The following is a 57,671-nucleotide window of genomic DNA, read 5'->3' on the forward strand; positions in this document are numbered from 1 at the left end:
CCGGATTCGGCGATCCTCAGCGCCGTCATCTTCAATGCGCTGGTCATCGTCTTCCTGATCCCACTGGCGCTGAAAGGCGTGAGCTATAAGCCGTTATCCGCTTCCGCGATGCTGCGCCGCAATTTGTGGATCTATGGTCTGGGTGGCCTGGTTGTGCCGTTTATCGGTATCAAAGTAATTGATTTACTGCTGACCCTGCTGGGTCTGGTGTGAGGTTTCAGATGAGTGGATTACGTCCTGCATTATCAACATTGCTTTTCCTGATGCTTATCACCGGCGGTGTTTATCCGCTGCTGACCACCGCGCTTGGGCAGTGGTGGTTCCCCCACCAGGCTAACGGGTCGCTTCTCCGCGAAGGTCAGATTGTTCGCGGCTCCAAGCTCATTGGGCAACAGTTTACCGCTGCCGGTTATTTTCAGGGACGCCCCTCAGCCACAGCGGAAATGCCCTATAATCCAATGGCTTCAGGCGGCAGTAATCTGGCAGCCAGCAACCCGGAACTGGATAAACAGCTGCAAAGCCGGATTGCCGCGCTGCGTGCCGCCAACCCGCAGGCAAATCCTGCCGTTCCGGTAGAGCTGGTAACAGCTTCCGCCAGCGGGCTGGATAACAACCTGACGCCAGCGGCAGTAGCCTGGCAAATCCCGCGCGTGGCGCAAGCCCGCAACCTCAGCGTTGAAGAGGTCACGCGCCTGGTTGCACAATACACGCAAAAGCCACTGGTCAGTTTTATCGGCCAACCGGTGGTGAACCTGGTGGAACTTAATTTAGCGCTGGATAAGCACTGAGAAAAAGGACATGCATAACGACCCCTTACGCCCCGACCCCGATCGCCTGCTGGAGCAGACCACCGCTCCGCACCGGGGAAAACTGAAAATTTTCTTCGGTGCCTGCGCAGGCGTGGGGAAAACCTGGGCCATGCTGGCGGAGGCCCAGCGACTGCGGTCGCAGGGGTTGGATGTGCTGATTGGCGTGGTGGAAACCCACGGGCGCAAGGAGACCGCCGCACTGCTTGACGGTCTCACCGTGCTGCCGTTGAAACGTCAGGCACACCGTGGGCGGCATATCAGCGAGTTCGATCTTGATGCCGCCCTCGCCCGCCGCCCGGCGCTGATTTTGATGGACGAACTGGCGCACAGCAATGCGCCAGGTTCACGCCACCCCCGCCGCTGGCAGGATATTGAAGAACTGCTGGAAGCCGGGATTGATGTTTTTACCACCGTTAACGTTCAGCACCTGGAAAGCCTGAATGATGTGGTCAGCGGCGTCACCGGTATTCAGGTTCGCGAAACCGTCCCCGATCCTTTTTTCGATGCCGCTGACGACGTGGTACTGGTCGATCTCCCTCCCGACGATTTGCGTCAGCGCCTGAACGAAGGCAAGGTCTATATTGCCGGTCAGGCAGAGCGTGCAATCGAGCATTTCTTCCGCAAAGGTAATTTGATAGCGCTGCGCGAACTGGCGCTGCGACGCACCGCCGATCGGGTGGACGATCAGATGCGTGCCTGGCGGGGGCGTCCGGGAGAAGAAAAAGTCTGGCATACTCGCGATGCCATTTTACTGTGTATTGGACACAACACCGGCAGCGAGAAACTGGTGCGAGCGGCTGCACGCCTGGCGGCGCGCCTCGGCAGCGTATGGCATGCAGTGTATGTCGAAACGCCAGCGCTGCACCGACTGCCCGAAAAACAACGCCGCGCAATTTTAAGCGCCCTGCGATTAGCCCAGGAGCTGGGGGCTGAAACGGCCACTCTCTCCGACCCTGCCGAAGATAAAGCGGTGATCCGCTATGCCCGTGAGCATAATCTGGGGAAAATTGTCCTCGGGCGTCCAACTACACGTCGCTGGTGGCGCAGCGACTCCTTTGCTGACAAGCTGGCCCATCGCGCACCGGATCTCGATCTGATGATTGTAGCCCTCGATGAGCCCCCTGCACGCCCTGTGCTGCAAACCGCAGATAACCGCACCTTTAAGGATAAATGGCGGGTACAAATCCAGGGTTGTGTGGTCGCTGCTGCATTGTGTGCTGTTACGACATTGATTGCCATGCAGTGGTTGGTTGCATTTGACGCAGCCAACCTGGTGATGCTCTATCTACTGGGCGTGGTGGTGATCGCCCTGTTCTACGGGCGCTGGCCATCGGTGGTGGCGACGTTTATCAACGTCGCCAGCTTTGATCTCTTCTTTATTGCGCCACGCGGCACGCTTGCCGTTTCCGACGTCCAGTACCTGCTTACCTTTGCCGTGATGCTAACGGTAGGTCTGGTTATCGGTAATCTGACCGCCGGGGTGCGTTATCAGGCCCGGGTTGCACGTTATCGTGAACAGCGTACGCGTCATTTGTATGAGATGTCGAAAGCACTGGCTGTAGGGCGCAGCCAACAGGATATCGCCGCCACCAGCGAACAGTTTATTGCCTCAACGTTCCAGGCCCGTAGCCAGGTTTTACTGCCCGGCGAGAACGGTAAGCTGGCCCCTCTCACCCATCAACAGGGCATGACGCCTTGGGATGACGCTATTGCCCAATGGAGCTTTGATAAAGGGCAACCCGCCGGCGCAGGCACTGATACCTTACCCGGCGTGCCGTATCAAATTTTACCGTTAAAAAGCGCCGACAAAACGCATGGGCTGCTGGTCGTGGAACCAGGAAATTTACGCCAGTTGATGATCCCCGAACAGCAACGCCTGCTGGAAACCTTCACTTTACTGGTCGCCAGTGCGCTGGAACGCCTGACGCTAACCGCCAGCGAAGAGCAGGCCCGGTTTGCCAGCGAGCGTGAAAGCATTCGCAATGCCCTGCTCGCCGCCCTTTCCCACGATTTACGCACACCGCTGACGGTGTTGTTCGGCCAGGCAGAAATCTTAACGCTGGATCTGGCAAGCGAAGGATCGCCGCACGCACGTCAGGCCAGCGAAATTCGCCAGCACGTCCTGAACACGACCCGACTGGTGAATAACCTGCTGGATATGGCGCGAATTCAGTCTGGCGGCTTTAATCTTAAGAAGGAGTGGTTAACGCTGGAAGAGGTGGTCGGCAGCGCCCTGCAGATGCTGGAGCCAGGTCTCTCTGCCCCGATAAATCTATCGTTACCAGAACCGTTGACATTGATTCACGTCGATGGCCCGCTCTTTGAACGGGTACTGATTAATCTGCTGGAAAATGCCGTCAAATACGCGGGCCCACAGGCGCAGATCGGTATTGATGCCAGCGTTGATGGCGAACACCTGCAACTGGACGTCTGGGATAATGGGCCGGGTGTTCCATCGGGTATGGAACAGCGCGTTTTTGACAAATTTTCTCGGGGAAATAAAGAGTCATCGGTGCCAGGCGTTGGGCTGGGGCTGGCAATTTGTCAGGCCATTGTAGACGTGCATGGCGGGACTATTTCTGTCCACAATCGCGCGCAGGGAGGAGCATGTTTTCGTGTTACACTGCCCCAGGAAATCCCCCCTGAACTTGAAGATTTTCATGAGGATATGTGACGAACGTACTGATTGTTGAAGATGAACAGGCCATTCGCCGCTTTCTACGCACCGCGCTGGAGGCCGATGGGCTACGTGTATTTGAAGCGGAAACGCTGCAACGTGGTCTGCTGGAAGCCGCCACGCGAAAACCCGATCTCATCATTCTCGATCTCGGCCTGCCGGATGGCGACGGCATTGATTTTATTCGCGACCTGCGTCAATGGAGCGCGATCCCGGTGATTGTGCTTTCAGCCCGCAGTGAGGAAAGCGATAAAATCGCCGCGCTGGATGTCGGAGCCGATGACTATCTCAGCAAACCTTTTGGTATTGGCGAGCTACAGGCGCGATTGCGTGTGGCATTGCGTCGCCACGCCAGCGGGACGTCTCCCGAACCGATCGTACATTTTTCTAATGTTAAAGTGGATATCGCCGCCCGCCTCGTACACCGGGGTGACGAAGAAATTCATTTGACGCCGATTGAGTTTCGCCTGTTAGCGGTATTGCTGAATAACGCCGGGAAGGTGCTGACGCAACGTCAGTTATTGAATCAGGTTTGGGGACCAAACGCCGTCGAACACAGTCACTATCTGCGTATTTATATGGGACACCTGCGCCAGAAGCTGGAACTGGACCCGGCCCGCCCGCGTCATTTTCTCACCGAAACCGGAATTGGCTATCGGTTTATGCCGTGAATATGCACTGAATAAAAAAGCCGGATCAGCTGATACGCTATCCGGCTTTTTCATCATTCATACCGGATGACGACGCTAGCGTCTTATCCGGCAGGTGATTTATGCGTTTTTCAACACTTCGCTGACAATCTCGACCGCTTCTTTCTCGATCTGCTTGCGGTGTTCCTCACCGAGGAAGCTTTCGCAGTAGATCTTGTAAGCATCTTCGGTACCAGAAGGACGCGCAGCAAACCAGCCGTTATCGGTCATCACCTTCAGGCCGCCAATCGATGCGCCGTTGCCCGGTGCCGCCGTCAGACGCGCGGTGATCGGGTCACCCGCCAGCGTACTGGCGCTCACCATTTCCGGAGACAGCTTAGACAACGCCGCTTTCTGCGCGGAGGTGGCCCCAGCCTGAATTCGGTTATAGCTCGGTGCGCCAAAGCGCGCCGCCAGTTCGTTGTAATGCTCTTGCGGGTTCTTGCCTGTCACTGCGGTAATTTCTGCCGCCAGCAGGCACATGATGATGCCATCTTTGTCGGTTGACCACGGTGTACCGTCGAAACGCAGGAAAGATGCCCCCGCGCTCTCTTCCCCACCAAAGCCAAAACTGCCGTCAAACAGACCGTCAACAAACCATTTAAAGCCAACCGGCACTTCAACCAGTTTACGCCCTAACTCATTCACTACACGGTCAATCATCGCCGATGACACCAGCGTCTTACCGACGGCAACATCTTTGCCCCACTGCGGACGATGCTGGAACAGGTAGTTGATCGCTACCGCCAGATAGTGGTTCGGATTCATCAGTCCAGCCGGTGTTACGATACCGTGGCGGTCATAGTCCGGGTCATTGGCAAATGCCAAATCGAATTTGTCACGCAGCGCCAGCAGACCGGCCATCGCGCACTCGGAGGAACAGTCCATACGAATGGCGCCGTCTTTATCGAGATGCATAAAGCGGAAAGTCTGGTCGACCTGATCGTTAACGAGGGTCAGATTCAGGTTGTAGTGCTGAGCGATACGTTTCCAGTATTCGATACCGGAACCACCCAGTGGATCAACGCCCAGCGTCAGACCCGCTTTCTGGATTGCCGCCATATCGACGATATCTGCCAGCCCTTCCACGAAGGGTTGAACCAGGTCTTGTTCTTTAACATGACCGGACGCCAGCGCAGCATCCAGCGGAATACGCTTCACGCCTTTCAGACCATCAGCCAACAGTGCATTAGCCCTGTCTTCTACGACTTTGGTGACGTTGGTATCTGCCGGGCCACCGTTTGGCGGGTTGTATTTAATTCCGCCGTCTTCTGGTGGGTTATGGGACGGCGTGATCACAATGCCGTCAGCCAGCGGGCCGCCTTTTTTGTTATGGACCAGGATAGCGTTCGATACAGCAGGGGTTGGCGTAAAGCCGTTATTTTCCTGCACGATGACGTCAACGCCGTTCGCCGCCAGCACTTCCAGTACAGAGATAAAAGCCGGTTCAGACAGCGCGTGGGTATCCTTGCCCACATAGCACGGGCCAGTAATCCCGTTTTTCGCACGTTCTTCAGCAATCGCCTGGGCGATAGCCAGAATATGCGACTCGTTAAAACTATGACGACCTGCACTGCCGCGATGTCCGGACGTACCGAACTTAACAGCGTGCTCAGCGTTCCCTGCCGTTGGTTTCAGTACATAGTACTGTGCCGTCAGTTGGGCGACGTTAATCAAATCACTCTGTTGCGCAGGTTGACCTGCACGATTGTGGATTGCCATTGCCTGGTCCTTCTAATGCAAGGATTAAATTGTTCCGCAAACCTTTTCAATCAATTCCGCAGGGAATTGCATTGACTGCATGATGTGTTCAACCATGCTGCATTTACGGCCGGTATTAGTGTTGGTGATCACCCAGTACGGCGTGCCTGGCACGTGTTTCGGTTTGGTTTGATTACCATTTTTCAGCAACGTCTGTTCATCCGCTGCAAAATAAACGCGCGTACGTCCGTGCAACGATTCCGTTGCTTCGGCGAACGCGTTGTTATCCAGTGAGTAAAGTGTAGACAGCACCAGCATAAAGCGATTCACTGCTTTTTTCTGTTCCGCATATTCATCGGAAAGCAGCAGTTCACGCATGGCGCGCACTTTGTCTTTCGTAGGGTTGACCGGCTTGGCTTCCACGACAGGTTGTACCGCGCGGACTTCTTTTACTACCGGAGTGACAGGCTGTGATGCGGCGGAAAATTTCAACATACGCCGTAAAATGTCGGATGCGCTCTCGCCAATATGCTTGGTGTGGCTGGCAATATAGCTATAGAGTTCATCATCAACTTCAATCGTTTTCATCTTAATCCAGTGCAATGTTTGGCTGAATACAAGTTGTCAGGACTTTACACGCTGTAGTGTAAAGGCAAATCCTAACAGCGGATAGCGTCAAGCCTGGTGACCAGCAAAACTCGGAGTAACCGTAGTTGTTGCAGCCATGTGGCAGAATGGTCAACATGATACCCTAACCCGTCAGTGTGAAAAAAAGAACTTTGCCATGAAATTGAATATCCGAGCGCAATCTGCGCAAAACCCGCACAATAATTCTCCCATCGTCCTGGTTCACGGCCTGTTTGGCAGTCTGGATAACCTCGGGATCCTGGCACGCGATCTCGTGGCCGATCACGACATCATCCAGGTTGATATGCGAAATCATGGTCTCTCCCCTCGTTCACCTGAGATGAATTATCCGGCCATGGCGCAAGATCTACTGGATACGCTGGACGCCAGGCAGATTGAAAAAGCGATCTTTATTGGCCACTCGATGGGCGGTAAAGCCGTTATGGCGCTGACTGCGCTGGCTCCTGAACGTGTCGAACGGCTGGTCGCCATCGACATTGCTCCCGTTGACTACCATGTTCGCCGCCACGATGAGATTTTTGCGGCAATCAATGCCGTAACCGATGCACAAGCGTCCTCACGCCAGCAGGCGGCGAGCGTTATGCGTCAGCACCTGCAAGAGGAAGGTGTTATCCAGTTTCTGCTGAAATCCTTTGTTGACGGCGAGTGGCGCTTTAACGTTCCCGTATTGTGGGATCAATATCCGCATATCGTCGGTTGGGAGACCATTCCGGCGTGGGAACACCCGGCGCTGTTTATCCCCGGCGGTAATTCACCTTATGTGACCGAAGCGTATCGCGAACAGCTGCTGGCGCAATTCCCGCAGGCCCGCGCACACGTTATTGCCGGCGCAGGCCATTGGGTACATGCGGAAAAACCCGATGCGGTGCTGCGCGCCATCCGTCGTTATCTGAGCGAGCAGGTTAACTGATTAAAAACTCAGCGTCCGCGCGTGATTACGCGCGTGGGCGTTGGCGCGCCTCCCCTGCTGATGTATTATGGCGCGCTATCCATCCGGGCGGACGCCTGGCTGATTGTTTCCCCGAAGTCACCAAGATCATGGCCAAAGAACAAACGGACCGTACGACATTAGATCTGTTCGCGCAGGAGCGTCGCCCGGGACGACCCAAAACTAATCCGCTCTCGCGTGATGAACAGTTACGTATTAACAAACGTAATCAGCTTAAACGCGACAAAGTTCGCGGGCTTAAGCGTGTCGAACTGAAACTGAACGCCGATGCCGTTGACGCTCTGAACGAGCTGGCCGAGGCACGCAACATGAGTCGCAGTGAACTCATCGAAGAGATGCTGATGAACCAACTCACCGCATTGCGCGGTCAGGCTTAGTCTGAATTTCTGCTCTAAATCATAAATCGTGTAGCACAGAGTGCAGTCCTGCGTGTTTGCTGTTTCCGCATGCCTGACTGTTCTGCTATGATTGCCCTTATCCGTGGGCAATGCGCCACCACCATTTCAATAAGTTTCAAGAGGTTATTTTACTCATGGCAATCACTGGCATCTTTTTCGGCAGCGACACCGGTAATACCGAAAATATCGCAAAAATGATTCAAAAACAGCTTGGTAAAGACGTTGCCGATGTACATGACATTGCAAAAAGCAGCAAAGAAGACCTGGAAGGGTATGACATTCTGCTGCTCGGCATCCCAACCTGGTACTACGGTGAAGCGCAGTGCGACTGGGACGACTTCTTCCCTACTCTCGAAGACATTGATTTTAACGGTAAACTGGTGGCATTGTTCGGCTGTGGCGACCAGGAAGATTACGCAGAATATTTCTGTGATGCGTTAGGCACCATCCGTGACATCATTGAGCCGCGCGGCGCCACCATCGTCGGCCACTGGCCAACGGCGGGTTACCATTTTGAAGCGTCTAAAGGTCTGGCAGATGACGACCACTTTGTCGGTCTGGCTATCGATGAAGATCGCCAGCCGGAACTGACCGCTGAACGCGTAGAAAAATGGGTTAAGCAGATCTCTGAAGAGCTGCACCTCGACGAAATCATCAATGCCTGATTTCGTGCGGCGTAGATATTCATCTGCGCCGCATCAATAGATAAAACCAATCAAAATAATTGCTACAAATTTGTAACTTTTTCGCCTGACCCTGTACAATGGCTGGATGCCAATCGGGTATTGCACAGTGTGTTTGTTGGTGATACCACGTTTTGATTAACAATATTTGCCAGAGACTTGCAGTTTTCATTTAGGCATGGCAGTTCTATAATGATACGCATTATCTCAAGTGCAATTTCTGTCACTTCTGTTAATGAAGTGAACCGTTTAGCTACAGGACAGATTCCGCATGACTGACAACAATACCGCATTAAAGAAGGCTGGCCTGAAAGTAACGCTTCCTCGTTTAAAGATTCTGGAAGTTCTTCAGGAACCGGATAACCATCACGTCAGTGCGGAAGACTTATACAAACGCCTGATCGACATGGGTGAAGAAATTGGTCTGGCGACCGTGTATCGCGTGCTGAACCAGTTTGATGATGCCGGTATCGTGACCCGCCATAATTTTGAAGGTGGTAAATCCGTCTTCGAACTGACTCAACAGCATCATCACGATCACCTGATTTGCCTTGACTGCGGCAAAGTGGTCGAGTTCAGCGATGACTCCATCGAAGCGCGTCAACGTGAGATTGCGGCTAAACATGGCATTCGTTTAACTAACCATAGCCTCTATCTGTACGGTCACTGCGCTGAAGGCGATTGCCGCGAAGATGAGCACGCGCACGACGGCAAGTAATGTAATGCTCTCTGAAAAGCCAACCATCCGGTTGGCTTTTTTTATGCGCGTTATCAGCGTGTTTCCCCTTCCCTCCACTCTTGTGTTGCTTTAATGTAAAAATCAATTGTCCCTTCCGGAGAGTCGAAATGGAACTTCGCCAGCTACGTTATTTTGTGCGCATTGTAGAAACCGGCAGCATGGGTAGCGCGGCGCTCGACCTCAGTATCGGTGTTTCGGCGCTCAGCCAGCAAATGACCCGCCTGGAAAACGAACTCGCCATACGTCTGCTGCAACGTACCTCGCGTGGCGTGACGCCCACCAGCGCTGGACTGGCATTTTACGCCCAGGCACAGCTGGCGCTCCGTCACGCAGACGATGCGATCCTCGCCGCACGGGAGGCCAGACTTTCCGGGCACGTCAGCGTCGGCATGGCCCCCAGTACTGCTTCCGTTCTTGGGATGCCTTTCATCAACGCCATGCGGGAAAGCTATAGTGATGTCCGCCTGCATGTGGTGGAAAGCCTCTCTGGTAACCTGGAACGAATGATTAATACCCGCCAGATTGATCTGGCGGTGGTATTTCAAAAAGAAAAGATCCTGCGCTGGAGCGCCAGACCGATTCTCGAAGAACGGCTATTTTTAATTGGTACTCATGCCCTACTGGCTGATATTACCGATGACAATATTGCTCCAGCCCAATTGGCACGTATTCCATTGATAATGCCAAGCCCAGGACATGGTCTGCGCGGCAGACTGGATGCTATCAGCCAGGAGCATGCGCTGAACATTGAGATCGCGACAGAAATTGACGGCCTGACGCTACTGATGCACGCCGTTCGCAGCGGAATCGGTGCAACACTTCAGCCCGGTGCGGCAATTTCCCATCTCGATAAAGAGACATTAAGAGTGATTGGCATCCATAATCCCATACTTAGCCGCCCCAACTTTTTGGTCAGCCTTTCTGACGATGAACTCACCCCAGCAGGTCTCGCTGCCCGTGTGGTACTAGCCAAAGTGATGCATCAACTGGTGGAATCTGGACACTGGCCAGGTGCGATCCTTTACAATAATTAAAGGGCTGTTTAGCATCACGTCATAGCGTCCACACAACTTACTCGTATACATTTTAATTACAAACTTAACAATTGGTTAAGTGGTAATGGAGTATGCGATGGTTGATGTTCTGGTGATTGGCGGCGGCAATGCTGCACTATGTGCCGCCTTAACCGCCCGGGAGCAAGGTGCTTCGGTACTGTTGCTTGAGGCAGCCCCGCGTGAATGGCGCGGAGGAAACTCCCAACACACGCGTAATTTACGCTGTATGCATGATGCGCCACAGGATGTACTGGTGGAGAGCTATCCAGAAGAGGAATTCTGGCAGGACCTCTGGCGTGTAACAGAAGGTAATACCAACGAGGTCCTGGCACGGCTGGTGATCCGTACCTCATCACAGTGTCGCGACTGGATGCGCCAGCACGGCGTTAACTTTCAACCTCCACTTTCTGGCGCTTTGCACGTGGCGCGAACCAATGCCTTTTTTATGGGCGGTGGGAAAGCCCTGGTGAATGCCTATTATCGCAGCGCAGAAAAGTTAGGCGTGCAAATCCGCTATAACACACCGGTGCAGGCGCTTGAACTGCACAACGGCGAGTTCGTGGCGGCGCTGGCTGGTGCAGAGCGCATTCCGGCAAAGACCTGCGTGCTTGCCGCTGGCGGGTTTGAATCTAACCGCGAATGGCTGAGAGAAGCCTGGGGTGAGAACGCCCGCGGTGAATGGCCTGCGGATAACTTCCTCATTCGCGGCACGCGCTTTAATCAGGGCGTACTGCTCAAATTTATGATCGATGCCGGCGCGGACATCATCGGCGACCCCTCCCAGTCACACTGCGTGGCGATTGATGCCCGGGCCCCCTTATATGACGGCGGGATTTGCACCCGCGTGGACTGTGTTTCGCTTGGCATCGTAGTGAACCGCGATGCAGAACGATTTTATGATGAAGGCGAGGATTTCTGGCCCAAACGTTATGCCATCTGGGGACGTCTGGTCGCCCACCAGCCCGGGCAAATTGGTTACTCCATTATCGACAGTAAAGCCATCGGTCACTTCATGCCCCCGGTTTTTCCTGGCGCACAGGCCACTACGTTAGCAGAGCTGGCACGTCAGTTGGGACTGGATACTGAGCGCTTTACCCATACTGTCATGCAGTACAACAGGGCCTGCCTGCCAGGCCACTTTGACCACACCACTCTTGATAACTGTGCAACACAAAATCTGACACCGGCAAAAACACATTGGGCGCGACCACTGGATACGCCACCTTACTATGGCTATGCCTTACGTCCGGGGATCACCTTCACCTACCTGGGGTTAAAGGTGAATGAACACGCCGCAGTGCATTTTGCCGGGCGTCCAAGTCGCAATCTGTTCGTCGCCGGGGAGATGATGGCGGGCAACGTGCTGGGAAAAGGCTACACCGCAGGTGTAGGCATGTCGATTGGGACCACCTTTGGCCGTATTGCCGGAAAAGAAGCCGCTCTGGCCGCACGTAAGGAGACTCGTCATGAAACCGCTTGAGAAATTAATTATCGAAGCGAAAATGCTTACCGAGCCGGAAGCTGAAGTTGAACGAGTTATGCAAGTCTGCAATGCCTGCCGCTATTGCGAGGGTTTTTGCGCCGTGTTCCCGGCGATGACTCAGCGTCTGGAATTCGGTAAAGCGGATATCAACTATCTGGCCAACTTGTGCCATAACTGCGGCGCCTGCCTGCACGCGTGTCAATACGCACCGCCCCATGAATTTGCTATCAATGTACCGAAAGCAATGGCAGAAGTAAGGCTGGAAACCTATCAGCACTACACGCAACCCGCCGCCTTTGGCGCGCTTTATCGTCGTGCAGGCGTCACCGTGACGCTGTCGCTGGTTTTCGGTCTGATCCTGTTTTTACTCCTCGCTATAGGTTTAACAGGCACGTTACTCCATCCCCCGCTGGCCGGAGATTTCTACCAAATTTTCCCGCATAACCTGCTGGCATGGATGTTTGGTTCAGTCTTTATTCTGGCGATGGGTCTGCTGATGGCGGGCGTTATCCGCTTCTGGCGGGAGATTTCTCCGGGGATGCCGCGTTCCTCTGACATTGCTGAAGCCTCTCATAATGCGCTGACGCTGAAATATCTCGATGGCGGGCACGGCAAAGGGTGTAACGAAGCAGATGATGCCTTCACCCTGATGCGCCGCCGTTTCCATCACTTCACCTTCTACGGTTTTCTGCTCTGCTTTGCCGCCACCGTGGTGGCAACGGGCTATCACTACTTTGCCGACATAGAAGCGCCCTATCCGTTCCTCAGCGTTCCGGTCATGCTGGGCACATTAGGCGGCATTGGCCTGGTTGTCGGCCCAGCGGGTTTGTTATGGCTGAACCTTAAGCGCTCACCGCTACATGGCGACGCACGGCAAAAACCGATGGATCGCGGTTTTATCCTGTTGCTGCTACTGACGAGTCTGACGGGCTTAGCGTTGTTGGCAGGCAGAGATACCTCAGGGATGGCTATTTTGCTTGCTATTCATCTTGGTGTCGTGATGGCGCTATTTCTGACCATCCCATACGGAAAATTTGCCCACGGATTTTACCGTTGTGCGGCATTACTCAAGTGGGCAATTGAGAAACGACGCTAAAATGCAAACGGGCGAAGAAATCTCTCCGCCCGTTCTTGTTCATACCACGTTTTATTTCGCCGTATTATTACTGCGAATTTCCTGCCAGACCTTATCACAATCGGCCTTAACGGATTGATCGTTACCCGTACGCGTTGCCTGGATACACTGCTGGTAATCCAGTACGCGCACGCTTTCTTCATTCGCAAACTGCTGGTGCTGTTTTTCTTTCTTCAGCACATTCAACACACTTTGGCAGGCTTCGATTTTCTCCGGCGAACCCTGCGCGGTATTGATACACGCGCTATAGGCTTCCTTAAGACGGCTATCTTCTTTCGGCGCGGGTGATTGCGCGCAGGCAACCAGCCCTGATGCCATGACGGCGATGAGTATCAGCTTTTTCATAACACATTCCTCAACAAAACGGCAGGCTTGCGGCCTGCCTCTGTCGGCATTAGAAGATGGTGAACGGAGCAATAACGATGAATTTCACGTCACGCTCATCCTGGAAGATGTTACCGTAACCACCGCCCCAGCTCGGAATATCTGAATGGTTGTCGTACTGGGTGAAGTGCAGTTTAAACATAGTGCCCTTCGCACGGCCATCCTGCAGGGTATAGACCGCATCCAGGCTGTAAGACGACTCTTCAATAGTACGATTTTTGTCGTAGTACGCATCCGGGTTGAGCTGCCAGGTAGCCGGTTTAGCATCCCACGCGTAAACGTATGATGCGCCCACTGCCCAGCCAGGCAGGTTCCAGTTTTTCAGGTCATACATCGCGCCGAAGAACACGGCCTTTTCACCGTTGGCGTTGAAGTCAGAGCGGTTATCCCACCAAACGTCCAGACGACCGTTTGAAGACGCATAGGTCGGGGTCATACGCTGCAGGAAGTAGCCCTGCTGCCCGTCAGCTTTAACCCAGGTCCCTTCCAGTCGCAGATCAACGACTTCTGCCACTTTGTAGCCGAAGGTCAGTGCCTGCAGCCAGGCCGTGCCATCATAAATGTCGTTAACTGTGCGGTCATCAACCTTATCGCGGGCACCGTAGAACTGGTAGCTGGTGGTAAACGGGTTACCGCCTAAATCAAATTTGTAGCTGGCTTTGGCGAAATACTGATCGACGTAGCCTTCAGACTGACCGAATGCTGCTTCCAACAGCAGGTTATTTTTGAAGTCATACTTTGCGCCGATTGAATGGAGGTAATCAACTTTGGTCTTTTTATCGGCCTGATAGAATTTATCGACTTCGGTGTGCCACGGTGCTTTATATTCGTTGGCCCACATATAGGAGAAGCTCAGCGCACCCGCATCGCCATAATCGAAGTTGGCACCGGCTTCAGCACCCTGATAGGTACCAGGCATAAAGCTCCAGTGTGGTGCCAGCAGAGTTTGCCCGGTTGGCTGAATATAACCAGCGCGCGCCCAGGTTGGGCCAAATTTGAATTTGGCTGCCGCTTTATACAGGCTAATCCCGCTCTTATCGCCGGAGTAATCTTCGTCATAGCCTTTATTTTTTGAAGAGAATGCGATTTCGTTTGGATGGCCGCTTTCGCTACTTTCGTTCATTTCAATAGCAGTGAATGCTGCGATATCAATACCAAACATATCGGCCGCATAACCGGACTGGAAGTCGAGGTTAGCGTTCCAGGTGGAGTGAGAAAGGTTGGTTTTGTATTTGTCGTGGTCGGTCACATCTTTACGGTCACGTTCACGCTGCCAGTAATAGATGCCGCCAGTTAAGGTAGAGTCATCAATAAAACCTTCGGCGTGAACCTGGGGAGCGACAACAAAACCCGACATTGCTGTGATACCGGCGATAGCCAGCGCCAGCGTACTACGTTTGCCACTAAACGTACGCATATGTTAATCCTCTTTGACATAAAAATGCTGCCGATAAAAGCGGACAGCGAAAAAGCAAAAATTAAAAAAGTAGCGCTGAGAAAACCTCATTGACTACAATGAATAGACTATTTTTCGCGACGCGAATTATCAATCTCTTTTTGTAACCAGTATGTAAGAACATGAGCAACCGCACATATTTCATTGCTTTCTGTTACATTTTCATCGGGAGTTAAAAAAGCGTTGAAAAATTGAAAAAAGGCTTGTTTTCCATAAAGATGAAATCGGTTTCAGTCCAGAGTGGCTGATAAAACAAGGTTTTTGTTAGAAAAATATAAACGGCAAAAACCATTCCTGAATAACAATTATTTCGCTGCGCAAATAGAGTCTGCTAACCATTTTCAGGCGAAAAAAAACGCCGCAGAGTGCGGCGTTTGAAAAGATAATGCGTAACGACGGTTTATTCGCCTACTTTAGCCCATGTATCGCGCAGACCCACGGTGCGGTTAAACACCAATTTGTCAGCTGTTGCGTAGCGGCTGTCGAGGCAGAAATACCCTTCACGCTCGAACTGGAACGCTTTACCAGCAACAGCGGCCTGTAGCGAAGGCTCACCGTAACCCTGCTTAATAACCAGCGATTCCGGGTTAATAACGGACAGGAAGTCTTCCGCTGCCCCCGGGTTTGGCACGCTAAACAGACGGTCGTACAGACGGATTTCAATCGGTAGCGCATGGGACGCGCTCACCCAGTGAATAACGCCTTTAACTTTACGACCATCGGCCGGATCTTTGCTCAGGGTGTCAGCATCGTAGGTGCAGAAAATGGTGGTGATCTTCCCTTCTGCATCTTTCTCGACACGCTCAGCTTTGATCACGTAAGCATTACGCAGACGGACTTCTTTACCCATCACCAGACGCTTGTACTGCTTGTTCGCTTCTTCGCGGAAATCGGCCCTGTCGATCCAGATTTCACCGCTGAACGGCACTTCACGGCTGCCCATTTCCGGCTTGCTCGGATGGTTAGGCATGGTGACCAGTTCGCTTTCGCCCTGCGGGTAGTTTTCGATAACCAGTTTCACCGGATCGATAACCGCCATCGCGCGCGGGGCGTTTTCGTTCAGATCTTCGCGGATACAGGATTCCAGAGAAGCGATCTCAATGGTGTTGTCCTGCTTGGTCACGCCAATGCGTTTGCAGAACTCACGGATCGCGGCAGCGGTGTAACCGCGACGACGCAGGCCAGAGATCGTCGGCATACGGGGATCATCCCAGCCTTCAACGTGCTTGTCGGTCACCAGCAGGTTCAGCTTGCGCTTGGACATCACGGTATATTCCAGATTCAGGCGCGAGAATTCGTACTGACGCGGATGAACCGGAATAGTGATGTTGTCCAGCACCCAGTCGTACAGACGACGGTTATCCTGGAACTCCAGCGTACACAGTGAATGCGTGATGCCTTCCAGCGCATCGCTGATGCAGTGGGTAAAGTCGTACATCGGGTAGATGCACCACTTATTGCCGGTCTGGTGGTGTTCAGCGAACTTAATACGGTACAGCACCGGATCGCGCATCACGATAAACGGCGAAGCCATATCGATTTTCGCACGCAGGCAGGCTTTACCTTCTTCAAAACCACCGTTACGCATTTTTTCAAACAGCGCGAGGTTTTCTTCAACGCTGCGATCGCGGAACGGGCTGTTTATACCCGGCTGAGTCAACGTGCCACGGTATTCGCGAATTTCTTCCGCTGACAGTTCGTCAACGTACGCCAGGCCTTTATTAATAAGCTCTACCGCATAGGCGTGAAGCTGATCGAAGTAATCCGAAGAGTAGCGAATGTCGCCAGTCCAGTGGAAACCTAACCATTCAACGTCGTTTTTAATCGATTCAACGTACTCGATATCTTCTTTAACCGGGTTCGTATCATCAAAACGCAGGTTGCACTGGCCCTGGTAATCTTGCGCAATGCCAAAGTTCAGACAAATGGATTTCGCGTGGCCAATGTGCAGATAGCCATTTGGCTCCGGCGGAAAACGTGTATGGATAGTGGTGTGCTTACCACTGGCCAGATCTTCATCGATGATCTGACGAATAAAGTTACTCGGGCGGGCTTCAGCCTCACTCATCGTGGATTCCTCAAAGCGTAAACAACGTATAACGGAACATGATCTTATAAGCGACGTCAGGAGACAACTATTAGTTGCACAAAAAAGGTGTTTCAACAGGATATATGAGGGTATTTGCTGCAAAAAAAAGCGGCGGAGGAATCTCCCCCGCCGCTTAAGGCACTTAACTCACTTTACTCAGGAGCAGTTATTTACCTTTAATCTCATACAGCGGTGTCTGACCGGCAACCACATGACCTTCGGCTTTAATGACCAGCGCACCGAAATCATCGCTGTTGCTGCACACAACCGGGCTAATCATGGAACGTGCGTTGGCGTTCAGGTATTCCAGATCCATTTCCAGAATCGGTTGACCTGCTGCAACAACCGCACCTTCTTCAACCAGACGTTTAAAGCCTTTACCTTCCAGCGCCACGGTATCGATACCCATATGGACCACGATTTCCGCGCCTTTTTCCGTTTCCAGACAGAACGCATGGTTGGTGTTGAAGATTTTCACAATAGTACCCGCTGCCGGAGAAACCACGATTTTATCCGTTGGTTTTACCGCCACGCCGTCACCCACTGCTTTGCTGGCGAAGGCTTCATCAGGCACCTGCTCCAGTGCAACCACATCACCGGTAATCGGAGAAACCAGCGCTTCAATGGTGACCGCATTCGCGACAGCCTGCGGTTTTGCAATCGGGGCAGCCGCTGTCGGGGCATTGTCAGTAGACGCTGCCGCAACCGGGCCGCGTGCCACAACTTTCTTCATTTCGTCGCCGATAGATTCAGCTTTCGCACCCACGATAACCTGAATAGTTTGTTTGTTCAGCTTAACCACACCCGATGCGCCTAAGCGTTTGCACATCGCATCATTGACGCGGGCAGAATCGCCAACGGTCAGACGCAGACGGGTGATACAGGCATCAATCGCTTTCAGGTTATCCGTACCGCCAACCGCAGCAATGTAGTTGGTTGCCAGTTGAGCTAAACCTTCTTCGGTATTGCTGTTTGCTTCGTCAGTAACAATCTCGTCTTCTTTATCTTCGCGGCCCGGCGTTTTCAGGTTAAACAAACGAATAACCGCGCTGAACAGGACGAAGTAGATAACGAAGAATACCAGACCCATGGCGACCAGCATCCAGACGTTCTTACTTGCAGCCGGCAGGTTGTACATCAACACGTAGTCGATAGCACCTGCGGAGAAAGAGAAGCCCGCATGGATTCCCAACAGCGTCGCAACGAACAGGCTGATACCCGTCAGAACGGCGTGCAGGAGGTACAGCAACGGAGCCAGGAACATAAACAGGAATTCCAGCGGCTCGGTAACACCGGTCAGAAATGCGGTGATAGCAACGGACAGCAGCATACCGCCGACCATCGGACGACGCGCTTTCGGCGCGGCGAAGTACATCGCCAGAGCCGCACCCGGCAGACCAAACATCATGATCGGGAAGAAGCCAGACATGAACATACCCGCAGTGCCGTCACCCGCGTAGAAGCGGTTGATATCACCGTGGAATACGGTACCTGCAGCGTTAGTGAATTCGCCAATCTGGAACCAGGCGATGGTGTTCAGCACCTGATGCAGACCGGTTGGGATCAGCAGACGGTTGATGAAGCCAAAAATACCAGAACCCAGCGCGCCAGCGCCCACGATCCACTCACCACCCGCATGGATGGCATTCTGCACCGGCGGCCACACGTAGCCGAAGATAGCAGCCAGTATCAAACAGAAGAAGCCAGTGGCGATGGGTACAAAACGTTTGCCGCCGAAGAAGCTCAGGAAATCAGGCAGTTTGATGCCAGACCAACGGTTATACACAGCACCGCCGACCAGACCGGTGATGATACCCGCCAGCACGCCCATGTTGATCGCCGGGTTAATGGTAACCATTGCTTTGGTCAATATGAAATAACCAACCGCACCTGCCAGCGCTGCCGCACCCGCGCTGTCTTTAGACCAGCTGGAAGCCACACCGATAGCAAAAATTAACGCGAGGTTATCAAAGATAGCCCCACCCGCTTGCGCGATGAAGGGTACGTTCAGTAAATCTGGTTGGCCGAATCGCAGCAACAGTGCCGCGACTGGCAGCACCGCGATGGGGAGCTGTAACGCCCTACCCAGCCGCTGGAAAAAACCTAAAATATTCATTTTATTCCCCCTACGAGACCCCGATTAGGCTCCTTTGAAGCCATATTTTTATTGTGCGACCATTCCTAACTGCAACAGCAAGAGATTTTGGGACAACAACATTAACCATTCATCTACATTCAGAGTGTGTGAAAAATTAATTCGTATCGCAAATTAAAAGCGTGTTTTTTGTGATTCCAATCACCAAATATCGTTATTAACCCTCCCTTACACTGGCTAACTACGAAAACTTATTTTATCATTCAAAAAATCGAAACGGATTGATCCTTACCGATGCAAAACCAGGTTACGCTTAATACTGCACAGAGACTCAATCCGCCAACTGCTTACATTTACTTTTGAGGTGAAGAATGAGACTGATCCCCCTGAATACCGCTGAACAAGTCGGCAAATGGGCTGCTCGCCATATCGTTAACCGCATTAACGCGTTCAAACCAACGGCAGATCGTCCGTTCGTTCTGGGCCTGCCGACTGGCGGCACTCCGCTGACTGCCTATAAAGCATTAGTCGAAATGCACAAAGCGGGCCAGGTGAGCTTCAAACATGTTGTCACTTTCAACATGGACGAATACGTTGGCCTGCCGAAGGAACATCCGGAAAGTTATCACAGCTTTATGCACCGTAACTTCTTTGATCATGTTGATATTCCAGCAGAAAACATCAACCTCCTCAATGGTAACGCGCCGGATATTGATGCAGAATGCCGTCAGTATGAAGAGAAAATCCGTTCTTACGGTAAAATCCATCTGTTTATGGGCGGCGTAGGTAACGATGGACACATTGCGTTCAACGAACCCGCTTCTTCTTTAGCTTCCCGTACCCGTATCAAAACGTTGACCCACGACACCCGCGTAGCTAACTCACGCTTCTTTGACGGCGACGTAAGCCAGGTGCCTAAATATGCACTGACCGTAGGCGTGGGCACCCTGTTGGATGCTGAAGAAGTAATGATCCTGGTGCTGGGTCACCAGAAAGCGCAGGCGCTGCAGGCGGCTGTTGAAGGCAACGTTAACCATATGTGGACCATCAGCTGTCTGCAGCTTCATCCGAAAGCAGTTGTGGTCTGCGATGAACCTTCCACTATGGAACTGAAAGTGAAGACGCTGAAATACTTTAACGAGTTAGAAGCGGAAAATATTAAAGGTCTGTAATGATGTCTCCGCCCTGTCGAAAACGTGCAGGGCGGCATTTTTTTGAAATCGGGGGTCGGAATGTATGCTTTAACCCAGGGCCGGATTTTTACCGGTCACGAAATTCTTGATGACCATGCGATTGTTGTCGCCAATGGCCTGATCGATAGCGTTTGCCCACTGTCTGAATTGCCGTCAGGGATTGAACAGCGCTCGCTGAATGGAGCCATTGTCTCCCCCGGTTTTATTGATGTGCAGTTAAACGGCTGTGGCGGTGTACAGTTTAACGATACGGCAGAAGCCGTTACCGTTGAGACGCTGGAAATCATGCAAAAAGCCAATGAAAAATCTGGCTGCACCAACTATCTGCCAACGCTAATCACCACCAGCGATGACCTGATGAAGCAGGGCGTTCGCGTCATGCGTGAATACCTCGCTAAGCATCCAAATCAAGCATTAGGGCTACACCTTGAAGGTCCGTGGCTGAACCTGGTGAAAAAAGGTACGCATAATCCGGGATTTGTGCGTCAACCGGACGCTGCACTTGTCGATTTCCTGTGCGATAATGCGGATGTCATCACCAAAGTGACGCTGGCGCCTGAAATGGTTCCTGTCGAAGTGATCACCCAACTGGTGAATGCAGGTATCGTGGTGTCTGCGGGCCACTCTAACGCGACGCTGAAGGAAGCAAAAATCGGTTTCCGTGCAGGCATTTCCTTTGCAACACATCTGTTCAACGCGATGCCTTATATTACCGGTCGCGAACCAGGTCTGGCAGGCGCGATTCTGGATGAGGCAGATATTTATTGCGGTATCATTGCCGATGGCATGCATGTTGACTATGCCAACATCCGCAATGCTAAACGCCTGAAAGGCGACAAGCTGTGCCTGGTCACCGACGCGACCGCGCCGGCGGGGGCAAACATTGAGCAGTTCATTTTCGCTGGTAAAACAATATACTACCGCAATGGACTGTGTGTTGATGAGAACGGCACGCTGAGCGGTTCATCATTAACCATGATCGAAGGTGTACGCAATCTGGTTGAACATTGCGGTATCGCACTGGACGAAGTCCTGCGCATGGCAACGCTCTACCCTGCTCGCGCCATTGGCGTCGACAAACAACTCGGCAGTATCGCGCCAGGCAAAGTAGCCAACCTGACCGCGTTCACGCACGACTTTAAAATTATCAAGACCATCGTTAATGGCAACGAGGTCGTTACTGAGTAAGAGAAAGAATGACACCAGGCGGACAAGCTCAAATAGGTAATGTTGATCTCGTAAAACAGCTTAACAGCGCGGCGGTTTATCGCCTGATTGACCAGCATGGGCCAATCTCGCGAATTCAGATTGCCGAGCAAAGCCAGCTTGCCCCCGCCAGCGTAACCAAAATTACGCGTCAACTGATCGAACGCGGGCTGATCAAAGAAGTCGATCAGCAGGCCTCCACGGGGGGCCGCCGCGCTATCTCCATCGTCACCGAAACCCGTAATTTCCACGCAATTGGCGTGCGTCTTGGCCGCCACGACACCACGCTGACGCTCTATGATATGAGCAGCAAAGTGGTCGCCGAAGAGCATTACCCTCTCCCGGAGCGCACCCAGGAAACGCTGGAATATGCGCTGCTCAATACGATTGCCACCTTTATTGACAGTTGCCAGCGGAAAATCCGCGAGTTGATCGCAATTTCTGTCATCCTGCCAGGCCTTGTCGATCCTGAAAGCGGCGTCATCCGCTATATGCCACACATTCAGGTCGAAAACTGGGGGCTGGTCGAAGCGCTCGAAAAACGCTTCAAAGTCACCTGCTTTGTTGGTCACGATATTCGCAGCCTGGCGCTTGCTGAGCACTATTTCGGGGCAAGTCAGGATTGCGAAGACTCTATTTTGGTGCGTGTTCACCGCGGAACCGGCGCAGGGATTATCTCCAATGGCCGCATTTTTATCGGTCGCAATGGCAACGTGGGTGAGATTGGTCATATTCAGGTAGAACCGCTGGGTGAGCGCTGTCACTGCGGTAATTTCGGCTGTCTGGAAACCATTGCGGCCAATGCTTCTATCGAACACCGCGTACAAAACTTGCTAAAACAAGGCTATCCAAGTCGGCTCACGCTGGATGATTGCAGTATCAAAGCTATCTGTAAGGCAGCCAACAAAGGTGACAATCTGGCAGCAGAAGTTATCGAGCACGTTGGTCGACACCTGGGTAAAACCATCGCGATTGCGATTAACCTGTTTAACCCGCAAAAAGTCGTCATTGCCGGTGAGATTACCGAAGCAGATAAGGTCCTGCTTCCGGCAATAGAAAGCTGCATTAATAATCAGGCACTGAAGGCGTTTCGCCACAATTTGCCGGTGGTACGTTCCACGCTGGATCACCGTTCAGCGATTGGTGCATTTGCGCTGGTGAAACGCGCAATGCTCAACGGGACATTGCTGCAGCGTTTGCTGGAAAGCTAATACACGTCATCCTTCAAGCTACATCTGCGAACCCCGGTCACTTATTTCAGTAAGCTCCAGGAGTTCGCAGACTTGCCACCTTGATGCAACTCGAATGATGTAGTGTATTTTGTGTATAGTAATGCCTTCTTTTTTTAATGTCGGATTGTCCATGACCATTAAGAATGTAATTTGTGATATCGACGGCGTGCTGATGCACGACAATGTTGCCGTACCAGGTGCGGCAGACTTTCTGACCGGCATTCTGGAGAAAGGTTTACCGTTAGTCCTGCTGACGAACTACCCTTCGCAGACCGGGCAAGATCTGGCAAACCGCTTCGCCACCGCGGGTGTGAATGTCCCCGATAGCGTCTTTTATACTTCCGCTATGGCTACCGCTGATTTTCTTCGTCGTCAGGAAGGGAAAAAAGCCTACGTGGTGGGTGAAGGTGCGTTAATCCATGAGCTGTATAAAGCTGGCTTTACTATTACCGACGTTAACCCTGATTTTGTCATTGTCGGAGAGACCCGTTCGTACAACTGGGACATGATGCATAAAGCGGCATACTTTGTAGCTAACGGCGCACGTTTTATCGCCACTAACCCCGATACCCATGGTCGCGGATTTTACCCGGCCTGTGGTGCGCTGTGCGCCGGTATTGAGAAGATCTCCGGCCGTAAACCGTTTTATGTCGGCAAACCCAGCCCGTGGATTATTCGCGCGGCACTCAACAAAATGCAGGCGCACTCAGAAGAAACGGTCATTGTTGGCGACAATCTGCGCACCGATATTCTGGCAGGTTTCCAGGCGGGTCTGGAAACTATCCTGGTACTGTCTGGCGTATCCAAACTTGACGATATTGACAACATGCCATTCAGACCAAGCTGGATCTATCCCTCCGTTGCCGAGATTGACGTCATTTAATCCGTAGGCCGGATAAGACGCCCCCGCGTCGCCATCCGGCAATTCTACAGCGTTATTGCCGGATGGCGGCCTAAACGCCTTATCCAGCCTACAGAATCTTATCCATTCAATAAAATCACCATTTCATTGCTGATTCATCAATAACAATGTTCATTACATAATCTTTTTTCACCAATCCACAATGACCATTGCATTTTTTATTTTCTGACCCGCAATTCGCTTGCGCCCTCTCCCGCTTTGCGGCATTTTCTTTATCAAGCAAACATAAAAAGCATCACGCAACAGGTTAACGGAGAAGGTTATGTGTTCTATTTTTGGCGTATTCGATATTAAAACCGACGCAGTTGAACTGCGTAAAAAAGCCCTGGAATTGTCTCGTCTGATGCGCCATCGCGGCCCGGACTGGTCGGGTATTTACGCCAGTGATAACGCCATTCTGGCACACGAACGTCTGTCCATCGTCGACGTCAACGCCGGTGCTCAGCCGCTGTACAACGTGAAGAAAACGCATATCCTGGCGGTTAACGGTGAAATTTATAACCACCAGGCGCTGCGCGCTGAATACGGCGATCGCTATCAGTTCCAGACAGGTTCCGACTGTGAAGTTATCCTCGCGCTGTATCAGGAAAAAGGCCCAGAGTTCCTGGATGACCTGCAAGGCATGTTTGCCTTCGCGCTGTACGACAGCGAGCAGGACGCTTACCTGATTGGCCGCGATCACATCGGGATCATCCCACTGTATATGGGCTACGACGAACACGGTAACTTCTATGTTGCGTCTGAAATGAAGGCACTGGTTCCTGTTTGCCGTACGATTAAAGAATTCCCGGCTGGTAGCTATCTGTGGAGTAAAGACGGCGAAATTCGTCAGTACTACCAGCGCGACTGGTTTGAATACGATGCGGTAAAAGACAACGTTACCGATAAAAACGAGCTGCGTCAGGCGCTGGAAGATGCGGTGAAAAGCCACCTGATGTCAGATGTTCCTTATGGTGTATTGCTGTCCGGCGGTCTGGATTCTTCGGTCATTTCCGCAATCACCAAAAAATACGCCGCGCGTCGTGTTGAAGATCAGGAACGCAGTGAAGCCTGGTGGCCGCAGCTGCACTCCTTCGCCGTCGGCCTCGAAGGCGCACCGGATCTGAAAGCCGCACAAGAAGTAGCAAACCATCTGGGTACCGTGCACCACGAGATCCACTTCACCGTGCAGGAAGGTCTGGATGCTATCCGCGACGTGATTTATCACATCGAAACCTACGATGTTACTACCATTCGTGCCTCGACGCCGATGTACTTAATGTCGCGCAAGATTAAAGCAATGGGCATTAAAATGGTGCTGTCGGGCGAAGGGTCAGACGAAGTGTTTGGCGGTTATCTCTACTTCCACAAAGCGCCAGACGCGAAAGAATTGCATGAAGAAACCGTGCGTAAACTGCAGGCGCTGCACATGTTCGACTGTGCGCGTGCCAACAAAGCCATGTCAGCCTGGGGCGTGGAGGCTCGCGTGCCCTTCCTGGACAAAAAATTCCTTGATGTGGCAATGCGCATCAACCCGCAGGATAAAATGTGCGGCAACGGCAAAATGGAAAAACATGTTCTGCGCGAATGTTTTGAATCCTACCTGCCAGCGAGCGTCGCATGGCGGCAGAAAGAGCAGTTCTCTGACGGCGTCGGTTACAGCTGGATTGACACGCTGAAAGAAGTCGCTGCAGAGCAAGTTTCCGACCAACAACTGGAAACCGCCAGCTTCCGTTTCCCGTACAACACGCCATCGTCGAAAGAAGCGTATTTGTACCGTGAGATTTTCGAAGAACTGTTCCCGGTTGCCAGCGCTGCGGAATGTGTTCCGGGCGGCCCTTCTGTTGCCTGTTCTTCCGCCAAAGCGATCGAATGGGATGAAGCGTTTAAAACCATGAACGATCCGTCTGGTCGCGCGGTTGGCGTACACCAGTCCGCTTATAAATAAGTTAATCCTTAGAAAAGGGCCCTGCGGGGCTCTTTTTTTATGTCTGTTTTCTGTGCTAAAAAACAATTAATAACTAATAATTGCCGAATATTGCGTCATGCTGTTCGCAACCTAACCAAACAGTCACATTCCAGCTATTTTCAATGAAAAAGGGGTTGACGCTTCAAGGCTCAATACGCATAATGCGCCCCGCAACGCCGATAAGGTTACGCGAAAAAAAGATGGCTACGTAGCTCAGCTGGTTAGAGCACATCACTCATAATGATGGGGTCACAGGTTCGAATCCCGTCGTAGCCACCATCTTTTTTGCGGGAGTGGCGAAATTGGTAGACGCACCAGATTTAGGTTCTGGCGCCGCAAGGTGTGCGAGTTCAAGTCTCGCCTCCCGCACCATTCACCCGTAAGCGTTGCACGGATGGGGTATCGCCAAGCGGTAAGGCACCGGTTTTTGATACCGGCATTCCCTGGTTCGAATCCAGGTACCCCAGCCATTTTTTCTTCGATATAGCGGTTCACCGCGACGGTCATTGGGGTATCGCCAAGCGGTAAGGCACCGGTTTTTGATACCGGCATTCCCTGGTTCGAATCCAGGTACCCCAGCCATCGAAGAATATGATAGTATCAGGCTACGTAGCTCAGCTGGTTAGAGCACATCACTCATAATGATGGGGTCACAGGTTCGAATCCCGTCGTAGCCACCATATTAAGGACGTATCGACTCGTTCGGTAAATCCAAAAAATTGTTGGGGTATCGCCAAGCGGTAAGGCTCTGGTTTCTGATACCAGCATTCCGAGGTTCGAATCCTCGTACCCCAGCCAATTTCAAAAAGTCGTCCACTCTGTGGGTGCACCCGTTGGGGTATCGCCAAGCGGTAAGGCTCTGGTTTCTGATACCAGCATTCCGAGGTTCGAATCCTCGTACCCCAGCCATATTAAAAAAGCTCGCTTCGGCGAGCTTTTTGCTTTTATAACGCCGGGTAACGGCAAGACTTACCCGGCCTACATGACTTGTAGGCCTGATAAGCGTAGCGCCATCAGGCTCCACTTGAGCTACAACCCTAACGCATACTTCAGCGCCTGACGCTTCAGCACACCTGCGCGCTCTGCGGCCATGAGCCCGAGATTGCGCATAATACGCAGCGGCTGCAGGTTGTTGCTAAAACCGGCGTAGAACAAATCCATCCCACTTTGCATAATGAAGTTATCGGTCATACGACGATTCTGATAACGCTTCAGTACCGGTTGACTGGCCCACGCCTCACCATAGCTGCGGGCGCTCACCAGAACATCAATCAGTGCATCCACATCGCGAAACCCCAGATTAACGCCCTGCCCCGCCAGTGGGTGAATGGTATGCGCGGCATCACCTACCAGCGCCAGCCCCGGTTGCACATATTGCAGCGCGTGACGACGCGTAAGCGGGAATGCCCCCGCCGCCACAGGCGTAACGCTACCGAGTCGTGAAGGGAAATGTTTAGCGATCTCCGCCTGCAGTTGCGGCATATTTAGCGCTTGCAATTGGCGGATGCGAGCTGGTGAGTCGTACCACACCAGCGAGGCCCAGTTATCAAACAGCGGTAAAAATGCACGCGGACCGTCAGGGGTAAACTGCTGCCAGGTGCTGTCTCCGGGTGCGTTTTCACACTGGACAGTTATCAGCATACAAGATTGCGCGTATTGCCAGGCATGGATGCCAATCCCGGCCATTTTGCGTACCTGAGAGTTGGCACCATCAGCACCGATCACCAGCTTCGCATTGATTTTTTCACCGTCTGCCAGCTCAAGTTCATGCCGGTCATTATGTCGATGTAAAGAAATCAGCGAGGTGGGCACGCGCAACGTCACGTCAGGATGAGCTTCCAGCGCCTGCCAGAGCGCCTGTTGCAGGACCGTGTTCTCCACCATGTAACCCAACAACGGCAGCTTAAGTTCCGCTGCATCAAACACCACATGGGCATTTTCCCATTCCCACGTCTCCAGCCGACGATAAGGATGGCTGCGCATCCCCTGCACCGTATCCCAGACGCCCAGCCCTTTAAGCAACGACACGGAGGCGGAGCTAATAGCCGAAATTCTGACATCCGGCTGTCCGTCAGCCACAAACGGCGCGGGCACGGCATGCTCGATAACCGTTACCGTAAATCCGTGCTGCGCCAGTCCCAGCGCCAGCGCGCCGCCGACCATCCCCCCGCCGACAATGGCAATTTCCGTTGGTTGATTTGTCATGGTCAATTATCCTGTTACATGTATTGCTTAAGTTTACAGGATTTTTTACCCCTTGAGGCTGACATCCGTCATACTGGTCACAACCGCGCCAAAGCAGTACACTATGCGCCCTGCATTTCAGCCACAATTTCGCAAGAGCAAGTCGATGACCAAAAAACTCCATATTAAAACCTGGGGCTGTCAGATGAACGAATACGATTCATCGAAGATGGCCGATCTGCTAGATGCCACCCATGGGTATCAACTGACCGACGTGGCCGAAGAAGCGGATGTGCTGCTGCTGAATACCTGCTCAATCCGTGAGAAGGCTCAGGAAAAAGTCTTCCATCAGTTGGGTCGCTGGAAGCTGTTAAAAGAGAAGAATCCCAAGCTCATCATTGGTGTTGGTGGCTGTGTTGCGTCTCAGGAAGGCGACCATATTCGCCAGCGCGCGCACTACGTCGATATTATTTTTGGGCCGCAAACCCTGCACCGTCTGCCGGAAATGATCAACAAAGTGCGTGGAAGCACCACCCGTAGCCCGGTGGTTGATATCAGTTTCCCGGAGATCGAAAAATTCGACCGCCTGCCGGAACCGCGTGCTGAAGGGCCAAGCGCGTTTGTGTCCATCATGGAAGGTTGTAATAAATATTGTACTTACTGCGTGGTGCCCTACACCCGCGGTGAGGAAGTCAGCCGTCCGGCGGATGATATCCTGTTCGAAATCGCCCAGTTGGCGGCGCAAGGCGTGCGTGAAGTGAACCTGCTGGGGCAAAACGTCAACGCCTGGCGCGGTGAGAACTACGACGGCACGACAGGATCTTTTGCTGACCTGCTGCGTCTGGTCGCGGCGATCGACGGCATTGACCGTATCCGCTTCACCACCAGCCATCCGATCGAATTTACCGATGATATCGTGGAAGTTTATCGCGATACGCCAGAACTGGTCAGCTTCCTGCACCTGCCGGTACAGAGCGGTTCAGATCGCGTGCTGAACCTGATGGGTCGCACCCATACCGCACTGGAATATAAAGCTATCATTCGCAAACTGCGCGCAGCGCGTCCGGATATCCAGATTAGCTCCGACTTCATCGTGGGCTTCCCGGGGGAAACCACGCAGGATTTCGAGCAGACCATGAAGCTGATTGCTGACGTCAATTTTGACATGAGCTACAGCTTTATCTTCTCTGCGCGTCCTGGCACCCCTGCCGCCGATATGGTTGATGACGTACCGGAAGAAGAGAAAAAACAGCGTTTATACATCCTGCAGGAGCGTATTAACCAGCAAGCCATGGCCTGGAGCCGTCGTATGGTCGGCACGACCCAGCGCATTCTTGTCGAAGGTACGTCACGGAAAAGCGTGATGGAACTGTCAGGGCGTACCGAAAATAACCGCGTGGTGAACTTTGAAGGTACCCCGGATATGGTCGGTAAGTTTGTTGATGTTGAAATTACCGATGTCTGGACCAACTCCCTGCGCGGCAAAGTGGTGCGTACCGAAGACGAAATGGGCCTGCGCATCGCAGAATCCCCTGAGTCGGTCATTGCGCGTACCCGCAAAGAAAACGATCTGGGCGTGGGTACTTATCAGCCTTAATCCTGCTGAAAAACGCAAACAATGCCCGATGGCGCCACGCTTATCGGGCCTACACTTCCTGGCTCGCTGCTCCGGCGGGCCTTGTAATTTGCCCTGGCACCCCCATATTTATTGCAATGCTTGCGCCTTTCCCCCATGGCGTGAATAATTTCCTTAGATGCCGGTAAATGTTCAGCGTCCGGCGAGACATGCATAAGAGGAACAGTTTGAACATAGACACTCGCGAAATTATCCTTGAACCCGCAGACAACGCCCGCCTGTTGAGCCTTTGCGGGCCATTTGATGACAACATAAAACAACTGGAGCGTCGTCTCGGCATCGAAATTAACCGCCGCGATAACCACTTCAAACTGACTGGTCGTCCAATTTGTGTCACCGCTGCGGCAGATATTTTACGCAGCCTGTATGTCGATACGGCCCCAATGCGCGGCCAGACACAGGACATCGAGCCAGAACAAATTCACCTTGCGATTAAAGAAGCGCGTGTGCTTGAGCAAAGCGCAGACAGCGTGCCGGAATTTGGCAAAGCGGTGAATATCAAAACCAAGCGCGGAGTGATTAAACCGCGGACACCGAACCAGGCGCAGTATATCGCTAATATTCTTGACCATGACATCACCTTCGGCGTTGGCCCGGCAGGTACCGGTAAAACGTATCTTGCGGTTGCCGCTGCGGTCGATGCACTAGAGCGCCAGGAGATCCGCCGTATTCTGCTAACCCGTCCAGCGGTTGAAGCCGGTGAAAAACTGGGTTTCCTGCCAGGCGATCTGAGCCAGAAAGTCGATCCCTATTTACGACCGCTGTATGACGCGCTGTTCGAAATGCTCGGTTTTGAGAAGGTTGAAAAGCTGATTGAACGTAACGTCATTGAAGTTGCGCCGCTGGCCTATATGCGTGGCCGTACGTTAAACGATGCGTTCATCATTCTTGATGAGAGCCAGAACACCACCATCGAACAGATGAAAATGTTCCTGACTCGTATCGGCTTTAACTCCAAAGCGGTTATCACCGGCGATATCACCCAGATTGACCTGCCGCGCAGCACCAAGTCCGGTCTGCGTCATGCCATTGAAGTGCTGGCTGAAGTCGACGAAATTAGTTTTAATTTCTTCCATAGCGAAGACGTGGTTCGCCATCCGGTGGTTGCCCGTATCGTCACGGCGTATGAAGCCTGGGAAGAAGCAGAACAAAAACGCAAAGCCGAGCTGGCGGCAGAACGCAAGCGCGAAGCTCAGGAGCAGGAACAAAAATGAGTCAGGTTATTCTCGATTTACAGCTGGCATGCGAAAACGAATCCGGCTTACCACCAGAAAGTCAGTTTCAGAGATGGCTGGATGCCGTGATCCCGCAGTTTCAGGAAGAGTCAGAGGTCACGATTCGGTTGGTCGACGATGCTGAAAGCCACGAGCTGAACCTGACCTATCGCGGGAAAGATAAATCAACCAACGTACTCTCTTTCCCGTTTGAAGCCCCGCCGGGCATTGAGATGCCGCTGCTGGGTGATTTGATCATCTGCCGTCAGGTCGTTGAGAAAGAAGCGCAGGAACAAGGTAAGCCGCTTGAAGCCCACTGGGCGCACATGGTGGTGCACGGTAGCCTGCATTTACTCGGCTACGACCATATCGAAGACGATGAAGCGGAAGAGATGGAATCCCTCGAAACAGAGATTATGCTTGCTCTGGGCTATGAGGATCCGTACATTGCCGAGAAGGAATAAGCCGTCGGGCATCTGCCCGGGCTTCCCATAAAGCCGTGCGCTGAGTTTACGCGCATTGAGCGACCTATTAACTAACATGAGAACCCATACGACGCCATGAGCGACGACAATTCACACAGTAGTGACACCTTAAACAGCAAAAAGGGATTTTTTTCCCTGTTACTGAGCCAACTTTTCCACGGTGAACCGAAAAACCGCGACGAACTGTTGGAGCTGATCCGTGATTCCGGGCAAAACGACCTTATCGATGAAGATACGCGCGATATGCTCGAAGGGGTGATGGATATTGCGGACCAACGCGTACGCGACATTATGATCCCTCGCTCTCAGATGATTACCCTGAAACGCAACCAGACCCTGGACGAATGTCTCGATGTGATCATCGAGTCTGCCCACTCGCGTTTTCCGGTGATCAGCGAAGACAAAGATCACATTGAAGGGATTCTGATGGCCAAAGATTTGCTGCCGTTTATGCGCAGCGATGCCGAAGCCTTCAGCATGGAGAAAGTGTTACGCCAGGCGGTTGTCGTACCTGAAAGCAAGCGGGTTGACCGCATGCTGAAAGAGTTCCGCTCCCAGCGTTATCATATGGCTATCGTCATCGACGAGTTTGGCGGTGTCTCAGGTCTGGTGACCATTGAGGACATCCTTGAACTGATTGTCGGTGAAATTGAAGATGAGTACGACGAAGAAGACGATATTGATTTCCGTCAGCTCAGTCGCCACACCTGGACTATTCGCGCGCTGGCGTCGATTGAAGACTTCAACGAAGCTTTCGGGACCCACTTTAGCGACGAAGAAGTCGATACCATTGGCGGGCTGGTTATGCAGGCCTTTGGTCATTTACCCGCTCGCGGTGAGACCATCGACATTGATGGTTACCAGTTCAAAGTGGCGATGGCTGACAGCCGTCGTATTATTCAGGTTCATGTCAGAATTCCGGACGACTCACCCCAGCCCAAACTGGACGAATAAACCCGAAACTGGATCATAGACTACATGGCATTTGCCCCATTAATTGAACGCCAGCGCATGCGCCTGCTGCTGGCGTTATTATTCGGTGCCTGCGGGACGCTGGCGTTCTCTCCGTATGACATCTGGCCCGCCGCGATTATTTCGCTGATGGGTCTGCAGGCTCTTACCCTCAACCGCCGTCCTCTCCAGTCTGCTGCCATTGGCTATTTCTGGGGAATGGGCCTGTTTGGTTCAGGCATCAACTGGGTCTACGTCAGCATCGCGCAATTTGGCGGCATGCCGGGGCCGGTAAACGTTTTTCTCGTGGTTCTGCTTGCCGCCTACCTTTCCCTCTACACCGGTCTGTTTGCTGGCATTCTGTCGCGTCTGTGGCCGAAAACCAGTTGGATTCAGGTAGCGATTGCCGCGCCGGTTATCTGGCAGATAACTGAATTCCTGCGCGGCTGGGTCCTGACCGGCTTCCCATGGCTGCAGTTTGGTTACAGCCAAATTGATGGCCCGCTAAAAGGGCTTGCACCGGTAATGGGCGTAGAGGCAATCAACTTCCTGCTGATGATGGTTAGCGGCCTGCTGGTGCTGGCGTTAGTCAGCCGTAACTGGCGTCCGCTGGTCGTGGCCGTGATACTTTTCGCGCTGCCCTTCCCGCTACGCTATATCCAGTGGTATACGCTGGAGCCGGAAAAAACCACGCAGGTGTCGATGGTGCAGGGCGACATTCCACAGTCGCTCAAATGGGATGAAAGTCAGTTACTCAACACCCTGAAGATTTATCTCGACGCCACCCAGCCCGAGATGGGTAAATCACAGCTCATCATCTGGCCAGAATCTGCTATTCCGGATCTGGAAATTAACCAGCAGCGTTTTCTGAGCATGATGGATGACCTGCTGAAATCGAAAAACAGCACGCTGATTACCGGGATTGTAGATGCTCGCCTGAACAAACAGAATCGTTACGACACCTACAACACCATCATCACGTTGGGTAAAGACAGTCCGTACAGTTATGACTCGACCAATCGCTATAACAAAAATCACCTTGTCCCATTTGGTGAGTTTGTCCCGCTGGAATCGATCCTACGCCCGTTAGCGCCGTTCTTTGACCTGCCAATGTCTTCGTTCAGCCGTGGACCTTATGTACAGCCACAGCTGCATGCGCACGGCTTTAAGCTGACGGCTGCCATCTGCTACGAAATCATTCTTGGCGAACAGGTTCGGGATAACTTCCGTCCGGATACTGACTACCTGCTGACTATCTCCAACGATGCCTGGTTCGGTAAGTCCATTGGTCCGTGGCAGCACTTCCAGATGGCGCGGATGCGTTCTCTGGAGCTGGCACGCCCGCTGCTGCGTAGCACCAATAACGGTATTACCGCGGTGATTGGCCCGCAGGGTGAAATTCAGGCGATGATCCCGCAGTTTACCCGTCAGGTTCTGACCACCAGCGTTACGCCGACCACGGGCTTAACCCCTTATGCTCGTACCGGTAACTGGCCGCTGTGGCTGCTGACCGCGCTGTTTGGCTTTGGTGCGGTGGTCATGAGCCTGCGTCAACGTCGTAAGTAACCTCCCCTCCCCGGCCGGATAACGCTTTGCTTATCCGGCCCATAAACATTTCCCACATCCCATTCTGGCACGTCTATTGCTTTGTTCTACAAGGCAAACGCTGTTTTGGCTGAATGTGCAACCTGGTCGCACCAAAGTTGAGCGAAGGTAGCACCCGAAAAGTGCAACAGGATATTTTTGCCCCCAAATGGTGCGGCGCACTTCGCAAAAATAAACAATAACACAGCAAATTCTTTACATTCATCCAAACTAAATGTTAACAAACATATACAAAACTGCACGTTTTAGTAGCAAACAATAACAACATCACAATGGGTATCAATGCGTCCCTGGCGCAGACGATAAAGGAGTTGGATATGCAATTACGTAAGCTCGCCACTGCCATGCTGGTCATGGGAATGTCCGCCGGTCTGGCGCACGCAGAAGACGCAGCACCAGCGGCAGGCAGCACGCTGGATAAGATCGCCAAAAATGGCGTGATCGTTGTCGGCCACCGTGAATCATCAGTACCGTTTTCTTACTACGATAATCAGCAAAAAGTGGTCGGTTATTCACAGGATTACTCCAACGCGATCGTTGAAGCCGTGAAGAAAAAGCTGAACAAGCCCGATCTGCAGGTAAAACTGATCCCGATTACTTCACAAAACCGTATCCCGCTGCTGCAAAACGGTACCTTCGACTTTGAATGTGGATCCACCACCAACAACGTCGAGCGCCAGAAACAAGCAGCCTTCTCTGACACCATTTTCGTTGTCGGCACCCGTCTGCTGGCGAAAAAAGGCGGTGACGTCAAAGATTTCGCTGACCTGAAAGGCAAAGCCGTGGTTGTGACGTCCGGTACGACCTCAGAAGTCCTGCTGCACAAGCTGAACGAAGAACAAAAAATGGATATGCGCATCATCAGCGCGAAAGACCACGGTGACTCTTTCCGTACTCTGGAAAGCGGCCGCGCCGTTGCCTTTATGATGGATGACGCCCTGCTGGCTGGCGAACGCGCGAAAGCGAAGAAACCGGATAACTGGGAGATTGTCGGCAAGCCGCAATCTCAGGAAGCCTACGGCTGTATGCTGCGCAAAGATGACCCTGAGTTCAAAAAGCTGATGGATGACACCATTGCCCAGGCGCAGACCTCAGGCGAAGCTGAGAAATGGTTTGATAAGTGGTTTAAAAATCCAATTCCACCGAAGAACCTGAACATGAATTTCGAACTGTCAGACGAGATGAAGGCTCTGTTCAAAGAACCGAATGATAAAGCGCTTAACTAACTAAAATAAATGGGAGGCTTCCCCTCCCTCTCGATTGTTACTCGGCACGGACAGACTATAAGCCTGATGGTCGTTCCCCATCAGGCCTGAAAACCGCAAAACGCCGAATAACAATCTTCGAGGGTAGCGCTGCTACCCTTTTTTTTCTGGAGTAGATTTATGTCTATAGACTGGAACTGGGGTATTTTTTTACAACAGGCCCCGTTCGGCAACACCACCTATCTCGGCTGGCTCTGGAGTGGTTTCCAGGTCACGGTCGCGTTATCTATCACCGCCTGGATTATCGCTTTCCTCATAGGCTCTTTATTCGGCATTTTACGTACCGTACCAAATCGTTTCCTTTCCGGGATCGGCACGCTATACGTTGAGTTGTTTCGTAACGTTCCACTCATCGTCCAGTTCTTTACCTGGTATCTGGTTATTCCTGAACTGCTGCCGGAAAACATTGGCATGTGGTTCAAGTCGGAACTGGATCCCAACATTCAGTTCTTCCTCTCATCCATGCTTTGTCTGGGGTTGTTTACCGCCGCGCGCGTCTGTGAACAGGTTCGCGCCGCGATTCAGTCCCTGCCTCGCGGGCAGAAAAACGCCGCGCTGGCGATGGGCCTAACGCTGCCGCAAGCCTACCGCTATGTGCTGCTGCCAAACGCTTATCGCGTGATTGTTCCGCCAATGACCTCAGAGATGATGAACCTGGTGAAGAACTCCGCGATTGCCTCCACCATCGGCCTGGTCGATATGGCGGCGCAGGCGGGAAAACTACTGGATTACTCCGCCCACGCATGGGAATCGTTTACCGCTATCACTCTGGCCTACGTCCTGATTAACGCCGTCATCATGCTGGTGATGAATCTCGTCGAACGCAAAATCCGCCTGCCTGGCAATTTGGGAGGCAAATAATGTACGAATTTGACTGGAGTTCTATCGTCCCTTCCCTGCCATATCTGCTGGACGGGCTGATCATCACGTTGAAAATCACCGTTACGGCGGTCGTCATTGGTATTGTCTGGGGAACCATCCTTGCAGTAATGCGTCTGTCCAGCTTCGCGCCGATTGCCTGGTTTGCGAAAGGCTACGTCAACGTATTTCGTTCTATTCCACTGGTCATGGTGCTGCTGTGGTTCTACCTGATTGTGCCCGGCTTCCTGCAAAACGTACTGGGTCTGTCGCCTAAAACCGATATTCGCCTGATCTCAGCGATGGTCGCGTTTTCGATGTTTGAAGCTGCGTACTATTCCGAGATTATCCGTGCCGGTATCCAGAGTATTTCTCGTGGACAATCCAGCGCCGCGCTGGCGCTGGGGATGACCCACTGGCAGTCGATGAAGCTCATTATTCTGCCACAGGCCTTCCGCGCGATGGTGCCGCTGCTGCTTACCCAAGGCATTGTACTGTTCCAGGATACCTCGCTGGTCTATGTATTGAGTCTGGCAGACTTCTTCCGTACCGCCTCCACCATTGGCGAGCGTGACGGCACGCAGGTTGAAATGATCCTGTTTGCTGGCGCCGTTTATTTTGTATTCAGTCTGAGCGCATCGTTGTTGGTCAGCTATTTGAAGAAAAGGACAGTTTAATGATTACCCTGAAAAATGTTTCTAAATGGTATGGTCACTTTCAGGTGCTGACCGACTGCTCTACGGAAGTGAAAAAAGGTGAGGTGGTGGTTGTCTGTGGCCCGTCAGGCTCCGGTAAATCAACGCTTATCAAGACGGTAAACGGCCTGGAGCCAGTGCAACAGGGCGTCATCACCGTTGATGGCACCGTGGTAAATGATAAAAAAACCGATCTGGCCAAACTGCGCTCTCGTGTTGGTATGGTGTTCCAGCACTTTGAACTGTTCCCGCATCTGTCGATCATTGAGAACCTGACTCTGGCGCAGGTAAAAGTGCTTAAGCGCGATAAAAAGCCGGCCCGCGACAAAGCGCAAAAGTTACTGGAACGCGTTGGTCTGTCAGCACATGCCGAGAAGTTCCCGGCCCAGCTATCCGGGGGCCAGCAACAGCGTGTCGCTATCGCCCGGGCGCTATGTATGGATCCTATCGCCATGCTGTTTGACGAACCGACATCGGCGCTTGATCCTGAAATGATCAACGAAGTACTGGACGTTATGGTTGAACTGGCCAATGAAGGGATGACCATGATGGTGGTAACCCACGAAATGGGCTTTGCGCGTAAAGTGGCGAACCGGGTGATCTTCATGGATGAAGGGAAAATTGTTGAAGACTCACCGAAAGAAGAGTTCTTCGCCAATCCGAAATCGGACCGCGCCAAAGACTTCCTCGCGAAAATCCTGCACTAATCTTGCTGGCGCGCATCGCCATGTGCGCGCCATCTCACGATTTACCTCTTCACTTCTCGAAACAGATACAGCCCAGCGTTAACCTTGTCACAGAGTCCCACTTACAAGGAGCAACAATGGCACTTCCTATCCTGTTTGATTGCGATCCAGGTCATGACGACGCTATCGCAATTGTTCTCGCCCTCGCCTCACCTGAACTGGATGTGAAAGCGGTAACCTCGTCAGCCGGGAACCAGACGCCCGACAAAACGCTGCGTAACGTATTACGCATGCTAACACTGCTCAATCGTAGTGATATTCCCGTCGCCGGTGGCGCTGTGAAACCGCTGATGCGCGATCTGATTATTGCCGATAACGTCCACGGCGAGAGTGGGTTAGATGGCCCGGCGCTCCCGGAACCCGCCTTTGCCCCACAGACCTGTACCGCTGTGGAACTGATGGCGAAAACCCTGCGTGACAGCCCAGAGCCAGTGACCATTGTCTCCACCGGGCCGCAAACCAACGTGGCATTGCTACTGAATAGCCATCCTGAACTGCACGCTAAAATCGCCCGTATCGTGATAATGGGTGGTGCGATGGGGCTCGGAAACTGGACGCCCGCCGCTGAGTTCAACATTTTCGTGGATCCTGAAGCCGCTGAAATCGTATTCCAGTCGGGCATTCCGGTGGTGATGGCGGGTCTGGACGTCACGCATAAAGCGCAAATACATCGCGAAGATACCGAACGGTTCCGCGCTATTGGCAATCCTGTTTCAACGATCGTTGCTGAACTACTCGACTTCTTCTTTGAATATCACAAAGACGAAAAATGGGGATTCATCGGCGCGCCGCTGCACGACCCCTGCACTATTGCCTGGCTACTGAAACCGGAACTGTTTACCACCGTTGATCGCTGGGTTGGTGTGGAAACTCAGGGCAAATACACGCAGGGCATGACCGTGGTGGACTACTACTTCCTGAGCGGCAATAAGCCAAACGCCACCGTGATGGTGGACGTTGATCGCCAGGGATTTGTCGATCTGCTGGCGGAACGGCTGAAGTTTTACGCCTGATACACGCCGGACGGCGCTAACGCTTATCCGGCAATAAGCGATTACGGCTCAAATGGCCGTCTTTGGAACTGATCGTGTCCGCATTTCGGACACAGCGGCAGCACATCCGGAGTGTACACCGCTAAATGGAAGTGACACTTCTCGCAGACCAGATTCCCCAACCCAACCACCTCGCCGCTGTGATAAACCCCATGATGACTGAGATCCTGGAACACTTCGCGCCATTCGAGCTGCGTTTTATCGGTAATATCGGCCAGTTCCTGCCAGATACTCTCCTTGATAACCCGCATAAAGACGCTGTCTGTCTCCTCATCGAGACTTTCTTCATAACTGAGTGCAAACTCTTCCAGGTCGCGTCTGACGGCCCTTGTGAGTTCCTCCACCTCGGTTCGGGTTAACTCCCCGGTCTGCATAACTCGCTGACGCGCCTGCTCCACCAGCGCATCAATATCGCGTTCGCCGTTACGCAGACGTTCGCTGAGTGACGTCACCAGTTCACGGTAATATTGAGCAACCTTGTTCATCGCTTCGCCTCCTGGGTCGTTAACTGTCTATAATAATAGACGTTATTTACGCTACGCTTTGCAAGACTGTCCACAGAGTGTGTAAATTCGTGTCAGAATTATCCTTGCGGGAATTCAACGCTGAATGCGCGAAAGGCTGTTTTGACGCGGGCGTTTGGGCTATGCTATGCGGATCTGAAACACCACATCTAGAGCTACGTTTGTAGCTGTATTGAAAACAGGACCACTGGCTGCCATGCAAGAGCAATACCGCCCGGAAGAGATAGAATCCAAAGTACAGCTTCACTGGGATGAGAAGCGCACATTTGAAGTTACCGAAGACGAGAGCAAAGAGAAGTATTACTGCCTGTCTATGCTTCCCTATCCTTCTGGTCGACTACACATGGGCCACGTACGTAACTACACCATCGGTGATGTAATCGCCCGCTATCAGCGCATGCTGGGTAAAAACGTCCTGCAACCTATTGGCTGGGATGCATTCGGCCTGCCTGCGGAAGGCGCAGCGGTAAAAAACAACACCGCCCCGGCACCGTGGACGTACGACAACATCGCTTATATGAAAAACCAGCTCAAAATGCTGGGCTTCGGTTACGACTGGAGCCGTGAGCTGGCGACCTGCACCCCGGAATATTACCGCTGGGAACAGAAATTCTTCACCGAGCTGTATAAAAAAGGCCTGGTGTACAAGAAAACGTCTGCGGTGAACTGGTGCCCTAACGACCAGACCGTACTGGCGAACGAACAGGTTATCGATGGCTGCTGCTGGCGTTGCGATACCAAAGTTGAGCGTAAAGAGATCCCACAGTGGTTCATCAAAATCACCGCTTACGCAGACGAACTGCTGCGTGATCTGGATAACCTGGATCACTGGCCTGATACCGTTAAGACCATGCAGCGTAACTGGATCGGTCGTTCTGAAGGTGTGGAAATCACCTTCGACGTGACTGGTTACGACAACACGCTGACCGTCTACACTACCCGCCCGGACACCTTTATGGGTGCGACCTACCTGGCCGTTGCCGCAGGTCATCCGCTGGCGCAAAAAGCGGCGGCAAATAACCCGGAACTGGCTGCCTTCATTGACGAATGCCGTAACACCAAGGTTGCTGAAGCCGAAATGGCGACCATGGAGAAAAAAGGCGTCGATACCGGCTTTAAAGCGGTTCATCCGCTGACTGGCGAAGAAATCCCGGTTTGGGCGGCAAACTTCGTCCTAATGGAATACGGCACCGGTGCGGTGATGGCCGTTCCGGGTCACGATCAGCGCGACTACGAATTTGCCACCAAGTATGGCCTGTCCATCAAGCCGGTAATTCTGACTTCTGAAGGCGCAGAGCCGGATTTGTCCGAGCAGGCACTGACCGAAAAAGGCGTGCTGTTTAACTCCGGTGAGTTTGACGGCCTGGCCTTCGAAGACGCGTTCAACGCCATTGCCGACAAGCTGGTCGCTCTGGGTGTCGGTGAGCGTAAAGTTAACTACCGTCTGCGCGACTGGGGTGTTTCCCGTCAGCGTTACTGGGGCGCGCCAATTCCGATGGTGACGCTGGAAGACGGTACCGTACTGCCGACACCAGAAGATCAACTGCCGGTAATTCTGCCAGAAGATGTCGTCATGGACGGTATCACCAGCCCGATCAAAGCCGATCCGGAGTGGGCGAAAACCACCGTTAACGGTATGCCTGCCCTGCGTGAAACCGACACCTTCGATACCTTTATGGAGTCCTCCTGGTACTACGCGCGCTACACCTGCCCGCAGTACAACGAAGGCATGCTGGACCCAGAAGCGGCAAACTACTGGCTGCCGGTTGATATCTACATTGGCGGTATTGAACACGCCATCATGCACCTGCTCTACTTCCGCTTCTTCCACAAACTGATGCGCGACGCGGGCATGGTCAACTCTGACGAACCGGCTAAACAGCTGCTGTGTCAGGGAATGGTGCTGGCCGATGCGTTCTACTACGTTGGCACAAACGGCGAACGCAACTGGGTTTCTCCGGTTGACGCCATCGTTGAGCGCGACGAAAAAGGTCGTATCGTTAAGGCGAAGGATGCTGAAGGCCATGAACTGGTGTATACCGGCATGAGCAAAATGTCCAAGTCCAAAAACAACGGTATCGACCCGCAGGTCATGGTTGAACGTTACGGCGCGGACACCGTGCGTCTGTTCATGATGTTCGCCTCTCCGGCTGATATGACCCTGGAATGGCAGGAATCCGGCGTAGAAGGGGCAAACCGCTTCCTGAAGCGTGTCTGGAAACTGGTTTATGAGCACACTTCACAGGGTGATGCTCCGGCGCTGAACGTTGCTGCACTGACGGAAGATCAAAAAGCGCTGCGTCGCGACGTGCACAAAACCATTGCTAAAGTGACTGATGATATCGGTCGCCGTCAGACCTTTAACACCGCAATTGCGGCGATTATGGAACTGATGAACAAGCTGGCGAAAGCACCGCAGGAAGACGAGCAGGACCGTGCCCTGATGCAGGAAGCGCTGCTGGCCGTTGTACGCATGCTCAACCCGTTCACCCCACACGTTTGCTTCACCCTGTGGCAGGCGCTGAAAGGCGAAGGCGATATCGACAATGCGCCGTGGCCGGTAGCTGATGACGCCGCAATGGTTGAAGACTCAACGCTGGTTGTGGTTCAGGTAAACGGCAAAGTACGTGGCAAAATCACCGTTCCGGTAAACGCCACTGAAGAGCAGGTTCGTGAACGTGCTGGCCAGGAGCCTCTGGTGGCAAAATATCTTGATGGCGTTACCGTACGTAAAGTGATTTATGTACCGGGTAAACTCCTCAATCTGGTCGTTGGCTAAGCGCGGGAGGAAGCGTGCGATTTCTGACAACATTGTTGTTATCTCTGGCGGTGCTGGTCACCGCCGGGTGTGGCTGGCATCTGCGTAGTACTACGCAGGTTCCCCCCACGATGAAAACCATGATTCTGGTCACGGGTGATCCGAACGGCCCGTTAAGCCGGGCGGTGCGTAATCAGTTGCGTTTGAATGGCGTTACACTGCTGGAAGACAGCTCAACGCGCAAAGACGTTCCGTCCTTACGCCTTGGCGCGGTCAGCATTTCGCAGGATACCGCGTCCGTGTTCCAGAACGGTCAAACCGCTGAATACCAGATGGTGATGTCCGTGAGTGCTTCAGTCCTGATCCCGGGCCATGATATTTACCCGATCAGCGCTAAAGTCTATCGTTCATTCTTCGACAACCCGCAAGCGGCACTGGCGAAGGATAACGAGCAGGAGATGATCGTTAAAGAGATGTACGACAAGGCGGCCGAGCAGTTGATTCGTAAACTGCCAAGCGTACATATTGCTGATGTTCAGTCATCCGGCGATGACGTCGAGCCTGCAGTGAAAACTGCAGCGCCAGCGTCCTCCTCTCCGGCGCGTGTTTCCACCACGCTGGGTAACTGATGCTCAAGTTGTACCCTGAACAACTCCGCGCACAGCTCAATGAAGGGCTGCGCGCGGCGTATTTACTCTTAGGTAACGATCCCCTCTTATTGCAGGAAAGCCAGGATGCCATCCGCCAGGCTGCCGCAACGCAAGGGTTCGAAGAACACCACGCTTTCACCCTGGACAACAGCACCGACTGGGGGGAAATTTTTTCACTCTGCCAGGCGATGAGCCTGTTTGCCAGCCGTCAAACGTTACTCCTGCAGCTGCCAGAAAATGGCCCCAATGCCGCCATTAACGAACAACTTGCCTCGCTCGTCACACTGCTACATGACGATCTGCTGCTTATTGTTCGTGGTAACAAGCTGACCAAAGCCCAGGAAAACGCCGCATGGTATACCGGACTGGCGAATAACGCGGTACTGGTCAGTTGCCAGACACCTGAACAGGCACAGCTTCCGCGTTGGGTAGCCGCAAGGGCGAAACATCATAATCTGCAGTTGGATGACGCCGCCAACCAACTCTTATGCTATTGCTACGAAGGCAATCTGCTAGCGTTAGCGCAGGCGCTGGAGCGGTTGTCGCTACTTTGGCCTGACGGTAAATTAACATTGCCTCGTGTGGAGCAAGCCGTTAACGATGCCGCGCACTTTACCCCGTTTCACTGGGTGGACGCGCTGCTGATGGGCAAAAGCAAACGCGCGCTGCATATTCTGCAACAGCTCCGTCTTGAAGGCAGTGAACCCGTTATTTTGTTACGTACTCTGCAGCGGGAATTATTACTGCTGGTGAACCTGAAACGGCAGTCGGCTCATACCCCATTACGGGCATTGTTCGACAAACATCGGGTATGGCAAAATCGCCGTGGCATGATGGGAGAAGCGTTAAACCGGCTGACTCCCACGCAGTTACGTCAGGCGGTCACGCTGTTAACACGTACGGAAATTACGCTTAAACAAGACTATGGTCAGTCAGTGTGGGCAGAGCTTGAGGGACTTTCCCTGTTGCTTTGCCATAAATCACTGGCAGATGTTTTTATTGATGGTTGATATGAAATCATTGCAGGCTCTGTTCGGTGGCACCTTTGATCCGGTGCATTATGGTCATCTGAAACCCGTTGAAATTCTGGCTAATCTGATTGGCCTCTCTCGGGTCATTGTCATGCCCAATAACGTGCCACCACATCGTGCGCAACCGGAAGCCTCCAGCGCTCAGCGTAAACATATGCTTGAGCTGGCCATTGCCGACAAACCTTTGTTTTCACTGGATGAACGCGAGCTAAAACGCGATACCGCCTCGTACACCGCGCAAACGCTGCAAGAGTGGCGTGTGGAACAAGGCCCGGATGCACCGCTGGCATTCATTATTGGTCAGGATTCACTGCTGACCTTTCCTTCCTGGCATGACTACGACACGATTCTGGACAACACCCATCTTATCGTGTGTCGACGCCCGGGTTACCCGCTCGAAATGGCACAGGAACAGCACCAGCAGTGGCTGGAAAATCATCTGACCCATACGGCAGATGATCTGCATAACCTGCCGGCAGGTAAGATTTACCTTGCCGAAACGCCGTGGTTCAATATCTCCGCCACGCTTATCCGCGAACGCCTGGAAAAAGGCGAGCCGTGCGACGACTTACTGCCACGCGCCGTGCTCGACTATATCAACCAGCAGGGTTTGTACCGCTAAGCGTGTTGTTTAATGCCGCCAACAGGCGGTCATTTTCGTCCTTACTGCGAACAGCAACCCGGTAATAACGCGCGTCCAGGCCAGGGTAATTGGCACAACTGCGGATCAAAACATGTTGTTCCAGCAGTGATTTTTGCAAATCGATATCCAGTCGATCGCAGCGTAACAGCCGATAGTTAGCCCGACCGGGATAGACTGTCAGGCCGGGCAGTGTTTGCAATTGTTGATCAAATCGCTGTCCTTCCTGTGCCAGCCATTGCCACGTCGCCTGCTGGTAGGCGCTATCGCTAAGAATCATCTCTCCCGCCAGCGCGGCAAATGCGTTAATTGACCACGGCATTTGTCGGCTGCGCATCCGTGCCACGGCCTGTTCATCGCTATTGACCAGATAACCCAGTCGCAACCCCGGTATCGCATAGAACTTGGTCAGCGAGCGAAGAACCCAAATGTGCGGATTCTCTTGTAGCCGCGGAATAAAACCCTCCTCCCCGGCAATAAAATCGATAAAGGCTTCATCCAGAATCAAGGTAATCCCCAATTCAGCGCAGCGCGTTGCTATCGCAGCAAGCAGATGACCATCGGGCAATAGCCCTGTAGGGTTGTTGGGCGTACAGAGAAAAAGGCAGTCCAGCTCTGGCGTTAACACATCAAGGATCGTGGCGGTGAGCTGCCAGCCATCCTCCTCGCGCAGCGCAAATTCATGGATCGCACATTCTCCCCATTCCAGCGCCCGGCGGTATTCAGCAAATCCAGGGGCAACAATCATCGCATGACGCGGCTTGAGCCCATTAACCAGGGTGAAGATAGATTCTGTTTCGCCATTCCCCGCGAGGATCCACGAAACAGGTATCTGGTGATGCTGCGCCAGCGCCGCATGCAACTGGGTGTAGTCAACGTCCGGGTAGCATTCAGCCCTGTCCAGATTGTCGATAAGCGCGCATTTTAAGGTTGCGGGCATACCCAGCGGGTTAATATTCGCGCTAAAATCCAGCAATTGCTCAGGCGGGATGCCCAACAATGCGGCGGCTTCTCGGGTATTACCGCCGTGCGCGCTCTTCAATAAAGACATCGTGCCGCTCCAGTTAAAAAGGGGTATTTTATTGAAAAAATCTCTGCGCAATCAGGGCAAGCATCATATTTTGTGCGAATAGCCCCAAGAGGAAAAAATGAGACTCTGGTTAGTACGTCACGGAGAAACCGAAGCCAATGTCGCTGGGTTATACAGCGGTCATGCCCCCACACCGCTAACGGAACGGGGGATTGTTCAGGCGCAATCACTGAGTGGGCTGCTACGCAATGTCCCTTTCGACAACGTTCTGTGCAGCGAACTCGAACGCGCCCGCCATACAACCCAACTGATTCTGGCGGAACGCGATGTTCCTGTGCGTGTCATGCCTGAACTTAATGAGATGTTCTTTGGCGACTGGGAAATGCGCCATCATCGCGATCTTGTGCGCGAAGACGCTGAAAATTATGCCGTATGGTGTAACGACTGGCAGAACGCAACCCCAACTAATGGCGAAGGATTTCAGGCATTTTCACAGCGTGTTGAACGTTTCATTGCTCAGCTTGCTGAATACAAAGACAGTAAAAATCTGTTGGTGGTAAGTCATCAGGGCGTGCTGAGCGTACTGGTGGCCCGGCTGCTGTCCATGCCCACGGCCGCCATGTGGCACTTTCGCATCGAACAGGGATGCTGGAGTGCCATTGATTTTTGTGACGACTTTGCAGTTCTGAAAGTTCTCAATAGTCGCGCCGTGTGGCACGAGGGTGAGTGAATGCACTGTTTTTTCTGCCGAAGGGCCTCTCTCCCATTGACACCCTATGACAGGCTGCTATTCTCCGCAACCTGACTTTTCCCGCCTTTCAGAGCTTTGCAGAAATTGTTTTACAAAAATGGCGATGCATTCTGTTGCGTGGGGTGGGATGATAGCGCACCTCAAAAGCGCTTTCGGAGACATTTGTCCCGATATCGCCTCTGGTTCAGGTATACTAACAGACGTTTTTAACTCTTTTTCACCCAGGGGGAACACTTGCAGGGTAAAGCACTCCAGGATTTTGTAATCGACAAAATTGATGACCTGAAAGGTCAAGACATCATCGCCTTAGATGTTCAGGGCAAATCCAGTATCACCGATTGCATGATTATCTGCACTGGCACGTCCAGCCGCCATGTCATGTCTATCGCCGATCACGTTGTTCAGGAGTCTCGCACCGCCGGTCTGCTGCCGCTTGGCGTAGAAGGCGAAAACGTAGCTGACTGGATCGTCGTCGATCTTGGTGATGTGATTGTCCACGTGATGCAGGAAGAAAGCCGTCGCCTGTATGAACTGGAAAAACTCTGGAGTTAATGCGTGAAGCTGCAACTTGTCGCTGTGGGTACGAAAATGCCTGACTGGGTGCAAACCGGCTTTACGGAGTACCTGCGCCGGTTTCCGAAAGACATGCCCTTTGAGCTGATCGAAATCCCGGCAGGAAAACGCGGCAAGAACGCGGACATTAAGCGCATTCTCGACAAAGAGGGTGAACAGATGCTGGCCGCCGCAGGCAAAAACCGCATCGTCACCCTTGATATCCCAGGAAAACCCTGGGACACGCCACAACTGGCGACCGAGCTGGAACGCTGGAAACTGGATGGTCGTGACGTCAGTCTGTTGATTGGCGGACCGGAAGGACTGTCCCCCGCCTGTAAAGCGGCAGCGGAGCAAAGCTGGTCACTCTCTGCATTAACCCTTCCCCACCCTCTTGTCCGGGTGCTGGTCGCAGAGAGTCTGTACAGGGCGTGGAGCATTACCACCAACCATCCTTATCACCGTGAGTGATCATTGATTCTTGAGTAGATTAAGCAGCGGATGAAACTACAGAATTCTTTTCGCGACTATACGGCTGAGTCCGCGCTGTTTGTGCGCCGGGCGCTGGTCGCTTTTTTGGGGATTTTGCTGCTCACTGGCGTGCTAATCGCCAATCTTTATAATCTGCAAATCGTTCGCTTTACTGATTATCAGACCCGTTCGAACGAGAACCGCATCAAACTGGTGCCTATCGCCCCCAGCCGCGGCATCATTTATGACCGCAACGGAATTCCCCTCGCCCTTAACCGCACCATTTATCAGATAGAAATGATGCCGGAAAAGGTCGACAACATTCAGGATACGCTCGACGCGCTGCGTAACGTCGTCGATCTGACGGACGATGACATTGCCGCCTTCAAAAAAGAGCGCGCCCGTTCACACCGCTTCACCTCTATTCCGGTAAAAACCAACCTGACTGAAGTTCAGGTCGCACGCTTTGCCGTGAATCAGTATCGTTTTCCTGGCGTCGAAGTTAAAGGCTATAAACGCCGCTATTACCCCTACGGCTCTGCACTGACCCACGTGATCGGCTACGTATCGAAGATCAACGATAAAGACGTTGAACGCCTGGATAAAGACGGCAAGCTGGCCAACTACGCGGCGACGCACGACATCGGTAAGTTGGGTATTGAACGTTATTACGAAGACGTACTTCATGGTCAAACCGGTTATGAAGAGGTTGAAGTCAATAACCGCGGCCGCGTTATTCGCCAGCTTAAAGAAGTGGCGCCGCAGGCCGGGCACGATATCTATCTGACGCTTGATTTGAAACTCCAGCAATACATTGAAACGCTGCTGGCGGGTAGCCGTGCCGCCGTCGTGGTCACAGACCCGCGTACTGGTGGTGTCCTGGCACTGGTCTCTATGCCAAGCTATGACCCGAACCTGTTCGTGGACGGCATCTCCAGCAAAGATTATTCCGGGTTACTCAATGACCCCAATACGCCACTGGTTAACCGCGCCACGCAAGGCGTTTACCCTCCGGCGTCCACGGTTAAACCTTATGTGGCGGTCTCTGCGTTAAGCGCAGGCGTTATTACCCGCAATACCGGGCTATTTGATCCGGGCTGGTGGCAATTACCCGGTTCAGAGAAACGTTACCGTGACTGGAAAAAATGGGGTCACGGTCATCTGAACATCACCCGTTCTCTGGAAGAGTCCGCTGATACGTTTTTCTATCAAATCGCCTATGATATGGGGATTGACCGTCTTTCTGAGTGGATGAGCAAGTTTGGTTACGGCCATTATACGGGCATCGATCTCGCTGAAGAGCGCGCCGGTAACATGCCAACCCGCGAGTGGAAGCAAAAACGGTTTAAAAAGCCCTGGTACCAGGGTGATACAATCCCTGTCGGTATCGGTCAGGGCTACTGGACAGCAACACCTATCCAGATGAGTAAAGCGCTGATGATCCTCATCAACGACGGCATGGTGAAAGTCCCGCATCTGCTGATGAGCACAGCGGAAAACGGCAAGCAAGTGCCGTGGGTACAGCCACATGAGCCTCCTGTCGGTGACATTCATTCTGGCTACTGGGAAATCGCCAAAGACGGTATGTACGGTGTAGCGAATCGCCCTAATGGGACTGCGCACAAGTATTTTGCTGGCGCACCCTACAAAATTGCGGCGAAATCCGGTACCGCGCAGGTATTTGGCCTGAAAGCCAATGAAACCTATAACGCACATAAGATCGCCGAACGTTTACGTGACCACAAACTGATGACTGCATTCGCGCCCTATGATAAACCCGAGGTCGCTGTCGCGATGATCCTCGAAAACGGTGGGGCCGGTCCGGCTGTAGGTACACTCATGCGCCAGATCCTTGACCACATTATGTTGGGTGACAACAACACCAATCTGCCTGCTGAAAACCCGGCGGTTGCAGCAGGTGAGGACCAATAATCGTGACGGATAATCCGAACAAAAAAACATTCTGGGACAAAATTCATATCGATCCCACAATGTTGCTTATCTTGCTGGCTCTGCTGGTCTACAGCTCGCTGGTCATCTGGAGCGCCAGCGGCCAGGATATTGGCATGATGGAACGTAAGGTCGGCCAGATCGCTATGGGGCTGGTCATCATGGTGGTGATGGCGCAAATTCCTCCCAGAGTCTATGAAGGTTGGGCGCCGTACCTCTATATCTTCTGTATCATCCTGTTGGTTGCTGTCGATGCCTTCGGCGCCATTTCCAAAGGCGCACAACGTTGGCTGGATTTGGGAATCGTGCGTTTTCAGCCCTCGGAAATCGCCAAGATAGCCGTCCCACTGATGGTGGCGCGCTTTATCAACCGCGATGTCTGCCCACCTTCGCTGAAGAATACGGCTATAGCGCTGGTACTCATTTTTATGCCCACGCTGCTGGTTGCCGCGCAGCCTGACCTCGGCACCTCAATCCTGGTTGCGCTTTCCGGCCTGTTTGTCTTGTTCCTCTCCGGCTTGAGCTGGCGTTTAATCGGCGTTGCTGTGGTTCTGGTGGCCGCATTTATTCCAATACTGTGGTTCTTCCTGATGCATGATTACCAGCGACAACGCGTGATGATGCTTCTCGACCCGGAAACCGATCCGCTGGGCGCGGGCTATCACATTATTCAGTCTAAAATTGCTATTGGTTCAGGTGGGCTACGCGGCAAAGGCTGGTTGCATGGTACGCAGTCGCAGTTGGAGTTTTTGCCCGAACGTCATACTGACTTTATCTTTGCAGTACTGGCGGAAGAGCTGGGTCTGGTAGGGATTTTAATCCTGCTTGCCCTGTACATTTTGCTGATTATGCGCGGATTGTGGATCGCCGCCCACGCACAAACGACCTTTGGTCGCGTCATGGCCGGTGGTTTAATGTTGATATTATTCGTTTATGTCTTCGTAAATATTGGTATGGTGAGCGGTATTCTGCCTGTAGTTGGGGTTCCACTCCCACTGGTCAGTTACGGAGGCTCTGCACTGATCGTGCTGATGGCCGGGTTCGGGATTGTCATGTCGATCCACACCCATAGAAAAATGTTGTCAAAAAGCGTGTAAGGGGTACGCAATGCGTAAGCAGTGGATTGGAATCTGCATCGCAGCAGGAATGCTCGCGGCGTGTTCAAGTGATGATGGTCAGCAACAGGCTGCCGTCGCGCCGCAACCTGCGGTGTGTAATGGTCCGATTGTTGAAATCAGCGGAGCCGATCCGCGTTTTGAACCCCTGAACCCAACGGCGAATCAGGACTATCAGCGTGACGGTAAGAGCTACAAGATAGTCCAGGATCCCTCCCGCTTTAGCCAGGCTGGACTGGCCGCCATTTACGATGCGGAGCCAGGAAGTAATTTGACCGCATCAGGTGAAGCGTTCGACCCGATGCAGCTGACTGCTGCGCACCCGACGCTGCCCATTCCAAGCTATGCCAGAATTACTAACCTGGCAAACGGTCGAATGATCGTCGTACGCATTAACGATCGTGGCCCATATGGCAACGATCGCGTCGTTTCGCTGTCGCGAGCAGCAGCCGATCGTCTGAACACATCTAACAACACGAAAGTGCGTATCGATCCTATCATTGTCGCACAGGATGGTTCTCTGTCCGGCCCAGGTATGGCCTGTACGACAGTGGCCAAACAAACCTATGCCCTGCCCTCTCGCCCTGATTTAAGCGGCGGTGGCAGCATGCCTGCTACACCGGATGCGGGTCAGCCGCAAGGAGATATCCGCCCGATCAGCAATTCCACGCTGAAAAGCGATGACCCTACCGGAGCACCAGTAAACAGCGGTGGTTTCCTCGGTGCGCCGACTACGCTCGCTTCCGGCGTGCTTGAAGGTAGTGAACCGACGCCAGCGCCACAACCGGCTGCCCCTGTGACTGCGCCAGCCACAACACCGACTGTCGCAGCAGCACCAGCCGTCGCCGTTGCCACTCCGGCAGCTGCAGCCAACGGTCGTTACGTCGTTCAGGTTGGTGCGGTAAGCGAGCAGGCGCGTGCACAGCAGTATCAAAAGCGTTTAAGTCAGCAGTTTGGCGTTCCGGGCCGGGTTGTGCAAAACGGTGCCGTTTGGCGTATTCAGATGGGGCCATTCGCCAGCAAGGCTGAAGCCTCCACACTGCAGCAGCGTCTGCAATCCGAGGCGCAATTACAGTCCTTCATCACCGGCGTGTAATAACGTAAACCAGGCATCTGAATTGTCAATTTCTGTAAATGACATTAACAAAGTCACGCGGAAAGTCAGATGCCTGCCAGTTATGCATTTGCTATAGTAGGGCACTTTTTTTAATTTCACCACGGACGTCGTAGTTCAGACCATGAAGACCACTTTTTCCGCTCGTTTCGTGCAGCGCATGGCGCTCACCGCGGCTCTCTGCGCAGCCTCTCTTTCTGCTGCCCATGCAGATGACCTGAATATTAAAACCATGATCCCGGGTGTTCCGCAGATCGATGCGGAGTCGTATATCCTGATTGACTACAATTCAGGCAAAGTTCTCGCAGAACAAAATGCGGACTCTCGCCGTGACCCCGCCAGCCTGACCAAAATGATGACCAGCTACGTCATCGGCCAGGCGATGAAAGCCGGGAAATTCAAAGAAACCGATCTGGTCACCGTCGGCAACGACGCCTGGGCTACGGGCAACCCGGTCTTTAAAGGTTCATCGCTGATGTTCCTCAAACCTGGCATGCAGGTTCCTGTTTCTCAATTGATCCGTGGTATTAACCTGCAATCAGGGAACGATGCTTGCGTGGCAATGGCGGACTTCGCAGCCGGAAGCCAGGATGCTTTCGTCGGCCTGATGAACAGCTATGTGAATGCGCTGGGCCTGAAAAACACCCACTTCCAGACCGTTCATGGTCTCGATGCTGACGGTCAGTACAGCTCGGCCCGTGACATGGCACTGATTGGTCAGGCGCTAATTCGCGACGTGCCCAACGAATACTCTATCTATAAAGAAAAAGAGTTCACCTTTAACGGTATCCGCCAGCTCAACCGTAACGGTCTGCTGTGGGATAACAGCCTGAATGTTGACGGTATCAAAACCGGCCACACTGACAAAGCTGGCTACAACCTCGTTGCATCCGCAACCGAAGGCCAGATGCGTCTGATCTCCGCCGTGATGGGTGGTCGCACCTATAAAGGCCGCGAAACCGAAAGTAAAAAACTGCTGACCTGGGGCTTCCGTTTCTTTGAAACCGTGAACCCGCTGAAAGTCGGCAAAGAGTTTGCTTCAGAACCGGCCTGGTTTGGTAATACCGATCGTGCGTCATTAGGTGTCGATAAAGACGTGTACCTGACTATTCCACGCGGCCGCATGAAAGATCTGAAAGCCAGCTATGTTCTGAACACCACGGAACTGCATGCACCGCTGCAGAAAAACCAGGTTGTCGGCACCATCAACTTCCAGCTTGATGGCAAAACCATTGAACAGCGTCCGCTGGTGGTTCTGCAGGAAATCCCGGAAGGCAACTTCTTTGGTAAAATCATTGATTACATTAAATTAATGTTCCATCACTGGTTTGGCTAAAAATCGAACACTTGAAAGTGTGATTTACGTCCCCATATACTAGGTATCCAGATAACTCCCACGCGCCGTGGGAGTTATTATTTTTTGATGTAACGCCGGAGCTGACATGAAAACCAAACTTAACGAACTGCTTGAATTCCCTACTCCATTTACTTACAAAGTAATGGGGCAGGCGTTGCCTGAGCTGGTTGATCAGGTGGTTGAAGTGGTACAGCGCCATGCGCCAGGTGATTACTCCCCAACGGTAAAACCGAGCAGCAAAGGCAACTACCACTCGGTCTCTATCACTATTAATGCGACACACATTGAGCAGGTTGAAACACTGTACGAAGAATTAGGTAATATCGATATCGTACGTATGGTGCTGTAAAAGCCTGTCGGTTACCCGCTGCATCCCCGCTCGGGTAACCCCTCCCCCCTGTGATATACTTTTCCCCTCTTTAACATTCTCTACTCTATGTGAGTATCTACGGAGATGCCGTTTTGTATCAGGATAAAATTCTTGTCCGCCAGCTCGGTCTTCAACCCTACGAGCCAGTCTCTCTGGCCATGCACGAATTCACCGATACCCGCGATGAACATAGTCATGATGAAATCTGGCTGGTAGAGCATTATCCTGTCTTTACCCAGGGTCAGGCCGGTAAAGCAGAGCACGTACTGATGCCCGGTGATATTCCGGTGATCCAGAGCGATCGGGGCGGTCAGGTGACATACCACGGACCCGGTCAGCAGGTTATGTATGTTCTGTTGAATCTCAAACGCCGCAAACTGGGCGTGCGTGAACTGGTAACACTGCTGGAACAAACCGTGGTGAATACGCTTGCGGAGATAGGTATTGACGCCCATCCGCGCGCTGATGCGCCTGGCGTATACGTCGGGGAGAAGAAAATCTGCTCTTTGGGATTACGTATTCGTAGAGGATGTTCGTTTCACGGCTTAGCGCTCAACGTGGATATGGATTTGTCGCCTTTCCTGCGTATCAATCCTTGTGGTTACGCCGGAATGGAGATGGCGAAAGTATCGCAGTGGGATAGCGCAGCCACGACCGAGAGCGTGCGTCCTCGTCTGCTGGCTAACATTTTAGCGCTGTTGGGCAATCCCCCCCACGAGTACATCGCAGACTGAGAAACAGGTTATCGTTTGCCGCAGCATATGTTGTGGCAAATGGCACAAAACAACAACTATTTTACATTTTGCCAGCCTGTCAGGCTGCTTTCTGGCCCGTTTCAATGATATACTGCGTATCACTAATTCAAAAATAGTTGATAAATGCAACATTCCCTTGAATTGAAACGCTTTCCTTCGTAATTCGCAACTGGAACACGCAAGCTATGAGTAAACCCATTGTGATGGAACGCGGTGTTAAATACCGCGATGCCGATAAGATGGCTCTTATCCCGGTAAAAAATGTAGCAACAGAGCGCGAAGCCCTGCTGCGTAAGCCGGAATGGATGAAAATAAAACTGCCAGCGGACTCCACTCGCATCCAGGGTATCAAAGCAGCGATGCGCAAAAATGGCCTGCACTCTGTCTGCGAAGAAGCGTCCTGCCCTAACCTGGCAGAATGTTTCAACCACGGGACCGCGACCTTTATGATCCTCGGCGCAATCTGTACTCGCCGTTGCCCATTCTGTGACGTTGCCCATGGTCGCCCGGTTGCCCCTGATGCTAACGAACCGTTAAAACTGGCCCAGACGATTGCGGACATGGCGCTACGCTATGTTGTCATTACCTCCGTTGACCGCGACGATCTGCGTGACGGCGGCGCTCAGCACTTTGCTGACTGTATCACCGCTATTCGTGAGAAAAGCCCGTCGATTAAAATCGAAACGCTGGTGCCTGACTTCCGTGGTCGTATGGATCGCGCGCTGGATATCCTCACCGCCACGCCGCCAGACGTGTTTAACCACAACCTCGAAAACGTACCGCGTATTTATCGTAACGTACGCCCTGGGGCGGACTACAACTGGTCGCTGAAGCTTCTGGAACGTTTCAAGGAAGCGCATCCGGAGATCCCGACCAAATCGGGTTTGATGGTGGGTCTGGGCGAAACCAATGCTGAAATCATTGAGGTTATGCGTGACCTGCGCAGTCATGGTGTGACCATGCTGACGCTGGGGCAGTATTTACAGCCAAGCCGTCACCACCTGCCGGTGCAACGCTATGTAAGCCCGGATGAGTTCGATGAGATGAAAGCAGAGGCCATGGCGATGGGCTTTACCCATGCGGCATGCGGTCCGTTCGTTCGCTCTTCATACCATGCTGACATGCAGGCCAAAGGGCTGGAAGTGAAGTAATCGTGTAATACTCACTTACATATCAGCAATAAAAAAACCGGCAAATCGCCGGTTTTTTTTCATGCAGAGTATGCAGTATGAGCATCATGCTCCTGACATTACTCTTTATGAGAAAGCTTCTCAGCCTGAACGCTACCATCAGCCTCTTTGCTGGCATCGGTATTATCGTCGTTCATTGCTTTCTTGAAGCCCTTGATTGCCGTCCCCAGGTCTCCACCCAGCGTACGTAACTTCTTGGTACCAAACAGCAGAACGACCAGTGCGGCAACCACCAGCAGTTTGGTAATACTAATCTCACCCATAGATACCTTCTTAACTTAAACCAGGCTGCATAAAGCGCCATATTAACCTGAGAATATTAACGGCCTTTCGACGCGCGCACACAATAGCAATCTGTAACAAGGTGAATCAAGCCTTGTTTAAAAAAACGTCATAATAATTGCGGTGGCGCAAAGCGGCGGTTACGTAACACAGGAAGTTGCGCCCTGACCTGCCTCACCCGCTCAGCAGAAACCTCCGTCATTATCAGCGCAGGCGTTTCCGCCGCAGCGGCAATCGTCACGCCAAACGGATCGATAACCCGGCTTTGACCGATATTCTTATTACCACACTCCCCCGCAGCAATCACATAACAGGTTGCATCCAGAGCTCTTGCCGCCAACAGCGTTGTCCAATGATGCTCTTTGAGCGATCCTCGCACCCAGGCCGCCGGTAAGACCAGGATTTCAGCCCCCTGTAACGCGAGCGCCAATGCCAGCTCAGGGAAGCGCAGGTCATAGCAGGTCATTAACCCTACCTTTAATCCGTCTACGTCCAGTAATGGCGCTACAGCCTCACCTGCATCGACATTCCGCGACTCCTGAATCGAAAAGGCATCATAGAGATGTAATTTTGCGTAATGGGCGATAACCCGACCTCTCCGTAGCGCAACCAGCATGTTCAACGCCCGGCCAGGTACAGAGGGAACATGAATCGTCAGAATCGTCGTCATCTCATTTTGCGCACTCTCTTGCTGTAACCGCGTCAGAAAACCACCTTCCAGTAGCTGGGCTGACTTCACCGATAGATCGGGGTCGAGATCGTCACGGGCCAACAGCGCTTCCGGCAACACCAACAGAGATGCGCCTTCTCCTGCGGCCTGAGACATCAACTGGACACACGTTTCCGCATTTTTTTCCCACGAGGGGCCCACGGCAAATTGCCCTGCTGCAACAAACATATTCCCTCCAGAAAAATGGGTTAAGCTCGCCAACAACGATTATTCAGCGTTACACTCATGCTATATACAATCAAATAGCAGGATTATGCAGTGTTACAACTCCTTTTAGCAGTTTTTATCGGTGGCGGTACAGGAAGCGTAGCAAGATGGATGTTAAGCATGCGGTTCAATCCGCTGCATCAGGCCATCCCATTCGGTACGCTGGCAGCAAATCTGATTGGCGCGTTTATTATTGGCATGGGGCTGGCGTGGTTTAACCGCATGACAAACATTGATCCAATGTGGAAAGTGCTCATTACCACCGGTTTCTGCGGAGGACTGACGACGTTTTCAACCTTCTCGGCAGAAGTCGTGTTTTTGCTGCAAGAGGGACGCTTTGGTTGGGCAATGGTGAATGTGCTGGTTAACCTGTTGGGTTCATTTGCGATGACGGCTCTGGCATTCTGGCTGGTTTCTGCCTCTCCTGCACACTAGGCGAAAAAAAACCCGCAATTAAGCGGGTTTTGAATGCTTGCTGTCGTATGCTTACAGAGCGATTACGTTTGCAGCAGAAGGGCCTTTGGCACCGTTAGTGATTTCGAACTCTACGCGCTGACCTTCAGCCAGAGTTTTAAAACCATTGGTCTGGATTGCAGAGAAGTGTACGAACACGTCTTTGCTGCCATCTTCCGGAGTAATGAAACCGAATCCTTTGGACTCATTAAACCACTTAACGTTACCTTTAATCTTAGACATCAAAATTACCTTTACATGAAAAATAGACACAAATGCTGTGTCGGGTATCAGTACAACAATTGTGATGCACTTTGTCCAGTCGAACTTTGTCAAAAAGTGATAAATGTCGCGTTATTTTTCGGACAAACAATGTATCCATCTGTTTTTAAACAAGTTTATAATAATCCACCTGACAATACAGGTAGCCTGTCAAAACTGGAAACGCATCCAGGCAAAGTAGACATTTCCGTTGTTATACGTACCCGGAATGTAGGTCATCTGGAACGTTGCCGGCCCATAGCCTATCGATGCCAACGGCAGGATCAATGGCACGGGAATATAGTTCCAGTTATCGCGCGCGGTGAAACCAGCTGTATAGCCCAGCCCCAGACGGAAATTATCATCGGCCAGCGGTCGCCAGGTTTTTTCCCAGCCATAGCCGCCAATCGGCTCCCATTTATTAAAGGAATCCTTGAAGGCCATAATATAGAGCCCGTGCCAATTACCTTTATCATCCCAACGGGACTGGCCAAATCCTGCACCCCAGGGACGTTCGTTGTAGCGATCGGTTTTCTCTTTATCGTAGGCAAAACGCGCATGCCAGGTAATGGCCGGCACATACAGATCATAATGCTCAGGCTGCTGCCAGGTTTCACTGACATTATCTTTAAAAGTATCAAACCACCCTTTATCCTCAGCAAAACCCTGAGGAATAAAGGCTAACTGAATAAAAAGAAATGAAAAAATGAGAAAATAACGTTTAGCGACAATCACGACTTAATTACCATCCTGGGAGTTAGTATTAATTGTAGCAAACAAAACCTTAATGTTAGCTTAACAAAGATGCGCTAATAAAAAATCAGAATATTCTCCACATATAAATTTCAGATCGTTGTCATTATATTTATTGTGGTTTTTATATGTGACATGTTCTCTTATTTCTATTAACCGGCTTCTTTTACGCAAAAACACCAAATAAATTACAATTAATTAACATTAATACATCATCACAAAACAAAATAACACATAAAACCAGAGTGTTTCACAGTTTTTGATTGCCGTACTCCCTTTTCATCCGCTATGTTGAAAAAACGCCTGCGCCATCGGTTGAATCCGTATTTTTATTGATTTTAATCAGCAAGAGGCAGGTGTTTATTAGGCACATTCTCACACCGCTTTATGCTTTTTTTAGTTTTTTTACTTTCTGGGCGTCAATATGACAGGGGAAACAATGTTGACATTTATAGAACTCCTTATTGGAGTCGTTGTTATTGTGGGTGTGGCTCGCTACATCATTAAAGGTTATTCCGCGACCGGCGTATTGTTTGTCGGGGGCC

At 52.4% G+C, this 57,671-nt stretch carries 56 protein-coding genes and 7 tRNA genes (2 of these 63 only partly in view); 50 read left to right on the forward strand and 13 right to left on the reverse strand.

Features of this window, described 5'->3' with window-relative positions:
• The 4 genes in view from kdpB to kdpE are tightly spaced (at most 10 nt apart) and all read left to right on the forward strand, a layout consistent with a single transcriptional unit that may run on beyond the window.
• Positions 1-213, forward strand: partial view of a potassium-transporting ATPase subunit KdpB gene (kdpB, locus tag G8S19_RS15735; protein WP_253685521.1) — the final stretch only. The gene continues 1,836 nt to the left of window position 1, outside the view; the window shows 213 of its 2,049 coding nt (coding positions 1,837-2,049); its start codon lies off the left edge, out of view; its stop codon occupies positions 211-213.
• 8 nt (positions 214-221) lie between these two features.
• Positions 222-788 (forward strand): potassium-transporting ATPase subunit KdpC, encoded by a 567-nt coding sequence (kdpC, locus tag G8S19_RS15740; RefSeq protein WP_061067529.1) that lies wholly within the window; start codon positions 222-224, stop codon positions 786-788.
• A 10-nt stretch (positions 789-798) separates the two neighbouring features.
• Positions 799-3,483, forward strand: a complete 2,685-nt coding sequence (gene kdpD / locus G8S19_RS15745; RefSeq protein ID WP_253685524.1) for a two-component system sensor histidine kinase KdpD — start codon at positions 799-801, stop codon at positions 3,481-3,483.
• Complete coding sequence (gene kdpE, locus G8S19_RS15750) at positions 3,480-4,157, forward strand: two-component system response regulator KdpE (protein WP_124021299.1); 678 nt, start codon at positions 3,480-3,482, stop codon at positions 4,155-4,157. Before kdpD ends, kdpE begins: the two co-directional genes overlap by 4 nt.
• A 99-nt stretch (positions 4,158-4,256) precedes the next feature.
• Here the strand turns inward: kdpE and pgm are convergent, their stop codons facing one another.
• Positions 4,257-5,897: a phosphoglucomutase (alpha-D-glucose-1,6-bisphosphate-dependent) gene (pgm, locus tag G8S19_RS15755; protein ID WP_253685526.1), complete on the reverse strand. Its 1,641-nt coding sequence runs from the start codon at positions 5,895-5,897 to the stop codon at positions 4,257-4,259.
• A gap of 24 nt (positions 5,898-5,921) precedes the next feature.
• On the reverse strand, positions 5,922-6,464 hold the full coding sequence (gene seqA, locus G8S19_RS15760; RefSeq protein ID WP_061067527.1) for a replication initiation negative regulator SeqA: 543 nt from the start codon (positions 6,462-6,464) through the stop codon (positions 5,922-5,924).
• A gap of 196 nt (positions 6,465-6,660) precedes the next feature.
• Here seqA and ybfF point away from each other — a divergent pair, with 196 nt between their 5' ends.
• From ybfF to tcuB, 8 genes are all read left to right on the forward strand, one after another.
• Positions 6,661-7,434 (forward strand): esterase, encoded by a 774-nt coding sequence (ybfF, locus tag G8S19_RS15765; RefSeq protein WP_061068807.1) that lies wholly within the window; start codon positions 6,661-6,663, stop codon positions 7,432-7,434.
• 128 nt (positions 7,435-7,562) lie between these two features.
• On the forward strand, positions 7,563-7,850 hold the full coding sequence (gene ybfE / locus G8S19_RS15770; protein ID WP_005121400.1) for a LexA regulated protein: 288 nt from the start codon (positions 7,563-7,565) through the stop codon (positions 7,848-7,850).
• A gap of 155 nt (positions 7,851-8,005) precedes the next feature.
• A complete protein-coding gene (gene fldA / locus G8S19_RS15775) occupies positions 8,006-8,536 on the forward strand; it encodes a flavodoxin FldA (RefSeq protein ID WP_003022839.1) in 531 nt (176 codons plus the stop codon).
• A gap of 210 nt (positions 8,537-8,746) precedes the next feature.
• The gene (locus G8S19_RS15780) at positions 8,747-8,833 is read left to right on the forward strand and encodes a ryhB-regulated fur leader peptide (protein WP_100247215.1); all 87 of its coding nucleotides are present in this window, start codon (positions 8,747-8,749) and stop codon (positions 8,831-8,833) included.
• Complete coding sequence (fur, locus tag G8S19_RS15785; RefSeq protein WP_003022836.1) at positions 8,826-9,272, forward strand: ferric iron uptake transcriptional regulator; 447 nt, start codon at positions 8,826-8,828, stop codon at positions 9,270-9,272. Before G8S19_RS15780 ends, fur begins: the two co-directional genes overlap by 8 nt.
• Before the next feature lie 128 nt (positions 9,273-9,400).
• Entirely contained in the window at positions 9,401-10,327 is a 927-nt protein-coding gene (gene tcuR / locus G8S19_RS15790) for a tricarballylate utilization LysR family transcriptional regulator TcuR (RefSeq protein WP_048212276.1), read from the forward strand.
• 97 nt (positions 10,328-10,424) lie between these two features.
• Positions 10,425-11,828 carry an FAD-dependent tricarballylate dehydrogenase TcuA gene (tcuA, locus tag G8S19_RS15795; protein WP_253685528.1) on the forward strand — a complete coding sequence of 468 codons (1,404 nt, stop codon included), beginning with the start codon at positions 10,425-10,427 and terminating at the stop codon, positions 11,826-11,828.
• Complete coding sequence (tcuB, locus tag G8S19_RS15800) at positions 11,815-12,927, forward strand: tricarballylate utilization 4Fe-4S protein TcuB (RefSeq protein WP_048212278.1); 1,113 nt, start codon at positions 11,815-11,817, stop codon at positions 12,925-12,927. Before tcuA ends, tcuB begins: the two co-directional genes overlap by 14 nt.
• Before the next feature lie 51 nt (positions 12,928-12,978).
• Here the strand turns inward: tcuB and chiQ are convergent, their stop codons facing one another.
• The 4 genes from chiQ to nagE all read right to left on the reverse strand — a co-directional run bounded on the left by chiQ (position 12,979) and on the right by nagE (position 19,011).
• Positions 12,979-13,311, reverse strand: a complete 333-nt coding sequence (chiQ, locus tag G8S19_RS15805) for a ChiQ/YbfN family lipoprotein (RefSeq protein ID WP_005121405.1) — start codon at positions 13,309-13,311, stop codon at positions 12,979-12,981.
• A gap of 49 nt (positions 13,312-13,360) precedes the next feature.
• A complete protein-coding gene (gene chiP / locus G8S19_RS15810; RefSeq protein WP_048212279.1) occupies positions 13,361-14,767 on the reverse strand; it encodes a chitoporin in 1,407 nt (468 codons plus the stop codon).
• 439 nt (positions 14,768-15,206) lie between these two features.
• A complete protein-coding gene (glnS, locus tag G8S19_RS15815; RefSeq protein ID WP_253685530.1) occupies positions 15,207-16,874 on the reverse strand; it encodes a glutamine--tRNA ligase in 1,668 nt (555 codons plus the stop codon).
• 187 nt (positions 16,875-17,061) lie between these two features.
• Positions 17,062-19,011: a PTS N-acetyl glucosamine transporter subunit IIABC gene (gene nagE, locus G8S19_RS15820; protein ID WP_048212281.1), complete on the reverse strand. Its 1,950-nt coding sequence runs from the start codon at positions 19,009-19,011 to the stop codon at positions 17,062-17,064.
• A gap of 350 nt (positions 19,012-19,361) precedes the next feature.
• Between nagE and nagB the strand changes: the two genes are divergently transcribed.
• The 12 genes from nagB (at position 19,362) to G8S19_RS15880 (ending at position 26,400) form a co-directional block, all read left to right on the forward strand.
• Positions 19,362-20,162 (forward strand): glucosamine-6-phosphate deaminase, encoded by an 801-nt coding sequence (gene nagB / locus G8S19_RS15825; RefSeq protein ID WP_003022803.1) that lies wholly within the window; start codon positions 19,362-19,364, stop codon positions 20,160-20,162.
• Between the two features lie 60 nt (positions 20,163-20,222).
• Entirely contained in the window at positions 20,223-21,371 is a 1,149-nt protein-coding gene (gene nagA / locus G8S19_RS15830; RefSeq protein ID WP_061067522.1) for an N-acetylglucosamine-6-phosphate deacetylase, read from the forward strand.
• A gap of 8 nt (positions 21,372-21,379) precedes the next feature.
• Entirely contained in the window at positions 21,380-22,600 is a 1,221-nt protein-coding gene (locus G8S19_RS15835; protein ID WP_061067521.1) for an N-acetylglucosamine repressor, read from the forward strand.
• A gap of 151 nt (positions 22,601-22,751) precedes the next feature.
• Positions 22,752-23,504, forward strand: a complete 753-nt coding sequence (gene nagD, locus G8S19_RS15840) for a ribonucleotide monophosphatase NagD (RefSeq protein WP_048212284.1) — start codon at positions 22,752-22,754, stop codon at positions 23,502-23,504.
• 301 nt (positions 23,505-23,805) lie between these two features.
• A complete protein-coding gene (gene asnB / locus G8S19_RS15845; RefSeq protein ID WP_003835552.1) occupies positions 23,806-25,470 on the forward strand; it encodes an asparagine synthase B in 1,665 nt (554 codons plus the stop codon).
• A gap of 223 nt (positions 25,471-25,693) precedes the next feature.
• Positions 25,694-25,770: transfer RNA gene (locus G8S19_RS15850), tRNA-Met, on the forward strand.
• A gap of 8 nt (positions 25,771-25,778) precedes the next feature.
• A tRNA-Leu gene (locus tag G8S19_RS15855) sits at positions 25,779-25,863 on the forward strand.
• A 23-nt stretch (positions 25,864-25,886) separates the two neighbouring features.
• A tRNA-Gln gene (locus G8S19_RS15860) sits at positions 25,887-25,961 on the forward strand.
• 37 nt (positions 25,962-25,998) lie between these two features.
• Positions 25,999-26,073: transfer RNA gene (locus G8S19_RS15865), tRNA-Gln, on the forward strand.
• Positions 26,074-26,094: 21 nt separating this feature from the next.
• Positions 26,095-26,171 (forward strand) — tRNA-Met (locus tag G8S19_RS15870).
• A 43-nt stretch (positions 26,172-26,214) separates the two neighbouring features.
• A tRNA-Gln gene (locus G8S19_RS15875) sits at positions 26,215-26,289 on the forward strand.
• A 36-nt stretch (positions 26,290-26,325) separates the two neighbouring features.
• Positions 26,326-26,400: transfer RNA gene (locus G8S19_RS15880), tRNA-Gln, on the forward strand.
• A 120-nt stretch (positions 26,401-26,520) separates the two neighbouring features.
• On the opposite strand, the gene ubiF is transcribed toward G8S19_RS15880, so the two are convergent.
• Positions 26,521-27,696: a 3-demethoxyubiquinol 3-hydroxylase gene (gene ubiF / locus G8S19_RS15885; protein ID WP_199945101.1), complete on the reverse strand. Its 1,176-nt coding sequence runs from the start codon at positions 27,694-27,696 to the stop codon at positions 26,521-26,523.
• A gap of 145 nt (positions 27,697-27,841) precedes the next feature.
• Here ubiF and miaB point away from each other — a divergent pair, with 145 nt between their 5' ends.
• The 10 genes from miaB to rihA all read left to right on the forward strand — a co-directional run bounded on the left by miaB (position 27,842) and on the right by rihA (position 38,143).
• On the forward strand, positions 27,842-29,272 hold the full coding sequence (gene miaB / locus G8S19_RS15890) for a tRNA (N6-isopentenyl adenosine(37)-C2)-methylthiotransferase MiaB (RefSeq protein ID WP_005121416.1): 1,431 nt from the start codon (positions 27,842-27,844) through the stop codon (positions 29,270-29,272).
• Between the two features lie 206 nt (positions 29,273-29,478).
• Entirely contained in the window at positions 29,479-30,525 is a 1,047-nt protein-coding gene (locus G8S19_RS15895) for a PhoH family protein (protein ID WP_048212286.1), read from the forward strand.
• Entirely contained in the window at positions 30,522-30,989 is a 468-nt protein-coding gene (gene ybeY / locus G8S19_RS15900) for an rRNA maturation RNase YbeY (protein WP_048212287.1), read from the forward strand. Before G8S19_RS15895 ends, ybeY begins: the two co-directional genes overlap by 4 nt.
• Positions 30,990-31,085: 96 nt before the next feature.
• Complete coding sequence (corC, locus tag G8S19_RS15905) at positions 31,086-31,964, forward strand: CNNM family magnesium/cobalt transport protein CorC (protein WP_003847383.1); 879 nt, start codon at positions 31,086-31,088, stop codon at positions 31,962-31,964.
• Positions 31,965-31,988: 24 nt separating this feature from the next.
• Positions 31,989-33,527: an apolipoprotein N-acyltransferase gene (gene lnt, locus G8S19_RS15910; RefSeq protein ID WP_253685532.1), complete on the forward strand. Its 1,539-nt coding sequence runs from the start codon at positions 31,989-31,991 to the stop codon at positions 33,525-33,527.
• Positions 33,528-33,883: 356 nt separating this feature from the next.
• Positions 33,884-34,792: a glutamate/aspartate ABC transporter substrate-binding protein GltI gene (gltI, locus tag G8S19_RS15915; protein ID WP_253685534.1), complete on the forward strand. Its 909-nt coding sequence runs from the start codon at positions 33,884-33,886 to the stop codon at positions 34,790-34,792.
• Between the two features lie 159 nt (positions 34,793-34,951).
• Positions 34,952-35,692, forward strand: a complete 741-nt coding sequence (gltJ, locus tag G8S19_RS15920; RefSeq protein ID WP_003022759.1) for a glutamate/aspartate ABC transporter permease GltJ — start codon at positions 34,952-34,954, stop codon at positions 35,690-35,692.
• Positions 35,692-36,366 (forward strand): glutamate/aspartate ABC transporter permease GltK, encoded by a 675-nt coding sequence (gene gltK, locus G8S19_RS15925; RefSeq protein ID WP_003022757.1) that lies wholly within the window; start codon positions 35,692-35,694, stop codon positions 36,364-36,366. The genes gltJ and gltK overlap by 1 nt, the downstream gene beginning before the upstream one ends.
• Positions 36,366-37,091 carry a glutamate/aspartate ABC transporter ATP-binding protein GltL gene (gltL, locus tag G8S19_RS15930; protein ID WP_003022754.1) on the forward strand — a complete coding sequence of 242 codons (726 nt, stop codon included), beginning with the start codon at positions 36,366-36,368 and terminating at the stop codon, positions 37,089-37,091. The genes gltK and gltL overlap by 1 nt, the downstream gene beginning before the upstream one ends.
• A 116-nt stretch (positions 37,092-37,207) precedes the next feature.
• A complete protein-coding gene (gene rihA / locus G8S19_RS15935) occupies positions 37,208-38,143 on the forward strand; it encodes a pyrimidine-specific ribonucleoside hydrolase RihA (RefSeq protein ID WP_061067516.1) in 936 nt (311 codons plus the stop codon).
• A 41-nt stretch (positions 38,144-38,184) separates the two neighbouring features.
• Here rihA and G8S19_RS15940 read toward each other — a convergent pair whose 3' ends face one another.
• The gene (locus tag G8S19_RS15940; protein ID WP_005121423.1) at positions 38,185-38,667 is read right to left on the reverse strand and encodes a zinc ribbon-containing protein; all 483 of its coding nucleotides are present in this window, start codon (positions 38,665-38,667) and stop codon (positions 38,185-38,187) included.
• A gap of 235 nt (positions 38,668-38,902) precedes the next feature.
• Here G8S19_RS15940 and leuS point away from each other — a divergent pair, with 235 nt between their 5' ends.
• The 4 genes from leuS to nadD are packed head-to-tail and all read left to right on the forward strand — an operon-like array spanning position 38,903 to position 43,767.
• Positions 38,903-41,485, forward strand: a complete 2,583-nt coding sequence (gene leuS / locus G8S19_RS15945) for a leucine--tRNA ligase (RefSeq protein WP_253685536.1) — start codon at positions 38,903-38,905, stop codon at positions 41,483-41,485.
• 14 nt (positions 41,486-41,499) lie between these two features.
• Complete coding sequence (gene lptE / locus G8S19_RS15950; protein WP_048212293.1) at positions 41,500-42,093, forward strand: LPS assembly lipoprotein LptE; 594 nt, start codon at positions 41,500-41,502, stop codon at positions 42,091-42,093.
• Complete coding sequence (holA, locus tag G8S19_RS15955; RefSeq protein ID WP_115600775.1) at positions 42,093-43,124, forward strand: DNA polymerase III subunit delta; 1,032 nt, start codon at positions 42,093-42,095, stop codon at positions 43,122-43,124. The genes lptE and holA overlap by 1 nt, the downstream gene beginning before the upstream one ends.
• Position 43,125: 1 nt before the next feature.
• Positions 43,126-43,767: a nicotinate-nucleotide adenylyltransferase gene (gene nadD / locus G8S19_RS15960; RefSeq protein ID WP_086523834.1), complete on the forward strand. Its 642-nt coding sequence runs from the start codon at positions 43,126-43,128 to the stop codon at positions 43,765-43,767.
• Here the strand turns inward: nadD and cobD are convergent.
• Complete coding sequence (gene cobD, locus G8S19_RS15965) at positions 43,742-44,836, reverse strand: threonine-phosphate decarboxylase CobD (protein ID WP_061067513.1); 1,095 nt, start codon at positions 44,834-44,836, stop codon at positions 43,742-43,744. The genes nadD and cobD overlap by 26 nt on opposite strands.
• 97 nt (positions 44,837-44,933) lie before the next feature.
• Here cobD and G8S19_RS15970 point away from each other — a divergent pair, with 97 nt between their 5' ends.
• From G8S19_RS15970 to lipA, 10 genes are all read left to right on the forward strand, one after another.
• On the forward strand, positions 44,934-45,545 hold the full coding sequence (locus G8S19_RS15970; RefSeq protein WP_101743288.1) for an adenosylcobalamin/alpha-ribazole phosphatase: 612 nt from the start codon (positions 44,934-44,936) through the stop codon (positions 45,543-45,545).
• Positions 45,546-45,800: 255 nt separating this feature from the next.
• Complete coding sequence (gene rsfS, locus G8S19_RS15975; protein ID WP_003022728.1) at positions 45,801-46,118, forward strand: ribosome silencing factor; 318 nt, start codon at positions 45,801-45,803, stop codon at positions 46,116-46,118.
• Positions 46,119-46,121: 3 nt separating this feature from the next.
• Positions 46,122-46,589 carry a 23S rRNA (pseudouridine(1915)-N(3))-methyltransferase RlmH gene (rlmH, locus tag G8S19_RS15980; protein WP_003022725.1) on the forward strand — a complete coding sequence of 156 codons (468 nt, stop codon included), beginning with the start codon at positions 46,122-46,124 and terminating at the stop codon, positions 46,587-46,589.
• 30 nt (positions 46,590-46,619) lie between these two features.
• Entirely contained in the window at positions 46,620-48,521 is a 1,902-nt protein-coding gene (gene mrdA, locus G8S19_RS15985) for a peptidoglycan DD-transpeptidase MrdA (RefSeq protein ID WP_048212298.1), read from the forward strand.
• 2 nt (positions 48,522-48,523) lie between these two features.
• Positions 48,524-49,636, forward strand: a complete 1,113-nt coding sequence (mrdB, locus tag G8S19_RS15990) for a peptidoglycan glycosyltransferase MrdB (RefSeq protein WP_003022718.1) — start codon at positions 48,524-48,526, stop codon at positions 49,634-49,636.
• Positions 49,637-49,646: 10 nt separating this feature from the next.
• A complete protein-coding gene (gene rlpA, locus G8S19_RS15995; RefSeq protein WP_061067511.1) occupies positions 49,647-50,750 on the forward strand; it encodes an endolytic peptidoglycan transglycosylase RlpA in 1,104 nt (367 codons plus the stop codon).
• 142 nt (positions 50,751-50,892) lie between these two features.
• Positions 50,893-52,104, forward strand: a complete 1,212-nt coding sequence (dacA, locus tag G8S19_RS16000; RefSeq protein ID WP_048212300.1) for a D-alanyl-D-alanine carboxypeptidase DacA — start codon at positions 50,893-50,895, stop codon at positions 52,102-52,104.
• Positions 52,105-52,210: 106 nt separating this feature from the next.
• Positions 52,211-52,474: a DUF493 family protein YbeD gene (gene ybeD / locus G8S19_RS16005; RefSeq protein ID WP_000850547.1), complete on the forward strand. Its 264-nt coding sequence runs from the start codon at positions 52,211-52,213 to the stop codon at positions 52,472-52,474.
• A gap of 113 nt (positions 52,475-52,587) precedes the next feature.
• Positions 52,588-53,229, forward strand: coding sequence for a lipoyl(octanoyl) transferase LipB (gene lipB, locus G8S19_RS16010; protein WP_048212301.1), 642 nt, complete (start codon positions 52,588-52,590; stop codon positions 53,227-53,229).
• Between the two features lie 206 nt (positions 53,230-53,435).
• Positions 53,436-54,401: a lipoyl synthase gene (gene lipA / locus G8S19_RS16015; protein ID WP_003022702.1), complete on the forward strand. Its 966-nt coding sequence runs from the start codon at positions 53,436-53,438 to the stop codon at positions 54,399-54,401.
• Positions 54,402-54,499: 98 nt separating this feature from the next.
• On the opposite strand, the gene tatE is transcribed toward lipA, so the two are convergent.
• Both tatE and G8S19_RS16025 read right to left on the reverse strand, forming a co-directional pair.
• Positions 54,500-54,703, reverse strand: a complete 204-nt coding sequence (tatE, locus tag G8S19_RS16020; protein ID WP_101742395.1) for a twin-arginine translocase subunit TatE — start codon at positions 54,701-54,703, stop codon at positions 54,500-54,502.
• 128 nt (positions 54,704-54,831) lie between these two features.
• Entirely contained in the window at positions 54,832-55,620 is a 789-nt protein-coding gene (locus tag G8S19_RS16025) for a deaminated glutathione amidase (RefSeq protein ID WP_124021309.1), read from the reverse strand.
• 90 nt (positions 55,621-55,710) lie between these two features.
• On the opposite strand from G8S19_RS16025, the gene crcB reads away from it, so the two are divergent.
• Entirely contained in the window at positions 55,711-56,094 is a 384-nt protein-coding gene (crcB, locus tag G8S19_RS16030) for a fluoride efflux transporter CrcB (RefSeq protein WP_043015566.1), read from the forward strand.
• A 51-nt stretch (positions 56,095-56,145) separates the two neighbouring features.
• Here the strand turns inward: crcB and cspE are convergent, their stop codons facing one another.
• Positions 56,146-56,355 carry a transcription antiterminator/RNA stability regulator CspE gene (cspE, locus tag G8S19_RS16035; protein WP_000034825.1) on the reverse strand — a complete coding sequence of 70 codons (210 nt, stop codon included), beginning with the start codon at positions 56,353-56,355 and terminating at the stop codon, positions 56,146-56,148.
• A gap of 189 nt (positions 56,356-56,544) precedes the next feature.
• Positions 56,545-57,108: a lipid IV(A) palmitoyltransferase PagP gene (gene pagP / locus G8S19_RS16040; RefSeq protein WP_048212304.1), complete on the reverse strand. Its 564-nt coding sequence runs from the start codon at positions 57,106-57,108 to the stop codon at positions 56,545-56,547.
• A gap of 457 nt (positions 57,109-57,565) precedes the next feature.
• Between pagP and dcuC the strand changes: the two genes are divergently transcribed.
• Positions 57,566-57,671 carry the beginning of an anaerobic C4-dicarboxylate transporter DcuC gene (gene dcuC, locus G8S19_RS16045; protein WP_048212305.1) on the forward strand. The gene runs 1,277 nt beyond the window's last position, so 106 of the gene's 1,383 nt are visible here — the first part of the coding sequence; its start codon is at positions 57,566-57,568; the stop codon falls past the right edge of the window.

Source organism: Citrobacter sp. SX206, assembly GCF_024181025.1.
GTDB classification, from domain to species: Bacteria; Pseudomonadota; Gammaproteobacteria; order Enterobacterales; family Enterobacteriaceae; genus Citrobacter; species Citrobacter youngae.

Excerpts from the sequence above, each read along its gene's own strand:
- tcuR (WP_048212276.1), top strand. The coding sequence starts at position 9,401 with ATGGAACTTCGCCAGCTACGTTATTTTGTGCGCATTGTAGAAACCGGC.
- ubiF (WP_199945101.1), bottom strand. The coding sequence starts at position 27,696 with ATGACAAATCAACCAACGGAAATTGCCATTGTCGGCGGGGGGATGGTC.
- mrdA (WP_048212298.1), top strand. The coding sequence starts at position 46,620 with ATGAAACTACAGAATTCTTTTCGCGACTATACGGCTGAGTCCGCGCTG.
- ybfF (WP_061068807.1), top strand. The coding sequence starts at position 6,661 with ATGAAATTGAATATCCGAGCGCAATCTGCGCAAAACCCGCACAATAAT.
- asnB (WP_003835552.1), top strand. The coding sequence starts at position 23,806 with ATGTGTTCTATTTTTGGCGTATTCGATATTAAAACCGACGCAGTTGAA.
- nagD (WP_048212284.1), top strand. The coding sequence starts at position 22,752 with ATGACCATTAAGAATGTAATTTGTGATATCGACGGCGTGCTGATGCAC.
- G8S19_RS15835 (WP_061067521.1), top strand. The coding sequence starts at position 21,380 with ATGACACCAGGCGGACAAGCTCAAATAGGTAATGTTGATCTCGTAAAA.
- rihA (WP_061067516.1), top strand. The coding sequence starts at position 37,208 with ATGGCACTTCCTATCCTGTTTGATTGCGATCCAGGTCATGACGACGCT.
- kdpC (WP_061067529.1), top strand. The coding sequence starts at position 222 with ATGAGTGGATTACGTCCTGCATTATCAACATTGCTTTTCCTGATGCTT.
- nadD (WP_086523834.1), top strand. The coding sequence starts at position 43,126 with ATGAAATCATTGCAGGCTCTGTTCGGTGGCACCTTTGATCCGGTGCAT.
- kdpD (WP_253685524.1), top strand. The coding sequence starts at position 799 with ATGCATAACGACCCCTTACGCCCCGACCCCGATCGCCTGCTGGAGCAG.
- G8S19_RS16025 (WP_124021309.1), bottom strand. The coding sequence starts at position 55,620 with ATGTTTGTTGCAGCAGGGCAATTTGCCGTGGGCCCCTCGTGGGAAAAA.
- corC (WP_003847383.1), top strand. The coding sequence starts at position 31,086 with ATGAGCGACGACAATTCACACAGTAGTGACACCTTAAACAGCAAAAAG.
- fldA (WP_003022839.1), top strand. The coding sequence starts at position 8,006 with ATGGCAATCACTGGCATCTTTTTCGGCAGCGACACCGGTAATACCGAA.
- lipA (WP_003022702.1), top strand. The coding sequence starts at position 53,436 with ATGAGTAAACCCATTGTGATGGAACGCGGTGTTAAATACCGCGATGCC.
- miaB (WP_005121416.1), top strand. The coding sequence starts at position 27,842 with ATGACCAAAAAACTCCATATTAAAACCTGGGGCTGTCAGATGAACGAA.
- nagE (WP_048212281.1), bottom strand. The coding sequence starts at position 19,011 with ATGAATATTTTAGGTTTTTTCCAGCGGCTGGGTAGGGCGTTACAGCTC.
- leuS (WP_253685536.1), top strand. The coding sequence starts at position 38,903 with ATGCAAGAGCAATACCGCCCGGAAGAGATAGAATCCAAAGTACAGCTT.
- dacA (WP_048212300.1), top strand. The coding sequence starts at position 50,893 with ATGAAGACCACTTTTTCCGCTCGTTTCGTGCAGCGCATGGCGCTCACC.
- fur (WP_003022836.1), top strand. The coding sequence starts at position 8,826 with ATGACTGACAACAATACCGCATTAAAGAAGGCTGGCCTGAAAGTAACG.
- ybeY (WP_048212287.1), top strand. The coding sequence starts at position 30,522 with ATGAGTCAGGTTATTCTCGATTTACAGCTGGCATGCGAAAACGAATCC.
- G8S19_RS15780 (WP_100247215.1), top strand. The coding sequence starts at position 8,747 with ATGATACGCATTATCTCAAGTGCAATTTCTGTCACTTCTGTTAATGAA.
- ybfE (WP_005121400.1), top strand. The coding sequence starts at position 7,563 with ATGGCCAAAGAACAAACGGACCGTACGACATTAGATCTGTTCGCGCAG.
- gltI (WP_253685534.1), top strand. The coding sequence starts at position 33,884 with ATGCAATTACGTAAGCTCGCCACTGCCATGCTGGTCATGGGAATGTCC.
- chiQ (WP_005121405.1), bottom strand. The coding sequence starts at position 13,311 with ATGAAAAAGCTGATACTCATCGCCGTCATGGCATCAGGGCTGGTTGCC.
- gltK (WP_003022757.1), top strand. The coding sequence starts at position 35,692 with ATGTACGAATTTGACTGGAGTTCTATCGTCCCTTCCCTGCCATATCTG.
- lnt (WP_253685532.1), top strand. The coding sequence starts at position 31,989 with ATGGCATTTGCCCCATTAATTGAACGCCAGCGCATGCGCCTGCTGCTG.
- tcuB (WP_048212278.1), top strand. The coding sequence starts at position 11,815 with ATGAAACCGCTTGAGAAATTAATTATCGAAGCGAAAATGCTTACCGAG.
- holA (WP_115600775.1), top strand. The coding sequence starts at position 42,093 with ATGCTCAAGTTGTACCCTGAACAACTCCGCGCACAGCTCAATGAAGGG.
- rlpA (WP_061067511.1), top strand. The coding sequence starts at position 49,647 with ATGCGTAAGCAGTGGATTGGAATCTGCATCGCAGCAGGAATGCTCGCG.
- ybeD (WP_000850547.1), top strand. The coding sequence starts at position 52,211 with ATGAAAACCAAACTTAACGAACTGCTTGAATTCCCTACTCCATTTACT.
- tcuA (WP_253685528.1), top strand. The coding sequence starts at position 10,425 with ATGGTTGATGTTCTGGTGATTGGCGGCGGCAATGCTGCACTATGTGCC.
- G8S19_RS15970 (WP_101743288.1), top strand. The coding sequence starts at position 44,934 with ATGAGACTCTGGTTAGTACGTCACGGAGAAACCGAAGCCAATGTCGCT.
- gltJ (WP_003022759.1), top strand. The coding sequence starts at position 34,952 with ATGTCTATAGACTGGAACTGGGGTATTTTTTTACAACAGGCCCCGTTC.
- chiP (WP_048212279.1), bottom strand. The coding sequence starts at position 14,767 with ATGCGTACGTTTAGTGGCAAACGTAGTACGCTGGCGCTGGCTATCGCC.
- nagB (WP_003022803.1), top strand. The coding sequence starts at position 19,362 with ATGAGACTGATCCCCCTGAATACCGCTGAACAAGTCGGCAAATGGGCT.
- gltL (WP_003022754.1), top strand. The coding sequence starts at position 36,366 with ATGATTACCCTGAAAAATGTTTCTAAATGGTATGGTCACTTTCAGGTG.
- G8S19_RS15940 (WP_005121423.1), bottom strand. The coding sequence starts at position 38,667 with ATGAACAAGGTTGCTCAATATTACCGTGAACTGGTGACGTCACTCAGC.
- glnS (WP_253685530.1), bottom strand. The coding sequence starts at position 16,874 with ATGAGTGAGGCTGAAGCCCGCCCGAGTAACTTTATTCGTCAGATCATC.
- tatE (WP_101742395.1), bottom strand. The coding sequence starts at position 54,703 with ATGGGTGAGATTAGTATTACCAAACTGCTGGTGGTTGCCGCACTGGTC.
- pgm (WP_253685526.1), bottom strand. The coding sequence starts at position 5,897 with ATGGCAATCCACAATCGTGCAGGTCAACCTGCGCAACAGAGTGATTTG.
- nagA (WP_061067522.1), top strand. The coding sequence starts at position 20,223 with ATGTATGCTTTAACCCAGGGCCGGATTTTTACCGGTCACGAAATTCTT.
- seqA (WP_061067527.1), bottom strand. The coding sequence starts at position 6,464 with ATGAAAACGATTGAAGTTGATGATGAACTCTATAGCTATATTGCCAGC.
- cspE (WP_000034825.1), bottom strand. The coding sequence starts at position 56,355 with ATGTCTAAGATTAAAGGTAACGTTAAGTGGTTTAATGAGTCCAAAGGA.
- cobD (WP_061067513.1), bottom strand. The coding sequence starts at position 44,836 with ATGTCTTTATTGAAGAGCGCGCACGGCGGTAATACCCGAGAAGCCGCC.